Origin of the sequence: Methylocystis sp. (assembly GCF_046349115.1) — a bacterium.
Lineage (GTDB): Bacteria > Pseudomonadota > Alphaproteobacteria > Rhizobiales > Beijerinckiaceae > Methylocystis.
The window spans coordinates 169774-227444 of record NZ_JAXMCX010000005.1 but is presented as its reverse complement, the minus strand read 5'-3'; the positions used below and the strand labels follow the sequence as shown (position 1 = coordinate 227444).

At 62.5% G+C, this 57671-nt stretch carries 48 protein-coding genes, 2 tRNA genes and 2 pseudogenes (2 of these 52 only partly in view); 32 read left to right on the top strand and 20 right to left on the bottom strand.

The window, feature by feature from the left end; all coding sequences use genetic code 11:
- From U1E20_RS14300 to U1E20_RS14245, 12 genes are all read left to right on the top strand, one after another.
- Positions 1–793: part of a 3-hydroxyacyl-CoA dehydrogenase NAD-binding domain-containing protein coding region (locus tag U1E20_RS14300; protein ID WP_409981290.1), annotated on the top strand (this coding region is incomplete at its 5' end). The annotated region extends 696 nt beyond the left edge of the window; the window shows 793 of its 1489 annotated nt.
- Between the two features lie 118 nt (positions 794–911).
- On the top strand, positions 912–1736 hold the full coding sequence (gene lgt / locus U1E20_RS14295) for a prolipoprotein diacylglyceryl transferase (RefSeq protein ID WP_409981289.1): 825 nt from the start codon (positions 912–914) through the stop codon (positions 1734–1736).
- A complete protein-coding gene (locus U1E20_RS14290) occupies positions 1733–2815 on the top strand; it encodes a class I SAM-dependent methyltransferase (RefSeq protein WP_409981288.1) in 1083 nt (360 codons plus the stop codon). The genes lgt and U1E20_RS14290 overlap by 4 nt, the downstream gene beginning before the upstream one ends.
- Positions 2816–2825: 10 nt before the next feature.
- Entirely contained in the window at positions 2826–3605 is a 780-nt protein-coding gene (locus U1E20_RS14285) for a polyphenol oxidase family protein (RefSeq protein ID WP_409981287.1), read from the top strand.
- A gap of 75 nt (positions 3606–3680) precedes the next feature.
- On the top strand, positions 3681–4472 hold the full coding sequence (locus U1E20_RS14280) for a hypothetical protein (RefSeq protein ID WP_409981286.1): 792 nt from the start codon (positions 3681–3683) through the stop codon (positions 4470–4472).
- A 509-nt stretch (positions 4473–4981) separates the two neighbouring features.
- Positions 4982–5119, top strand: a complete 138-nt coding sequence (locus tag U1E20_RS14275) for a hypothetical protein (RefSeq protein WP_409981285.1) — start codon at positions 4982–4984, stop codon at positions 5117–5119.
- An 87-nt stretch (positions 5120–5206) separates the two neighbouring features.
- Positions 5207–5293, top strand: coding sequence for a K(+)-transporting ATPase subunit F (gene kdpF, locus U1E20_RS14270; RefSeq protein ID WP_409981299.1), 87 nt, complete (start codon positions 5207–5209; stop codon positions 5291–5293).
- Positions 5294–5326: 33 nt separating this feature from the next.
- Positions 5327–7036, top strand: a complete 1710-nt coding sequence (kdpA, locus tag U1E20_RS14265) for a potassium-transporting ATPase subunit KdpA (protein ID WP_409981284.1) — start codon at positions 5327–5329, stop codon at positions 7034–7036.
- An 11-nt stretch (positions 7037–7047) separates the two neighbouring features.
- Positions 7048–9096: a potassium-transporting ATPase subunit KdpB gene (gene kdpB, locus U1E20_RS14260; protein ID WP_409981283.1), complete on the top strand. Its 2049-nt coding sequence runs from the start codon at positions 7048–7050 to the stop codon at positions 9094–9096.
- 13 nt (positions 9097–9109) lie between these two features.
- Complete coding sequence (gene kdpC / locus U1E20_RS14255) at positions 9110–9709, top strand: potassium-transporting ATPase subunit KdpC (protein WP_409981282.1); 600 nt, start codon at positions 9110–9112, stop codon at positions 9707–9709.
- Between the two features lie 27 nt (positions 9710–9736).
- A complete protein-coding gene (locus tag U1E20_RS14250) occupies positions 9737–12436 on the top strand; it encodes a DUF4118 domain-containing protein (protein ID WP_409981281.1) in 2700 nt (899 codons plus the stop codon).
- Positions 12433–13125, top strand: coding sequence for a response regulator transcription factor (locus U1E20_RS14245; protein ID WP_409981280.1), 693 nt, complete (start codon positions 12433–12435; stop codon positions 13123–13125). Before U1E20_RS14250 ends, U1E20_RS14245 begins: the two co-directional genes overlap by 4 nt.
- Before the next feature lie 61 nt (positions 13126–13186).
- Here U1E20_RS14245 and U1E20_RS14240 read toward each other — a convergent pair whose 3' ends face one another.
- Together U1E20_RS14240 and U1E20_RS14235 are read right to left on the bottom strand one after the other, a co-directional pair.
- Positions 13187–13309, bottom strand: coding sequence for a hypothetical protein (locus tag U1E20_RS14240; protein ID WP_409981279.1), 123 nt, complete (start codon positions 13307–13309; stop codon positions 13187–13189).
- Positions 13310–13459: 150 nt separating this feature from the next.
- Positions 13460–13642, bottom strand: coding sequence for a hypothetical protein (locus U1E20_RS14235; protein ID WP_409981278.1), 183 nt, complete (start codon positions 13640–13642; stop codon positions 13460–13462).
- A 208-nt stretch (positions 13643–13850) separates the two neighbouring features.
- On the opposite strand from U1E20_RS14235, the gene U1E20_RS14230 reads away from it, so the two are divergent.
- Positions 13851–14087: a hypothetical protein gene (locus tag U1E20_RS14230; RefSeq protein ID WP_409981277.1), complete on the top strand. Its 237-nt coding sequence runs from the start codon at positions 13851–13853 to the stop codon at positions 14085–14087.
- A 237-nt stretch (positions 14088–14324) separates the two neighbouring features.
- On the opposite strand, the gene U1E20_RS14225 is transcribed toward U1E20_RS14230, so the two are convergent.
- The 7 genes and pseudogenes from U1E20_RS14225 to U1E20_RS14195 all read right to left on the bottom strand — a co-directional run bounded on the left by U1E20_RS14225 (position 14325) and on the right by U1E20_RS14195 (position 25209).
- The gene (locus U1E20_RS14225) at positions 14325–16316 is read right to left on the bottom strand and encodes a hypothetical protein (protein WP_409981276.1); all 1992 of its coding nucleotides are present in this window, start codon (positions 16314–16316) and stop codon (positions 14325–14327) included.
- Positions 16317–17695: 1379 nt separating this feature from the next.
- The gene (locus U1E20_RS14220; protein WP_409981275.1) at positions 17696–18139 is read right to left on the bottom strand and encodes a hypothetical protein; all 444 of its coding nucleotides are present in this window, start codon (positions 18137–18139) and stop codon (positions 17696–17698) included.
- Positions 18140–18178: 39 nt separating this feature from the next.
- Positions 18179–22516 (bottom strand): DUF4082 domain-containing protein, encoded by a 4338-nt coding sequence (locus U1E20_RS14215; protein ID WP_409981274.1) that lies wholly within the window; start codon positions 22514–22516, stop codon positions 18179–18181.
- A gap of 183 nt (positions 22517–22699) precedes the next feature.
- A pseudogene (locus U1E20_RS14210) lies at positions 22700–23201 on the bottom strand (DDE-type integrase/transposase/recombinase).
- 307 nt (positions 23202–23508) lie between these two features.
- Positions 23509–23985 carry a hypothetical protein gene (locus tag U1E20_RS14205; protein ID WP_409981273.1) on the bottom strand — a complete coding sequence of 159 codons (477 nt, stop codon included), beginning with the start codon at positions 23983–23985 and terminating at the stop codon, positions 23509–23511.
- A 254-nt stretch (positions 23986–24239) separates the two neighbouring features.
- Positions 24240–24934, bottom strand: a pseudogene (locus U1E20_RS14200) (IS6 family transposase).
- A gap of 201 nt (positions 24935–25135) precedes the next feature.
- Positions 25136–25209, bottom strand: a tRNA-Gln gene (locus U1E20_RS14195).
- Between the two features lie 296 nt (positions 25210–25505).
- On the opposite strand from U1E20_RS14195, the gene U1E20_RS14190 reads away from it, so the two are divergent.
- Positions 25506–26603, top strand: a complete 1098-nt coding sequence (locus U1E20_RS14190) for a Ppx/GppA phosphatase family protein (RefSeq protein ID WP_409981272.1) — start codon at positions 25506–25508, stop codon at positions 26601–26603.
- 124 nt (positions 26604–26727) lie between these two features.
- On the top strand, positions 26728–27234 hold the full coding sequence (locus U1E20_RS14185) for an RNA pyrophosphohydrolase (protein ID WP_409981271.1): 507 nt from the start codon (positions 26728–26730) through the stop codon (positions 27232–27234).
- Here the strand turns inward: U1E20_RS14185 and U1E20_RS14180 are convergent.
- Positions 27231–28577 carry an RsmB/NOP family class I SAM-dependent RNA methyltransferase gene (locus tag U1E20_RS14180; RefSeq protein ID WP_409981270.1) on the bottom strand — a complete coding sequence of 449 codons (1347 nt, stop codon included), beginning with the start codon at positions 28575–28577 and terminating at the stop codon, positions 27231–27233. The two genes, U1E20_RS14185 and U1E20_RS14180, sit on opposite strands and share 4 nt — an antisense overlap.
- A gap of 187 nt (positions 28578–28764) precedes the next feature.
- Between U1E20_RS14180 and U1E20_RS14175 the strand changes: the two genes are divergently transcribed.
- Positions 28765–28950, top strand: a complete 186-nt coding sequence (locus U1E20_RS14175; RefSeq protein WP_409981269.1) for a DUF1674 domain-containing protein — start codon at positions 28765–28767, stop codon at positions 28948–28950.
- Positions 28951–28984: 34 nt separating this feature from the next.
- Positions 28985–29794 carry a cyclase family protein gene (locus U1E20_RS14170; protein WP_409981268.1) on the top strand — a complete coding sequence of 270 codons (810 nt, stop codon included), beginning with the start codon at positions 28985–28987 and terminating at the stop codon, positions 29792–29794.
- Positions 29795–29801: 7 nt separating this feature from the next.
- Here U1E20_RS14170 and U1E20_RS14165 read toward each other — a convergent pair whose 3' ends face one another.
- Positions 29802–30599 carry a dienelactone hydrolase family protein gene (locus U1E20_RS14165; RefSeq protein ID WP_409981267.1) on the bottom strand — a complete coding sequence of 266 codons (798 nt, stop codon included), beginning with the start codon at positions 30597–30599 and terminating at the stop codon, positions 29802–29804.
- A gap of 249 nt (positions 30600–30848) precedes the next feature.
- Between U1E20_RS14165 and U1E20_RS14160 the strand changes: the two genes are divergently transcribed.
- The 9 genes from U1E20_RS14160 to U1E20_RS14120 all read left to right on the top strand — a co-directional run bounded on the left by U1E20_RS14160 (position 30849) and on the right by U1E20_RS14120 (position 40519).
- Positions 30849–32783: a potassium transporter Kup gene (locus U1E20_RS14160; protein ID WP_409981266.1), complete on the top strand. Its 1935-nt coding sequence runs from the start codon at positions 30849–30851 to the stop codon at positions 32781–32783.
- Between the two features lie 144 nt (positions 32784–32927).
- The gene (gene trpA / locus U1E20_RS14155; RefSeq protein WP_409981265.1) at positions 32928–33797 is read left to right on the top strand and encodes a tryptophan synthase subunit alpha; all 870 of its coding nucleotides are present in this window, start codon (positions 32928–32930) and stop codon (positions 33795–33797) included.
- Positions 33794–34660, top strand: a complete 867-nt coding sequence (gene accD / locus U1E20_RS14150; protein WP_409981264.1) for an acetyl-CoA carboxylase, carboxyltransferase subunit beta — start codon at positions 33794–33796, stop codon at positions 34658–34660. The genes trpA and accD overlap by 4 nt, the downstream gene beginning before the upstream one ends.
- A 21-nt stretch (positions 34661–34681) precedes the next feature.
- Complete coding sequence (locus U1E20_RS14145) at positions 34682–35998, top strand: bifunctional folylpolyglutamate synthase/dihydrofolate synthase (RefSeq protein WP_409981263.1); 1317 nt, start codon at positions 34682–34684, stop codon at positions 35996–35998.
- A 193-nt stretch (positions 35999–36191) separates the two neighbouring features.
- Positions 36192–37337 (top strand): (5-formylfuran-3-yl)methyl phosphate synthase, encoded by a 1146-nt coding sequence (locus U1E20_RS14140; RefSeq protein ID WP_409981262.1) that lies wholly within the window; start codon positions 36192–36194, stop codon positions 37335–37337.
- Complete coding sequence (locus tag U1E20_RS14135; RefSeq protein WP_409981261.1) at positions 37324–37962, top strand: uridylate kinase; 639 nt, start codon at positions 37324–37326, stop codon at positions 37960–37962. Before U1E20_RS14140 ends, U1E20_RS14135 begins: the two co-directional genes overlap by 14 nt.
- Entirely contained in the window at positions 37962–38519 is a 558-nt protein-coding gene (locus U1E20_RS14130; protein ID WP_409981260.1) for a flavoprotein, read from the top strand. The genes U1E20_RS14135 and U1E20_RS14130 overlap by 1 nt, the downstream gene beginning before the upstream one ends.
- Before the next feature lie 13 nt (positions 38520–38532).
- Positions 38533–39954, top strand: a complete 1422-nt coding sequence (locus tag U1E20_RS14125; protein ID WP_409981259.1) for a DUF6513 domain-containing protein — start codon at positions 38533–38535, stop codon at positions 39952–39954.
- Complete coding sequence (locus tag U1E20_RS14120; RefSeq protein WP_409981258.1) at positions 39938–40519, top strand: DUF447 domain-containing protein; 582 nt, start codon at positions 39938–39940, stop codon at positions 40517–40519. The genes U1E20_RS14125 and U1E20_RS14120 overlap by 17 nt, the downstream gene beginning before the upstream one ends.
- A gap of 26 nt (positions 40520–40545) precedes the next feature.
- Here the strand turns inward: U1E20_RS14120 and U1E20_RS14115 are convergent, their stop codons facing one another.
- The 3 genes from U1E20_RS14115 to U1E20_RS14105 all read right to left on the bottom strand — a co-directional run bounded on the left by U1E20_RS14115 (position 40546) and on the right by U1E20_RS14105 (position 43212).
- Positions 40546–41577 (bottom strand): hydantoinase/oxoprolinase family protein, encoded by a 1032-nt coding sequence (locus U1E20_RS14115; RefSeq protein WP_409981257.1) that lies wholly within the window; start codon positions 41575–41577, stop codon positions 40546–40548.
- 66 nt (positions 41578–41643) lie between these two features.
- A complete protein-coding gene (gene fae / locus U1E20_RS14110) occupies positions 41644–42153 on the bottom strand; it encodes a formaldehyde-activating enzyme (RefSeq protein WP_409980476.1) in 510 nt (169 codons plus the stop codon).
- A 168-nt stretch (positions 42154–42321) separates the two neighbouring features.
- Complete coding sequence (locus U1E20_RS14105) at positions 42322–43212, bottom strand: NAD(P)-dependent methylenetetrahydromethanopterin dehydrogenase (protein WP_409981256.1); 891 nt, start codon at positions 43210–43212, stop codon at positions 42322–42324.
- 422 nt (positions 43213–43634) lie between these two features.
- Between U1E20_RS14105 and U1E20_RS14100 the strand changes: the two genes are divergently transcribed.
- From U1E20_RS14100 to rpmB, 3 genes are all read left to right on the top strand, one after another.
- Complete coding sequence (locus U1E20_RS14100; protein WP_409981255.1) at positions 43635–44699, top strand: helix-turn-helix transcriptional regulator; 1065 nt, start codon at positions 43635–43637, stop codon at positions 44697–44699.
- An 84-nt stretch (positions 44700–44783) separates the two neighbouring features.
- On the top strand, positions 44784–47390 hold the full coding sequence (locus U1E20_RS14095; protein ID WP_409981254.1) for a peroxidase family protein: 2607 nt from the start codon (positions 44784–44786) through the stop codon (positions 47388–47390).
- 162 nt (positions 47391–47552) lie between these two features.
- The gene (gene rpmB / locus U1E20_RS14090; protein WP_409981253.1) at positions 47553–47846 is read left to right on the top strand and encodes a 50S ribosomal protein L28; all 294 of its coding nucleotides are present in this window, start codon (positions 47553–47555) and stop codon (positions 47844–47846) included.
- A gap of 257 nt (positions 47847–48103) precedes the next feature.
- On the opposite strand, the gene thrS is transcribed toward rpmB, so the two are convergent.
- The 4 genes from thrS to U1E20_RS14070 all read right to left on the bottom strand — a co-directional run bounded on the left by thrS (position 48104) and on the right by U1E20_RS14070 (position 51175).
- Positions 48104–50056 carry a threonine--tRNA ligase gene (gene thrS, locus U1E20_RS14085; protein ID WP_409981252.1) on the bottom strand — a complete coding sequence of 651 codons (1953 nt, stop codon included), beginning with the start codon at positions 50054–50056 and terminating at the stop codon, positions 48104–48106.
- Positions 50057–50265: 209 nt separating this feature from the next.
- Positions 50266–50571 (bottom strand): HigA family addiction module antitoxin, encoded by a 306-nt coding sequence (locus U1E20_RS14080; protein ID WP_409981251.1) that lies wholly within the window; start codon positions 50569–50571, stop codon positions 50266–50268.
- A 14-nt stretch (positions 50572–50585) separates the two neighbouring features.
- On the bottom strand, positions 50586–50867 hold the full coding sequence (locus tag U1E20_RS14075) for a type II toxin-antitoxin system RelE/ParE family toxin (RefSeq protein WP_409981250.1): 282 nt from the start codon (positions 50865–50867) through the stop codon (positions 50586–50588).
- A 231-nt stretch (positions 50868–51098) separates the two neighbouring features.
- Positions 51099–51175: transfer RNA gene (locus U1E20_RS14070), tRNA-Arg, on the bottom strand.
- Positions 51176–51334: 159 nt separating this feature from the next.
- Here U1E20_RS14070 and U1E20_RS14065 point away from each other — a divergent pair.
- From U1E20_RS14065 to U1E20_RS14055, 3 genes are all read left to right on the top strand, one after another.
- Positions 51335–52102, top strand: a complete 768-nt coding sequence (locus tag U1E20_RS14065; protein ID WP_409981249.1) for an alpha/beta fold hydrolase — start codon at positions 51335–51337, stop codon at positions 52100–52102.
- Positions 52103–52164: 62 nt separating this feature from the next.
- Positions 52165–53004 carry a serine O-acetyltransferase gene (gene cysE, locus U1E20_RS14060; protein WP_409981248.1) on the top strand — a complete coding sequence of 280 codons (840 nt, stop codon included), beginning with the start codon at positions 52165–52167 and terminating at the stop codon, positions 53002–53004.
- A 14-nt stretch (positions 53005–53018) separates the two neighbouring features.
- Positions 53019–53621 (top strand): hypothetical protein, encoded by a 603-nt coding sequence (locus U1E20_RS14055; RefSeq protein ID WP_409981247.1) that lies wholly within the window; start codon positions 53019–53021, stop codon positions 53619–53621.
- Positions 53622–53848: 227 nt separating this feature from the next.
- Here the strand turns inward: U1E20_RS14055 and U1E20_RS14050 are convergent, their stop codons facing one another.
- Both U1E20_RS14050 and parC read right to left on the bottom strand, forming a co-directional pair.
- Positions 53849–55768: a P-loop NTPase fold protein gene (locus tag U1E20_RS14050; protein WP_409981246.1), complete on the bottom strand. Its 1920-nt coding sequence runs from the start codon at positions 55766–55768 to the stop codon at positions 53849–53851.
- A gap of 67 nt (positions 55769–55835) precedes the next feature.
- Positions 55836–57671, bottom strand: the 3' portion of a protein-coding gene (gene parC, locus U1E20_RS14045; RefSeq protein ID WP_409981245.1) for a DNA topoisomerase IV subunit A. It continues 432 nt past the right edge of the window; the window shows 1836 of its 2268 coding nt (coding positions 433–2268); the start codon falls outside the window, past its right edge — the gene reads right to left on this strand; the stop codon is at positions 55836–55838.

Sequence of the window (57671 nt, the reverse complement as noted above, 5' to 3'; positions counted from 1 at the left end):
GCTGCTTGTCGAAGTGATCCTTGGCGAAAAAACCGGCGACCGCGCGCTGGCGACGGCGCTCGACTTCATCCGCATCATCAAGAAGACGCCGATCGTCGTCAATGATTCGCGCGGCTTCTTCGCCAATCGCTGCGTGCTCAATTACGTTCGGGAAGGGCAGATCATGCTCGTTAATGGCGTGCCGCCGGCGATGATCGAAAATGTCGCCCGCATGGCCGGCATGCCAGTTGGGCCGCTGTCGCTCAATGACGAGGTGGGGCTCGATCTGGGATGGAAGATCCTGCAAGCGACGAAGAAGGATCTCGGCGAAGGTTCGGTCGATCCGGCTCAGGAGCGCGTGCTGCGCTTCTTGGTCGAGGAGAACGGCCGTTTCGGCCGCAAGAACGGCAAGGGCTTTTACGACTATCACGCCGATCGAACGAAAAGCCTGTGGCCCGGACTGTCGGCGCTGGCGCAACATGAGCTCGATCCCGAGACGCTTAACGTCGCCGAGATGAAGCAGCGCTTTCTCGTCACCCAGGCGGTCGAGGCGGCGCGCGTCATGGCGGAAGGCGTCGTCACCGATCCGCGCGAAGCTGATGTCGGCTCGATTCTCGGCTTCGGCTTCGCGCCCTTCACCGGCGGCGTTATCTCTTACATCGACGCCATGGGCGCGAAAAATTTCGTCGCGCTGTGCGACAGACTCGCCGCGACTTACGGCCCGCGTTTCGAGCCGCCGCAATTGCTGCGCGACATGGCGGCGAAGGGCGAAACCTTCTACGGACGCTTCATGCCGCAGAAAATGGCGGCGTGATCCGGCGGGGATGCGTTTTGCGACGCGCCAGCCGGGACATGACATCCGTGGGGCCGGCGGGTAAAAGACAGGTGGGGCGCGTAGGTTCGAATCGCGCGCCCGCCTTCGGACCTGCTTAATGCCGATTTTCGCGCTTCCCTTTCCTGTGATCGATCCCGTCGCAGTCAACGTCGGTCCCCTGCCGCTGCGCTGGTATGCGCTCGCCTATATCGGCGGCTTCATCCTCGGCTGGCTCGTTCTTCGCGCGCTGGTCGCGAATGACGCGCTGTGGAGTCGTGGCCAGCCACGGCCAAGCCGTGACTCTCTCGACGATCTCCTCGTCTTCGTCGCCTTCGGCGTCATCATCGGCGGACGCCTCGGCCATGTGCTGATCTATGACCCGGCCTTCTATGTCGCGCATCCGCTCGAAATCTTTCAAACCTGGAAAGGCGGCATGGCGTTCCACGGCGGCCTGATCGGCGCGATGGTCGGGATGTATTTCTACGCCCGCCGTAGCGGCATGCCGCTGCTGACGGTCAGCGACATTTGCGCGGCGGTTGCGCCGATCGGCATTTTCTTTGGTCGCCTCGCCAATTTCATCAAGCCGGAGATGTGGGGCCGCGAGACTGACGTTCCCTGGGCGATGGCGTTTCCTGGCGCCGGCGACGCGACGCGCCATCCGAGCCAGCTCTATGAAGCGGGCCTGGAGGGCCTCGCGCTCGGCGTGCTGCTGCTCTTCGCCGCGCGCCATGGCGCGCTCAAACAGCCGGGACTCGTCACCGGATTTTTTGGCGTCGGCTATGGCATGGCGCGAATTTTCTGCGAATTTTTTCGCGAACCCGATCCGGTGCAGGAAGCGCTGCCGAATGGTTTGACCATGGGCATGGCGCTCTCCGCGCCGCTTGTTTTACTTGGCGCCGCCGCGATCATGTTCGCGCTCCGCCCGAGGAGCGCGACCGCATGAGCGCCTTGAAGAGAGAGATGATCGAAACAATCGCGCATGAGGGGCCCATCACGCTCGAGCATTACATGTCGCTCTGCCTCGCCCATCCGCGCCACGGCTATTACATGACGCGCGATCCATTCGGCGCGAGCGGAGATTTCATCACCGCGCCGGAGATCAGTCAGATGTTCGGCGAGTTGCTTGGCGTCTGGATCACCGAAGCCTGGCGCGCGGCGGGCGGTCCCTCTCAGGCGCGGCTTGTCGAGCTTGGTCCCGGCCGCGGCACGCTGATGTCCGACGTGCTGCGCGTCGCGCCGATCGCGCCCAATTTCTTTTCCGCCGTCACCGTGCATCTCGTCGAAACCAGTCCGATTCTGCGCGAAGCGCAGCGCCAGACATTGGCCAGAGCCGCAAAGCCTGTGCAATGGCATTCGGATTTCGCCGAAACCCCGCCCGGCCCCGCCTTTATCGTCGCCAATGAATTCTTCGACGCTCTGCCCGTCCGGCACTACGTCAAGACCGCCGGCGGCTGGCGCGAACAACTCGTCGGGCTCGACGCCGAGGGCGAACTGGCATTCGGACTGTCCGATGAGATCGAGACGGCGCTCAACATTCCGGCGCGCGAGGGATCGGTCATTGAAGTCAGCCCCGTCGGTCAGAAGCTGATGAGCGAGATCGCGACGCGCCTCGTCGCCGAAGGCGGCGCGCTCCTGCTTATCGACTATGGCTATGAACAGACCACGATCGGCGACAGTCTGCAGGCCGTGTCGCGCCACGCCTATGTCGATCCGCTGGCGGCGCCGGGAGAGGCGGACCTGACCGCGCATGTCGATTTCGCCGCTCTGGCGCGCGCCGCGCATGCATGCGGCGCCAAGGTGCTGGGTCCCGTGACGCAGGCGCATTTTCTCCTGCAGCTTGGCATCGAACGCCGGGCGGAGACCCTATCGAAGAAGGCGACGCCCGAGCAGGCGCAAGCCATCGTCGACGCCTTCGAACGTCTCGCCGGAATCGACGACGCGCGTCATCAGATGGGCGGGCTGTTCAAGGTGATGGCGGTGACTCATCCGGATATGCCCGACCTGCCGGGATTTTTCGTGTAACATCGACGCGATGACGCTCGAAATGCATGCGCTTACCGCGCGAAATCTTGGCCTGCCCGGCGTGCGCCACGCCTTTTTCACCCGCGCGGGCGGAGTCTCCGAGGGCGTTTACGCATCGCTCAACGGCGGCGTCGGTTCGCGCGACGCGCCGCCGCACGTCGCCGAGAATCGTGCCCGCATGGCGGCGCGGCTCGGCGTCGACGCGGAGCGCCTGCTGGTGCCTTTTCAGATTCATTCTGCGGACGCGCGCGCCGTGCGCGAACCCTGGAGCGCCGACTCGCGGCCGCGATGCGACGGCGTGGTCACGACGGAAGTTTCGCTCGCGCTCGGCGTCACCGGCGCCGACTGCGGCATGCTGCTTTTCGCTGACGCGAAGGCGGGCGTCGTCGGCGCCTGTCACGCCGGCTGGAAGGGCGCGCTCGGCGGCGTCATCGAAGCGACCGTCGCACAGATGGAAACGCAGGGCGCGCGGCGCGCCGACATTCACGTCGCGCTCGGTCCGGCGATCGGCGCGACGAGCTATGAAGTCGGTCCGGAATTCGTCGCGCGGTTTCGCGAAATGGACGAGGCGTTCGCGCGGTTCTTTACGCCGACCGAGCGCGAGGGCCACGCGACCTTCGATTTGCCGGGCTTCATTGCGTCGCGGGTCGAAGCGCTTGACGTCGCCTCATTCGAGGACCTCGGCGTCGATACTTATGCGGATGAGGCGCGCTGCTTCAGCTACCGCCGCAGCGTTCATCGCCGCGAGTCGGATTACGGTCGACTGGTCTCGGCGATCACGCTGATCTGACGTCGCCCGCGGCGTAAGGCTCATCTCGCGAGAGAACGTAAAGTTTTCCGAGATGAACTTTGGGAAGGATAAGACGTGGATAAATCTACATTCATGTCGCTTGACTTCATTGTTTTTAGTTCGCACAAAACAATGACACAATCACTAAGCGGAACGTTAAATTATAATGGATTCAGTTGTGTCCATGCGCATCAGCCGAAACACATCGACTTAACAAATGAACAGCTTAGAGAACTGAGCGAAGAATATTATCAGCACAATAACAAAAAGCTTAAGCTAATCTCTGTTTATAGAGATCCGATCGACAGGCTAATATCTTCGTTTTTTCAGTCGCTGTCCGTAGATAAATGGGGGCGAACAGAATATGGTAAAAAAGAAGAATTGGTCAATTTTAGTGAAAGCATATTGTTCTCGGAGGACTTTAATAGAATTATGGAACGGTTTTGGTATTATTGCGCAGTCAAAAATGATGTTAGTGAAGCTTTGGATTTAATTTGCGATATCTACGATATCCGACAGAATGAAATTTCCTTTCAAGCAGAGGAAATTTTCACAAGGAATGAGTTTCTAAAAATTGATTTATTTGTTTCCCGCTTTGACATTCTAAAGGATAATTTCTCGCAGGGCGCGTCCGTACTTGCCGGGCATCCGATTGATACGCAAATTCATAATGTTGCATCACAAAAGTGGTACGTCGCGAAATATGAGGAATTCAGAAATAATGTTCAATTGCCTAACGTATTTATCAGAAATATCTACAATTCAAGAAAGGCATTAAACGAAATATTCTATCCTGGCTTATTTGACAATATTTTGAATAAAGCATGCGAGCGCTATGGTTTGAGAAATGCGCCAAAGTGGCGTTAGTTTTGCGCGCGCCATGCAGGCGTTTTCGGGCAAGTTTTTAGCGGCTTAAATTCGAACATATCGGCAATCGACCCCTGGGATTCTTGGCTTCACATGGGCGGGAGCACAGGCTCGACCCCCACGCCGCCCACCATTGAAATCAACGAACCGTCCTGCAGCCTGATACGAGTTCCGGTTGATCTGCTCGGCTGTCATTCCAGACGCGCGCAACGCGCGCGATCTGGAATCCAGAGCAAAACCAGAATTCTTGAATTGGCTCTGGATTCCCGATCAGGCCTTCGGCCTGTCGGGAATGACACAGCCCGAGCGAACCGATCAGCCGGAATTCGTATGACTCTGTCCAAGGCGAAGGAAGCATCAAGGACGGCGGGCGTCGCGATTCCGCCGCTGTCGCCGGCGGCGCGAAATTCCTAATGGCGCCCTTACATCATTCGCGACCACATTCCTTTCGCGCGATCCGCGATGGCCCACGCCAAAACGCGATCGCGAAAGTGAAGCGAGGCGCACTCATGCCTGAATCTCTCATCGGCCTTGGCGTCGCGGCCTTCCTGTTTCTCGTCGCCGACAATCTCGTCCACGCAATTCGCGCGCGGCGCATGTGCAACGGCGAGCGGCGCGGTTACGCGGAGAAGAACGAACATGCTTGATCTCCTCTATGTCGGTTTCGGACTTCTGCTTTTCGCGGTTGTCATTGCCTATGCGCGCGCCTGCGAGCGTCTTTAGGAGAGCCAGAAATGTCCGAACCGGTCATTGGGTTGATCATCGCCGTCCTGCTCGGCGCCTACCTCGTCTACACGCTGCTTCATCCCGAAAAATTCTAAAGGAGGCCCGGCGAGAAGCCGGGCGTTTCGCCAATGACGTTCATTGGGCTGGCGCAGATCGCCATCATTCTCATCGCCGTCATCGCCGCGGCGGTTCCGCTTGGCGGTTACATCGCCAAAATTCTGTCGGGCGAGCGCAGCCTATTGACGCCGGCGCTCGCGCCCGTCGAGCGCGTCTTCTATAGGCTCGCCGGCGTCGATCCGGCGCGGGAGCAGAGCTGGCTCTCCTATACGATGGCGATGCTCGTCTTCAGCGTGGTCGGATTTATCTCGCTTTACGCGCTGCTGCGACTCCAGGCCTATCTGCCGATCAATCCTCAAGGCTTTGCCGGCGTTCCCGCCGATCTCGCCTTCAACACCTCGATAAGCTTCGTCACCAACACCAATTGGCAAAATTACAGCGGCGAAACGACGATGAGTCACCTGACTCAGATGCTCGGCCTCACCGTGCATAATTTCGTCTCCGCCGCGACCGGCCTGGCGATGGCCTTCGCCTTGGTGCGAGGATTATCCCGCGTCGAGTCGCCGACGATCGGCAATTTCTGGGTCGACCTCACACGGTCGACGCTCTACGTGCTGCTGCCGTTCTCGATCATTTTGGCGCTGGCGCTCGTCGCACTGGGCGCGCCGCAGACGCTGCAAGCGTCAATCGACGCGACGACGCTCGAAGGCGCGAAGCAGACGATCGCGATCGGCCCGATGGCGAGCCAGGAGGCGATCAAGGAACTCGGAACCAATGGCGGCGGCTTCTTCAACGCCAATTCCGCGCATCCTTTCGAGAACCCCAGCGCTCTTTCAAACATGTTGGAGATTTGGGCGCTGCTGGTCATCCCCTTCGCCACCGCCTTCGCCTTCGGACATGCGGTTCTCGATCATCGGCAAGGACGCGTGATCGCCATCGCCATGATGATCGTGCTCGTCGCTGGCGTTCTGGTCGCTTACTGGGCGGAGGCGCATGGAAATCCGCTGCTGACCGAGATCGGCGTCGATCCGACGCTCGGCAATATGGAAGGCAAGGAAATGCGCTTCGGCCCCGCGATGAGCGCGCTGTTCGCCGTCGCGACGACCGGCACCAGCTGCGGCGCGGTCAACGCCATGCATGACTCCTTCATGCCGCTCGGCGGCCTTGTGCCGCTGTTCAACATGCTGATGGGCAGCATCGCGCCGGGCGGCGTCGGCGCCGGCCTTTACGGATTTTTGGTGCTGGCGATCATCGCCGTCTTCGTCGCCGGTCTGATGGTCGGCCGCACGCCGGAATATCTCGGCAAGAAGATCGAGACGCGCGAGATGAAGCTCGCGATGCTGGCGGCGCTGATCTATCCGCTCTGCGTGCTTGGCTTCACCGCCGCGTCGGTCTTGCTGGAGACCGGGCTCGCCAGTCTGAACAACGCCGGCCCGCACGGGCTCTCGGAAATCCTCTACGCCTTCGCCTCCGCCACCGACAATAATGGATCGGCCTTCGCGGGGCTGACCGGCAATACGCCTTGGTACAATACGACGCTTGGCGTCGCCATGCTGCTCGGACGCTTCGCCTTCGTCATTCCCGTCTTGGCGATCGCCGGCTCTTTCGCAGCGAAAAAGAAAGCTCCCGCCTCGGTCGGCGCCTTCCCGACGCATGGGCCGCTGTTCATTGGGCTGCTGCTCGGCGTCATCGTAATCCTCTATCTGCTGCAATATTTCCCGGCGCTCGCGCTTGGCCCAATCGTCGAGCATTTCGCGCTGCTTGCCGGAAAGACCTTCTAAGGAACATGCCCATGTCGCATAAGCTCGCCGCTCCCGGCTTGTTCGACGCCGCGATCGCCAGACGCGCCGCGCTCGACGCCTTCAAGAAGCTCGATCCGCGACGCCTCGCGCGCAATCCGGTGATCTTCGTCACGGAAGTCGTATCGGCGGTCGTCACGGTCTTTTTCGTGCGCGATCTTATGGCGCAAAACGGCGTCGCCGCTTTCTCCGGCCAGATCGCCGCCTGGCTGTGGTTCACCGTGCTCTTCGCCAATTTCGCCGAAGCGGTCGCCGAGGGACGCGGCAAGGCACAGGCCGATGCGCTGCGTCGGACTCGCAGCGATGCGCACGCCAAACGGCTGATCCATCCGCAAAGCAAAAATGGGTTGAAGGATGTCTATGAAGGCGTGTCGGCGCTCGATCTCAAACTCGGCGACGTCGTGCTGGTCGAGGCCGGAGCGCTCATTCCCGGCGACGGCGAGGTGATCGAAGGCGTCGCTTCGGTCAATGAATCGGCGATCACCGGCGAATCCGCGCCAGTCATTCGCGAGGCGGGCGGCGACCGTTCGGCGGTCACCGGCGGCACCACGGTGCTCTCTGACTGGATCAAGGTGAAAATCACTGCGGCGCCAGGGGCAAGCTTCATCGATCGGATGATCGCGCTCGTCGAAGGGGCGCAACGCCAGAAGACGCCGAACGAGCTTGCGCTGTCGATCCTGCTCTCTGGGCTGACGATCATCTTCCTCATCGTCTGCGTGACGCTTTGGCCGCTCGCCGCCTATTCCGGCGCGGCGATTTCAATCACCGTGCTGATCGCCCTGCTCGTCTGTCTGATCCCGACGACGATCGGCGGCCTGCTCTCGGCGATCGGCATCGCCGGCATGGACCGGCTGATCCGCTTCAATGTCATCGCCACCTCCGGCCGCGCGGTGGAGGCGGCGGGCGACGTCGACACGCTGCTGCTCGACAAGACCGGCACGATCACCTTCGGCAATCGCATGGCCGACGAGTTCGTCCCCGTCGACGGCGTTTCCGAACATGCCTTTGTTGAAGCCGCTTTGCTCGCTTCGCTCGCCGATGAAACGCCGGAAGGCCGGTCGATCGTCGCTTTGGCGAAGAACATTCTCGGTTCGTCGACGCCCGCTCTCGGACCCGAGGCGAAGATCGTTCCCTTCTCCGCGCATACGCGCATTTCCGGCGTCGATCTTCCCGGCCGGACTCTACGCAAGGGCGCCGTCGACGCGGTCGCCGCGCATATTGACGCCGTTCCTGTTGATTTCGAACGCGCGGTCGAGCGCATCTCGCGCGCGGGCGGAACGCCTCTGGCCGTATCGGAAAACGGCAGGCTGCTCGGCGTCATTCATCTGAAAGACATCATCAAGCCCGACATCAAGGCGCGCTTCGCCGCCCTGCGCGCCATGGGCATCAAGACGGTGATGGTCACTGGCGACAATCCGATCACCGCGGCGGCGATCGCGGGCGAAGCCGGAGTCGATGATTTCATCGCGCAAGCCAAGCCCGAGGACAAGCTCTCATACATTCGCAAGGAGCAGCAGGGCGGTCGCCTCATCGCCATGTGCGGCGACGGCACCAATGACGCGCCGGCGCTCGCCCAGGCCGATGTCGGCGTCGCCATGCAGACCGGCACCCAGGCGGCGCGCGAAGCCGGCAATATGGTCGACCTCGACAGCGATCCGACCAAGCTCATCGAGATCGTCGCGATCGGCAAGCAGCTGCTGATGACGCGCGGCTCGCTGACGACCTTCTCGATCGCCAATGACGTCGCCAAATATTTCGCGATCATTCCGGCGCTTTTCGTCGTCGCCTATCCGGAACTCGAAGCGCTCAACGTCATGAAGCTCGCCTCGCCGCAATCGGCGATTCTCTCGGCGGTGATTTTCAACGCGCTGATCATCATCGCGCTCATCCCGCTGGCGCTGAAGGGCGTGCCCTACCGCCCGATCGGCGCCGCCGCGTTGTTGCGGCGTAACTTGCTCATCTATGGGCTCGGCGGACTGATCGCGCCCTTCATCGGCATAAAGCTGATCGATCTCGCTGTCTCCGCCGTTCATCTCGCTTGAGGAGGCTTATCTGATGCTCTCCCATCTTCGTCCGGCGATCGTGATGATCGCGCTGTTCACCGCGCTGACCGGCCTGCTCTATCCGCTCGCCATTATGGGCGTCGCCCAGCTCCTTCTGCCGACGCAGGCGAATGGCAGCCTGATCGAACGCGACGGAAAAATCGTCGGCTCGACGCTGATCGGGCAGAACTTCGCGTCGGATCGCTATTTCCATGGCCGTCCCTCGGCGACGACCGGCCCGGATCCGGCCGATCCCTCCAAGTCGATCGACGCGCCCTATAACGCCTCGAATTCGATGGGCTCCAATCTCGGACCGACCTCGAAAAAGCTGGTCGACCGCGTCAATGCTTCGATCGAAGCGGAATTCGACGCTGGCCGCATCGACGTCGTCGCCGCCGACGCCGTGACGACCTCCGCCTCCGGACTCGATCCGCATATTTCGCCCCAATTCGCGCTGGCGCAGGCGCCCGCCGTCGCCAAAGCGCGCAATCTTGCCGAGGCGCAGCTGCGCGCGCTTATAGACGCAAATACCGAAAGGCGCCTTCTCGGCGTCATCGGCGAGCCGCGCGTAAATGTGCTCTTGCTCAATATGGCCCTCGATCGCTTACAATGAGGCGGAGGCTTCAGAAGGCAGACGTCTTTGGCCCGCGACGACGGAGACTTCGACCGCCGACCTGATCCGGACGCGCTCCTTGCCCTGAGCGACAAGGAGAGTAGAGGAAAGCTGCGCGTTTTTCTTGGCGCCGCGCCGGGCGTCGGCAAGACCTATGCGATGCTGGCGCGCGCGCAAACGGCGAAGGCCGAGGGCGTCGATATCGTCATCGGCCTGGCTGAAACCCATGGACGCGTCGAAACGCTGGCGCTGCTCAACGGACTTGAGACGCTTGCGCGTCGCACATGCGATTATCGCGGCCGGATCATCGAGGAATTCGACATCGACGCGGCGCTGGCGCGAAAGCCTCAGCTCATCCTGGTCGACGAACTCGCCCACACCAACGCGCCCGACAGCCGTCACCCCAAACGCTGGCAGGATGTCGAGGAACTGCTTGACGCCGGCATCGACGTCTGGACGACGCTCAATGTCCAGCATCTCGAAAGCCTCGCCGACGTCGTGTCGCGCGTCACCGGCGTCGCCGTGCGCGAAACCGTGCCGGATCGCGTGCTGCAAAACGCCAATGACGTGATCCTTGTCGACATCACGCCGGAAGAACTGCTCCAGCGGCTGAAGGAGGGCAAGGTCTATGTTCCCGAGACGGCGAGACGCGCGACTCAGAATTTTTTCACGCCACGCAATCTCACCGCGCTGCGCGAACTGGCGCTGCGTCGAACCGCGGAACGCGTCGACGACCAGATGGTCGACATTCTTCGGCAGGGCGCGATCGAAGGACCCTGGGCGACGGCGGAGCGTCTGCTCGTCTGCGTCGGCCGCGACGCAAATTCCGAGGCGGTGGTTCGCGCCGGCGCGCGCCTCGCCACGGCGCTCAACGCGACATGGATCGCGCTTTACGTCGAGCGCGCCGGACAGGAGGAACAATCCGCCGAGGTCGTGCGACATGTCGATCAGTCGCTGCGGCTCGCGGAGCGGCTCGGCGCCGAAGTCGCGCGCGTTTCGGGAGACGATCTCGTGACGGAAGCGCTGCGTTTCGCGCGACGCGAGAATATCACCCAGATCGTGCTCGGGCGTTCGCGCGCGCGGCCTTTTTCGCGACTGCTGCGGCGTTCGTTGACCGAGGAAATTCTGCGACGCTCGACCGACATCGCCGTCCATGTCGTCGTGCAGGAGGACAGCCCGCCCCAACGCAAGCGCGCTCTGAGATTGCCGACCCTGTCGCAGACATGGCTTGGCTTCGGCGGGGCCGCGCTCTCCGTCACGATGACCGTCCTCGTCGGTTATGGCCTCGAGCGCTGGCTCGGCCTCGTCAATCCGTCGGTCATCTTCCTGCTCCCCGTCGTGCTTTGCGCCGCGCGGTTGGGGATGTGGTCCGCGATCATCGCCGCGATTCTGTCCTTTTTCGCCTGCGACTTTTTCTTTTTCAGTCCGCGCTATGAACTCACCATTTCACAGCCGCAGGAATTCCTGACGCTCGTGGTCGCGCTGACGGTCGCCGTCATCACGGGAATGCTCGCGAGCAAAATGCACAATTATGCGCAAAACATGCGCCAGCGTTCGCAGGCGGTGCAGTCGCTGTTCGAATTCTCTCGCAAGCTCTCCACGATCACGACACTTGACGACATTCTCTGGGCGTCCGCGTTGCAAATTCAAACAGCCGGCGAAGCGTCCTGCGTGATGATGCTGATTCCCGAAGAGGGCGGCTTGAGAGTGTCGGCGTCCTGGCCGCCGGTCGATCAGATGGACGCTGGCGAACTTGCCGCCGCCCGCTGGGCGCTGGAAAAATCCGAACGGGCCGGATGGCGGACCGACACGCTGCCCAATGTGCGCTTCCAGTTCCGGCCGCTTGCGACGGCGCGCGGGGTGGTCGCCGTTTGCGGGATCGAGCCGAAGACCCCGGAGGAGCCGCTCTCCGCCGCCGCTGAAAGCGCCATCTCCTCGCTCATCGAACAGACGGCGATCGCGATCGATCGTTCGATGCTGGTCGGCGAATCGGTCAAGGCGGCGGCTCTGGAAGAAAACGAAAAATTGCGGACGATCCTGCTCTCCGCTTTGTCGCACGATCTGCGCACGCCCTTGACCTCGATCACCGGCGCGGTGACCAGCCTGCGCGAGCTTGGCGAGAAGCTGCCGCCGGAGGATCGCAAGGACCTGCTTCTGTCGATCGAAGAAGAGGCCGGACGCCTGTCGCGTTTCATCGCCAATATGCTCGACATGTCGCGCATCGAATCGGGCGCGCTGTCGCCGCGCAACGATCTTGTCGATGTCGCTGAAGTGATCCGCGCCGTCCTCGAAAGATCGAAGAAGACTTTTCTGGGCAAGGACACATCGATCAGCATCGCGCCCGACCTTCCGCCCATTCGAGGCGACGCCAATCTTCTCGGCCAGGTTCTCTTCAACCTGATCGACAATGCGCATAAATACGGCGGACCGACCGGCGCGATCATTCACGCCAGGCGCGAAGGCGGCGATGTCGTGATCACCGTGACCGACGAGGGGCCGGGCGTGAAACCGGCCGACCTCGAGCGCATCTTCGAGAAATTTTATCGCAGCGGGCGCGCCGACGGCCGCAAGGCCGGCACCGGGCTCGGCCTCTCGATCTGCCGCGGACTGGTCAGGGCCATGGGTGGAACCATCCTCGCGCAAAGCCCCGCCGTCCGCCGTCGGGGAACGAGGATCATCATGCGCTTCCCAGCCATCGGCGAATCGAAACAGGGCGTGGCGGCATGAGCGACGCCAGCGTCCTTGTCGTCGACGATGAGCCTCAAATCCAGCGCGTGTTGCGGCCGTCGCTAACAGCCAGCGGCTATGAGGTGCGCGAAGCGGCGACGGGCCGCGAGGCGCTCGCTTGCGTATCCGATCATGCGCCCGACCTCATCATCCTCGATCTCGGCCTTCCCGACATGGACGGCAAGGAGGTGCTGAGAAGGCTGCGAATCCTCACGCGAACGCCGGTGATCGTTCTCTCGGCGCGCGATCGTGAATCGGAGAAGATCGCGGCGCTTGACCTCGGCGCCGACGACTATGTCGAAAAGCCCTTCGCGATGGGAGAATTGCTGGCGCGCATGCGCACCGCCCTGCGCCATTCGCAGAACGCTTCTTTGGAAACCGAATGCGTCGGCGCCGACGGGCTCGTGGTGAATGTCCCAAAGCGGATCGTGACAAGAAACGGCGCGCCGGCGAAACTGACGCCCAAGGAATTCGATCTTCTCGCCTTTCTCGCCCGACATGCCGGCCGGCCGCTGACCCATCGAGAAATCCTGAAAGCCGTCTGGGGCCCGGCGCATCAAAACGACAGCCAAACTCTGCGGGTCTTCATCGGTCAGCTGAGGGCGAAGATCGAGGACAATGCCGCGGCGCCCAGAATCATCGTCACCGAGCCTGGCGTAGGCTATCGGTTCATGACATCCGAGCCATGACGTTTCGCGGGCGAAGTTGAGATTGGCGCTCTTCTGACGGCGGCAGGCGCCGCCCGCAACTTTAATCGATGCTAGGATCGATCCCGGTCAACGACAGGCCGAAGACGACGACGCACAGCGCGAGCGCGACCGTCACTCCGACAAGCGGCGCGGCGAAGCCAGGGAGTTTTTTGAGGTAGCGCATGAACCGGTTCGCCTGGGAAAGACCGCGATCTAAACGGCGCCCCGTTAAAAGGGGGTTAGCCGCTTCCTGTCAAGCGGAAAGCGAAAGCGGCAACTAAAAAAGAGCGGCGTTCGGCCTGCCTTTCAGATCAATCCCGACTGGCGGGATCGTTCACTTGCGGCGCCGGCGACGCCAGGACCCGAAAATCCAGGCGCCGGCCAGCAGCGCCACGAGATAGATGACCGCCATGCGCGCGATGTCCGGCAGCTGATCCGCGAGTTCGGGCCAGAAGAGAAACGCCAGCAGCGTGATGACGCCCGCCAGGAGCGCCGCCAGAAGCGCGTCGTAATCCATTGTCGCCGACCCTTCCCAACGCCGGCGCGACGAATGCGACGCCGACGCCAAGCGCCATCGCGCTGCGCCGCCTTAACCTTAAATAGGGACGCCAACCGAAAACAAAGTTCGAATCGCTTGCGCGGCGCTCGGTCGAGCGGAACGAATGTGCAAGCTAAACGTTAGCATTGCTGCAGCCCCCTTTGCGGCTGCGACTAAGGAGGCAATCGTGTCCCGGAAAATCATTGCTCTTGCATTTGGGGCCGCCGCGGCGGCCGTCGCATCCTCGGCTTTGGCCGCCGATCTCGCTGTCGCTCCCCCGCCCCCGCCGCCGCAGGCCGTCCTCGCGCCGGACCCGTTCGCCCCTGTGGTCGCGGTCGTCTCCCTGCCGGTCACGGTCGCGGGCGCCGTCGTCAACGTGCTCGTACCGCCGCCCCCGCCCCCGCCGGTCGTCGCGGCCTACTGAGAGCTCGCACGTAAATTCGTCGACCGGGCGTTTCGCGTGCTGGGAACTCCTATCGTCGAAACGCCGGTCGCATCCTAACGCTCACGACCCTTGCCGCGGCGGCGACGCGATTATGAAAATGGCGGCTGTCGCCGGCTCTAGACGCATTCATGAATCATCGACTCATGAAGGCGTTCTCGCTATTTGACTTGATCAGTCTGCCACGCCGAACCGGCGCCGGATCGGCGAGAAACTGCTTTATGCGTGCGGCCAGCGGCGCTCCCGGAACCAGTTCCGATAATCCGACATTTTCGAGCGCTGCGCAGCCGGCGCATGGCGCGTGCACGTCGCCGCCTCGGCGCTTCCCTCGGCCGCGCCCCATCGCAATTCCACGCAGTCGTTGGGATTGTAACCCATCTCGAGGTCTTCGGCGCGGTCGATCACGTCCTTGAGCGAAAGCGTCCAGGCGGAGCCGTCGCTGCGCGTATAGGAAAACGTGCGCGCCGCCAGTTCGCTCGCGAGCGCGCCTTGCAATTGCGCCTTTGCGCTGGCCGGACTTTGGCCGAACGGCATCGCGTAGCGCTCGCCGCGCCGCGCCACGCGGTCGGGATAGCCGCGCACCACATCGATCGCGATCAGCAGGCGGAGATCCCGCGCCGGCGTCGAGAAATCCTCCCATGCGCCGGAGGTCGCGAAGATCGCCGCCCCGTCCGGCATCGACGCTTCGCCGCGCCCGCCGCTCTGGAACTTTCGACCGTTTTCGACCGCCGTCGCGCGCGTTTTCACCTGCTCTTCAAGCGCGGCGATCGCCGCCATCATCGCCCGCGTCGGATCGAGCGGCTCGGGCGACATCACCTCATCCATCCGATCGTAGAAATCCTCGGCGCTGAGCTGCGTTTGCTCCAGCGAAAAATCGCCATACTCCGGATTCTTGGCGATTTCAGAATTGGTGAGCGCCCGCAAGGCGCCGTTCTCCCGCACGACCGGCCGGAAGCGCTTGAAGCCGGGACTGCCGAGCGTCGCTTCATTGGCGAACAGGAAATTGCCGCGCCAGAACCGTTTGCGGGTGACAGTGCCATCCGGCTCGGCGTCGACCGCAAGAAAGACGCCCGCCCCGTCGGCCGACTGCGGCACGCGTTGCACGAGCATCATGACGTGCCCATAGGGATCGGCGTAGGCGGTTCCGGGACGCAGGGTCTCCTGCGTCAGCGGAATGGTGTAAAAATCGCTCTTGTCGCTGTTTGCCGGCGCCCGCACCGAACCGGAATGAACGACGTCGCCGATCGCCCGAAAATAGCCGGCGACGCCCGCCGGCCGTTTCGGGACCGGCGGTTTGGCAGGCGCCGCCGTCGGCGTGGGCGCGCCCGGCTGGGCCTGCTGAGGCTGCGAGAACAGTTGCTGCAAGATATTCGTGGGCGCCGCCGCGGGCGCCGGCGCCGGCGCGGCCGACGCGATAACTTGTTCGGGCGGCGGCGCGGGCCGGCTCACCTCGGGGTGAAGAATATCGAAGCGCTCATTGCATCTTGGCGCCGCGCCGCCGGCCCCGCGCGAGCAATTCGAATAGGCGAAGGGCAAGCCCATCTTGTAGGCGAAATAGGCGCGCAGGAAATAAACGAAATCCGCGCAGTCGGGCTTTAGCGACAGGGTGAGACTGTCTTCGCCGGTTCCAAGATGATTGAACAGCACATTGCGCGACGGATTGCGCAGCACCTCGTGCCACGTCTTCCATGACTGCTCCGCTTCAAGCGGCGCGTCGAAGAGCTTGGCGACCCACGCCGAATACAGATTCTCGGTCGCGCGGTCCCATTTGCCGCGCAGCGCCCAGACCGCGCCCTCCGTCGCGCGCGACGTGGATCTCTTTTGCGCGCTCACCTCGATTTCCCTGGTCATCGCGCCGCAGCCGGAGAAAATGCCGCCGCCCCCGAGCGTCGCGCGCCATGCGCCGGCGGTGGGAGAGGCAACTTCGGCGAACCAGACATAGGGCGGTCCGCCCCGCAATTGTCGCGATCTGGCGGCGACGCGTCCGTCAGGGCTAATCAGCGAAAGCTCGCCGTCGACCGGCCTCTCCGCGGCGACGAGAACGCGCAAGGGCGCGCCCTTCCATGGCGCCGAAGGCGACGCCAGCACCGCGATCTCAGCCGATTCTTCGCAGCCGCTCGCCTGGGCCTGGGCGTCCGACAATGGGAAAAGGAGACCCAAAAGAGCGCCTGCGATAAGCAGGAATGCAGCGAATCGGCGCGCTGAAAACATGTTTGACCCCCCTGTTGGACCGCCCTCTCGATTCGTCGCCATTAGAGGGCGATTTCCAGGTTATGAAGTTGGCGGCATTCGGTCAGCGAACGTAAGAACCGGTTTTGCCAAACTTCCGGCATTTCGGCGACCCCGGAAACTGCATCCGTTTTTCTCTGGTCAAACCGATATTCACGCTTTTGCCTCGCGCGACGGAACAGACGCGTCGGCGTTCGACCTCGACCGATTTGAGCCGGTGGACGTGGCGATTTAATGGAGAACGCTGTTCGTCGGTCGCCCTGGAGGCCGCAACTATGTAACTATTTGATTTTATTTGCTGTTAGCGCAGTCATGCGCGAACTCGCGCCAAATTCCCTGGTATCAGGGAAAATAACAGGGAATTTCGCAAAAAAGGGTCTCAGCGCGGTGTTTTTATGTGTGGATATATCAACAAAAGCAATGAGTTCATTAGAAAATTCCCTAAGCCGCATAACAGGGAATTATTTTGACGGAACGGGGAATTTACTGCAGTGAACAGGGAATTAATCGAGCAAACAGAGAGCTGGGCAGCCAGTCACGCAGACCACTCGCCACATATCTCATGATGGCCAAGGCTCTGCCTCGGCGAGGAGCATCTTCGTTGAAGCGCGGATCCGGACTGTCGTGAAAAAACGCGGCGCGCCAGGCGGCTCGATTTTACGGTAGGGACAACTGAGAGAACAACCGGCATCAAAGATGCAACGGCTGAGAAAAGTCGGCTTGCCCTGTTCCGAATTGGAGCGGATCCGAGCCAAATCTTGATTCATGGCAAGGGCCGCCGCCCGGCGAAGGCAGGACTGCGAATATGAATTTTGTTGTTCAGTTCTTGAGCGAAATTGGCGGAAATGCCAAGCCGGACGCGATCCGAACTATTAACTTTGAGTCTGACGACCTTTACCTAGTCGTTTCGCGAACGCGGATCATTCTATCGTCCAGAGATTATGAACCAACAGTTACCGCGTTTCAGATTATGACTGATGCGCAAGTCATCTATCACGAACACCGACAGGAGCCCGATGCTTGTCGACCGGTCGTAAACCACGCAGCTACGCCGCAGGCTTTGTCACCTTATTGAGTGACAGACGCGAATGATCGTCATTGACGATCAATGCTCATGCAGCAGCGGCGGCGGAACGCCATGTGTCCAGGGCTGACGCTCGAAAAGCTCGGTGCGTTCTTGCCGGAACGAGATGGCCTTAAATGTTGAAATTATTGTAGGTCGCGGCGTGAAAGAAGAGAAATCTTTGTGATGAGCCAACGCTTCCCGTCGTCGGGTTGGTTGCCACATGAATCGACATGGCCCAATGACGGCGCGTTTCGACAGGCCGCCCGCGCCAGGAAGTGCGGAAGAAAGTGAAGCCCTACTTCACCGGCATTCTCGGCGGCTTCGATGTAGTCGGCTTTCCTTCGGTCGAGAGTTCCGTAGGCAGCTGATCGAAGTTCACCGCTCTCGCGAAGTTGAAGGCCGGTTCGCGCAACACGTGTATTTCTTCCTTGGAGAGACAGTTTTGCGCTTTCGCGTTGCTTAGCAAAGCGGCCAAGCTGGCAAGGTTTTTCGGAATGGCCGCCTTTGTCAGACTCGCCTGCGAGTGCGCGGTTGCGGCTTGCTGGGCCGCGGCAGCGGCCTGCGGGCTAGCCTTCGCGGCGATATATGCCTTCCGGTGAGCCCAATAGGCGTCCGCGTCGCGCGAAATTGTCATGGAAAGAGTTCTGAGCCCTTGCGTAATTTGCGCGCAGTCCTGGGCCGCCGCGGCGGGCATGGCCGAGGACGCCGCTACGATGAGCGCGACAAGCGCCGCCTTCATTGGAACCTCCTGCTTAAACGCATCGCGAACCGGTCTCTCCTACTGGAACGAAGCGGATACGGATTTGTTGCTGTTCATCAAGACGACACAGCTTGTCGCCGTCCCACTGCAGGCGCCGCCCCAGCCGACGAATTTCCGTCCGGCGTTTGGCGTAGCGGTCAACGTCACCGAAGTTCCCGACACGTAAGTCGCCTGGCATGTCGATCCGCAGTTGATGCCAGTCGGGCTGCTTGTCACGCGCCCGCGATTATTGTTGCGCGTCACGGTGAGCGTGTATCTCGGCAGGATCGTCAGGACGAGCGTCGCCGTTCCTGTTCCGGCCGCGTTCGTTGCGCTGATGGAGATGCTGAAGGTACCCGTCGCCGTTGGCGCGCCGGAAATCAGTCCGGTGGACGTGTTGATCGAGAGTCCGGCCGGCAGCGGCGAAGCGTTGTAGCTCGTAGGATTGTTCGTGGCGGTGATCTGATAGCTGAAGCTCGTTCCGGCTGCGCCCGAGGCGGTAAGCGCGCTGGTGATCACTGGCGGCGCGACGATTGTCAGCGCCAGGACGGCCGTGCCGGTTCCGTCGGCATTCGTTGCGCTCAACGTCACGTTGAACGTCCCGCCTGCCGTTGGCGTGCCCGAAATCAGTCCTGTTGAAGTGTTGACCGAGAGTCCGGCCGGCAATGGCGAGGCATTGTAGCTTGTCGGATTATTGGTTGCGCTAATCTGATAGTTGAACGGCGTCCCGACAAAGCCTGTCGCCGTCAGGGGACTGTTGATCGCCGGTGTGCCAACAACATTCAGAACGAGTACAGCCGTGCCGGTTCCGGCGGCGTTGGTTGCGCTCAGTGTTATGCTGGATATGCCGGGCGCCGAGGGCGTTCCGGAAATCTGTCCCGTTGAAGTATTGACCGAGAGCCCAGCTGGCAATGGCGAGGCATTGTAGCTTGTGGGATTATTGGTCGCGGCGATCTGATAAATGAATGGCGTGCCCACGCTGCCCGAGGCGGTCAGCGCGCTGTTGATCACAGGCTGCGCGACGATTGTCAGCGCCAGGACGGCCGTGCCGGTGCCCTGGGCATTCGTCGCGCTCAACGTCACGTTGAATGTCCCGCCCGTCGTTGGCGTGCCCGAAATCTGTCCAGTGGATGTGTTGACCGAGAGTCCGGCTGGCAATGGCGAGGCGTCGTAGCTTGTCGGATTATTGGTCGCGGCGATCTGATAGATGAATGGCGTCCCCACGCTGCCCGAGGCGGTCAGCGCGCTGTTGATAACGGGCGCATTGCTGCCAGCTGAGGGCGAGAAGAGAACGTCGACCCAGTAATTCGTTGAATTGAAGGTGCTGGCCGGAAAGGTCGACGCGGCTCCGTAAGCGTAGACGCCGTTCCCCCCGCTTCCGCCGCTTGCCGGCGCAGTTAGCGGGCCGCTCGTATGCGCGCCGGCGAAGTAATTTCCATCCGCCGAATAAAAACCGTTTGTGTGATAGGACGCGACATAGGTCGTGTTGGCGGCGATCGGCGCCGGGGCCGGAAACAGGACGGTTTGCCAGCCGCTGGCCGTTTCACCCGAAAAGGTCGCGCTCGCGAGCTGAACGCCTGCCGCGCTCCACAGCCGCGCTGTATGAACGCCGACATTCTGCGGGCCTTTATAGAAACGCATCCCCAAAATGTTGCCCGCGCTCGTCGACGTGAATTTCACGCCCAGTTCGACGGCGTTCGAATCGTTCACCGATGCGATGGCCGGAACATCGGACAATGAGAACAGACTGTAACTCGACGCCGCAGAATCGATCGTCAATGCGAGACTCGCGGTCCCGGTTCCCAGAGCATTGGTGGCGCCGAGCGTAACGTTGAAAGACCCGCTCGCCGTCGGCGATCCGGAAATGACTCCTGTGCCGGTGTTGATCGAGAGGCCGGCGGGGAGGGGCGACGCAGTGAAACTCGTTGGGCTGTTCGTCGCGGTAATCTGATAGGTGAACGGCACGCCAACGACGCCGCTTGATGCGGTGGGACTGGTGATCGTCGGCGGCGCAGGGGGCGGCGCAGTAGCGAAGAGCACGTCGACCCAGTAGTTTTCGGAATTGAAAGTCAGATTTGGAAACGCAGTGGAAGTCCCGTACCGGTAGACGCCTGCATCGACGGGCGCGGTCAACTGACCTGCTGTCGTCGGCGTATTGAAATAACCCGTCGTCGCCGAATAGAAACCGCGCGTATGATAAGACGCCGTATAGGTCGTGCCCGCCGTAACGGAAACGGGCGATGCAAACAGCACGGTTTGCCACCCGCTCGCCGTTTCGTTGACGAAAGTCGCGGTCGCCAGCAAACTGCCTGACGAATTCCACAGACTGCCGGTATGAGCGCCGCCGTTGACGCCGTTCTTCCAGAACCGGACGCCCTTGATGACGCCTGACACGGAAGGCGTGAATTTGACGCCAAGTTCGACCGAGGTCGTATCGTCGACCTGCATGCGCTCCGGAACGCTGATTGCGCCAAAGAGGGTCGAGCCGGAGGAGGAGACTGAAACAGTGACGCTGGACGACGGCGCTCCGGAGTTCAGGCTGTCGTCGATGGCGCGCGCGCGGATGACCCAAGTTCCGGGCGTCGCAGTCCAACCGAATGTCCAATTGTTCCCGCCTGCGGCCTGACTCCGGGTGGCGCCGTCATCAACCGACACTTCGACGCCGGCGACCAGGCCGCCGGAGTCAGTCGCCGTGCCAGTGATCTGAACGGCTTGCCCTTCCTGAAAACTCGCGCCGTCGGCCGGACTCGTGATCGACGCGGTCGGCGGCGTGACGTCGGTCGACGGAAACGCCTGTGTCAGATCGCTCTGCTTCGTGGCCGGCTGCGCGCCCATGTCCGCGAGCACATTGAGCGTCGCCTGCTGGATGTTGCGGTCGACCGGCGTCGGCGGCCCATCATGGTCGCTGTTCAGACCCCAGGCCCAGAAGACGGTGCCGGCGCCGAATACAAGAGCGCCATTCGCAGGATCCTTGTACAGGGTGAGGTTGTGAGTCGCGTCAGCCGTCCCGGTGATCGATCCATAGTTGAGGAGCACCTTGTCCGTCGTCCGCGTCGTCGACGAAAGATTGATTATGCCGCCGGGCTCGAACCAGTTGTCGGGAGAATTATCCCACTCATAACCGAGGATGTTCGTCGTGAGCGTGGTTTTGCCGCCTGGAGCAGTCGCTGCGACATTCGGCGTATTGCGCCAGAAGCGCAGACGGCTCATTTCATAGGGAACCTCGATCGCATCGGACTGATAGGAATCGACTGCGAACAGCGTGCCGGTCAGCCGGTTCTCCGGTTTGCCGCCGTCGGCGGGCGGGCTGTTGCGCGGATCGCGCCACGTTCCCGTCCAAGTCCAGGTCGGATTTGCGTCGAGCGGATCGATGGGCCCGTTGGCGCGCGTCTCCTTGTAGCAGACGAGCGTGCGATTGGGCGTCGCTGATACATCGATGCTCGGCTCCCAACGGGTCTTCCAATAGACTTCATTGCCGCTCATGAACATGAGATGCAGGCCGGCCGTGCGCGCGGCTTCGATATTGGCGCGCGCCGTCGTGTCCCAGTATTCGTCGTGGCCGGTCGAGGTGAATATTTTATGCTGCAGCAGTCGAGGCAGCGAAGTCGCAACATCTGCGCCTGCGATGTAAGAAACGTCGTATCCGTTGCGCTCCAGCCAGAAAATCGCCGCATATTCGGCGCTGAAAAGAAAATCATGCGAGCCGGCGAAAGAACCGCAGCTGTCGCCATTGCGGGTGCAGATCGGCCGGTTGTAGCTGACCTTGAAGGCGCGGCCGGGGGCGCTGTCTCCGCCAGGGCCGTTGCCGCCATAGAGATTTGCGCCGCCCCAGCCGTTGTAGGCCTGCCAAGTTGTGTCGGACGTTTGAAATACGATGTCGCTCGTCGATTCATCCGCGCGCACGACGAAGGGGATGTGGTTCTCTATCGCCGGATTGTTCTGGTCGACGAGGTGCGCGACGTAAACGCCCGATACGGCGTCTGCCGGAACCGTCCACGAAGCCGTTACCGACCAGTTGCCCGCGTCGACAAGTCCCGTCGACGTATCGGTGATCGGCGCGGGCTGCGGCGAGGCAGCGGATTTGGAGATAGAGGTAATGAGTCGCGCGCCATTGCCCTGATAATAGCCCAGCCGATAAATATTTATGCGCCAGTTGCTTGAAGCGGTCTTGATCTTGAAATTGACCGTGGATCCGTGATTGACGCTCATTTGCGTCGCGAATCCCTCGAGAGCGGACGATCCCGGACCTGCGAGATCCCATTCGCTCCTCGGCGCGCCCGTTGACTGGTTTTCGGTCGAAATGGCGTTCGCGAGCGCGCCGCCGCCAATCGAAAGGATGAGCGCAAGCGCAGCTATAAGATTCTTCATTTTCCCCATGCCCCTTTCGTTAACGTTGAGCCAGGCGAAAAGTTGCGATAAAGGCGATAACAAGCTACGGCCACGCTTTACTCAACACTTTAGTCGCTACCGTAAAATCTATCCGGATGGCGCGCCGCATTGAATTGGTTGGGCATTGACACGTAACACGCCGAACTCGCGCAGCAGCGCTGAGTTCTCGCTTCACGCCGCAGCAACCGTCGCGTCGCGCCAAATATTGTGAGCCTCGGCCCGAAACCGCCGATGCGTTGCTCGGCAGATCAGGTGTCGTTGGACATTGAAGGCGTTGCAGACGGCGGCGCGGAGCGAAACAAAGCGTTGAACTGACTTGCGGGATTTGAAGCCCCCATTATGCGCTCCCGTCGTCGAACGGGTTGATGCGAGTTCTCCGCCCGGTTATTGGCGCGCGAGCCTTGTTCATTCTGACCTGAGAAGCCGATGGTCCGCAGCGCGGCCCCGTAGGATCCGAGTTTGTCCGTGACAATCGCCGTGGGGAAGAATCCCTGCTTCGTAAACAACTTTCTTAATAGCTTCAGTGCGGCGGCTTTGTTGCGCCTTCGTTGCCTCTTTCAGCCGGCAAACCCTCGACGTCATGATAGCTCGAGGTGAACCGAATATAGAGCCCGACCGCATGTCGGATGAGGTCGGGAGCGAAGCGATGACGACCGTAGGAGATGGGTTTCATCGGCCGCAATAGCCCATTTGTCCATATTTCGCCCGTTAACGTGTCAACGCCTACAATGCTTTCAGCGTTCGACGCCATCTCATATCAGCAAGAACGCATTGAGCTTTTCGAGCCTCCGCCATGGACTCATGGCGTGCAGCTACTCCTACAGCAGGAGCACGATCGTCCGCGATATCATTCACGCCTATCGTTCGACAACGCGACAACGCCACCGGGCCGATTAGACAGAGAACCTTGCGCACCGAAGATTATTTCACCGCGGACTGCGGCCCCGCCGGGGCCGCAGTCTCGCCTTGAGATATATTGACTATTCCACCAGGCCGCGCGCAACGCCGCCGGGAATATGGCAGGAACATCCGGTTCCGAGCACGCCCGGCTCCTTGAGCAGGCACGTCCTAACGGAAGTCGCGCAGTAGTCTCCACTCGGCACGACCACCTGCACAGGCCCCGAATAGCCGTAATAGCCGAACCCGATAGGAGCGCCGGGGGCTGCGTAGCCGTAAAACCCAACTGGCTCCTCCGCCACGACCGGCGCGGCATCGTCGAAATCGGCGGGCTCCTCTACTACAAGCGGCTCGATCACGACGGGAACGGCCGCATCGTAATATTCGCAGCATCTCGCTGCCCGGCGCACATGACGCCGATGACAATAGCTGGCCTTCTCGACCGGCGCGCTCAGCCCGACGCTTTTCTGGCTGGCGAGACCGACCGGCGCGGCCGACGTCCCCATCGCGAGCGCGAGCACTGCGCATCCACTAAGAATTGAGAGCTTTGTGATGCCCATGACTCTCCTCCCCTTCGACCAGTCAACGCCACCACCGAAATTCGAGGAACAGCCGAAACGATAGTTAACAACGCGAGGATTAAGGGATTCGTTCCAGCTTGGCCGAAGGCCTTGGCGGCTCTTCCAAATTAGGTTCGTAGCGCGCGCCGCGCCAGCTCGCGGATAGGCGTGTCAGCGTCAAAAGGCCTAAGCCCAACAGCGGCTCTGTCACGTTGCAGAACGATGGACTTAAGTGATCTCTCTGACGATCGTGCTCATGCTGCAGCAGCGACCGAACGCCATGTGTCCATGGCCGAGGCTTGCAAGGCTCGGTGCGCTCTTTTTGAGATGAAATGGCGTTGAATGTTGAAGGTGTTGAAGGCGGCGGCGTGAAAGGAGAGAATTCTTTGCGCGGAACCGATGCTTCTGAAGCCTTGCATTGCGTTCTCGCCGTCGGGTTGGTTGATGCGAATTCTCGGCCCTGTTGTTTCGCCATCGGCCGGTGCGATGCTTATGCGCGATCCCAAGATCACGCGCTGCGGCGTGGTAGGATCGCAGATGGTCCGTGATCAAATTCACTGGCAGAGCGCCGTATTTCCACAAGAGCTTGCGCATCAATTTCATCGCTGCGGCCCTATTCCGTTTGGTCTGGACGAGGACATCGAGAACCTCTCCTTCACCATCGACGGCGCGCCATAGGTAGACCAGCCGTCCATCGATCCTGAGATCGACTGCGCCCAGACGCCATGTCGGGTGCGGCTTCGGCCGGCGTTTGCGCAGATCGGCCGCGCTCTTGGGTCCAAAATGATTGACCCATCGCCTCACGGTTTCGTAGGAGACCGCGATCCCGCGTTCCGCCATCAAATCCTCAACATCGCGGAAGCTCAGCGTGAATCTGACAATAGAGCCAGATCGCCTGTTGAATGATCTCGGGTAGAAAGCGGCAGCCGAGGTAGCTGATCTTGGTCATCGTGCACGATAAGCGCCAGAGGTCAGTGCCGGTAAGCCGCCAACGTGAGAAAGCCTTCTCGACGCCCATTATCTGCGCCGCGATCCGGCGCTCGGCGAAAGCGCGATCCGATAGCCCGAACAGAGAACAAAAATTCCCCACTGAACGCCCGACTGGCGCTTAGAGATCTTTCTAGGAATGAGAAAAACGCAACAAAATCAATGGCTGGGGGACCTGGATTCGAACCAAGATTAACGGAGTCAGAGTCCGCTGTTCTACCGTTGAACTATCCCCCAACGGCGCGACGCCGCGCTTGCGCGAACCGCTGGTGACTTAGAGAGCGTCGCTGACGGTGTCAACAGCCGTGGGCCTCGGCGAGAGCGACGCCGCTCGCCCGCTTCGATTTGCCCAACTTCCGCTGAACCCTTGCGGAACCCTCGCGGAACCCTTGCCGAACCCTTGCGGGCGGCGCGACGATCCGGCATGTAGGGAATTTACGCCGGCTTCGCGGCGTTTCGATCATCGTCGCTTCGCTTTCGGCGATGCGGCGCGGAGCGAGTGGGAGCGAGACGAGACGGAGCGGCATCGCGGAATGGATCGAGTGAGGGAAACCGGCCCACCCTCGACGGCGTCGGCGCAGGCTGCGCGCGAGCTCCAGATCGGCGTCGGCGTCGCGCCCGAAGCGTTCCGCGCGCGCGAGACTTACGCCGCGCTCGACCTTGGCACCAACAACTGCCGGCTCCTGATCGCCAGGCCCGAGCGCCGGCCGCGCCGGCGCGGCAATGACTGTCTGCGCATCATCGACGCCTTTTCGCGCATTGTGCGGCTGGGAGAGGGGCTCGGCAAGGCGGGCCGGATCAGCGAAGCGGCGATCGAGCGCACCATCGCGGCGCTCGACATCTGCCGCGAAAAGATGGAGGCGCGCGGCGTCACCCGGTCGCGGCTGGTCGCCACCCAGGCCTGCCGCAGCGCGGCGAACGGCGACGAATTCATCGAACGCGTGCGCGAACGCACCGGGCTGCGCCTCGACATCATCGACCGCGAAACCGAGGCGCGCTTCGCCGCCCGCGGCTGCGGCGCGCTCGCCGATCCCGCCGCAGAAAGCGTGTTGCTGTTCGATATCGGCGGCGGCTCCACCGAACTGGTTTGGCTCGCCCGCGAGCGTCGCAACGATAATGGCGCTTACGCCTTTCGCGCCTGGACGTCGCTCGAACTCGGCGTGGTGACGCTCGCCGAGCATTTTGGCGGCCGCAGCGTTTCGACCGAGATATTCGCGGCGATGGCGCAGCAGGCGCGCGAGAGTCTCACGCCCTTCGCGCAGCGGATGGCGAATGAGCGTCGATGCCCGCGCTTCCATCTTCTCGGCACGTCGGGCACCGTCACCACCCTGGCCGGCGTTCATCTCGGGCTTGAACGGTATAACCGCTGGCGCGTCGACGGCCTGTGGATGAGCGACGACGACGCGAGCCGGGCGATCATGCGGCTGAGGGCGATGAATTTCGAAGAGCGCGTCGCCAATGGCTGCATCGGACCGCAGCGGGCCGATCTCGTGCTCGCCGGCTGCGCGATTTTCGAAGCGATTCGCGGGCTTTTCCCGGCGCCGCGGACCCGCATCGCCGACCGGGGATTGCGGGAAGGCATGCTGCTCGAACTGATGGAAGCCGACGGGGCGCTGACGCGCGGCGCCTGACGGCTCGACGATTGACGCCAAAGATCAGAAAGATAGGTTGCGGCGAATTCCGACGGCCGGGGGAGCGGATGACCGACGCAATGACCGAAGCGCGCCAAACTGGCGCCTGCCGCGAGACGGGGCGATGAGCGGACGTGGCCTATATCGTCCCTGCGTCGGCGTGCTGCTGCTCAATGCGCAGGGCCTCGCCTTCATCGGTCGGCGGCGCGCCAAGGGCGCCCATGACCAGACCCGCCCGCCCTATCTCTGGCAGATGCCGCAGGGCGGCATCGACGAGGGCGAAACGCCTTATGAGGCGGCGCTGCGCGAACTCTATGAAGAGACCAACGTCTCGAGCGCGGCGCTGCTCGCCGAAGCGCCGGACTGGCTCCGCTATGACCTCCCAAAGGGCTCCAACAACCGCTGGAGCGGCAAATATGTCGGGCAGACCCAGCGCTGGTTCGCGCTGCGCTTCACCGGCGAGGAAAGCGAGATCGACATTCACGCGCCGGGCGGCGGGGCGCATAAGCCGGAATTCGACGATTGGCGCTGGGAAGAACTGTCGGCGCTGCCGGAGCTGATCGTGCCGTTCAAGCGCGGCGTTTATGAGCAAGTGGTGAAGGAATTCGCGCCGCTCGTCGAGACGCGTTAAGCCGACCGCAGCAGCCGCGCCGCGAAGAAGCCGTCGATGCCGGCAAGGCGCGGATTTTCGTTCGGCCAGTAGTGCGGCAGCGTCCGCAGATCGCCGTCGCGGTTGATGAATTCGGCAGGCGCGCCTTCGCCTGGTTCGATCGGCGTACGGCGGAAATCCGGATTGCGGCGCAGGAAGGCGGCGATCTGCTGCTCGCCTTCTTCAGGCTCCAGGGAGCAGGTGCAATAGACGATGCGCCCGCCGGCGCGGGTCAGCAGCGCGGCGCGGTTGAGCAACTTGGTCTGCAGGGCCGCGAGCGTTTCGATGTCGCCCGGCTTCTTGGTCCAGGGAACGTCGGGATGGCGCCGGATGGTTCCGGTCGCCGAACAGGGCGCGTCGATCAGAATGGCGTCGAAAGGCTGCGCCTGATAGGCGGCGGCGTCGCCGACCGCGACTTCGGCGTGCAGGCGCAGCCGCGCGAGATTGGCGGTCAGCAGTTTGAGCCGCTCCGCCGAACGGTCGAGCGCGACGACATGAGCGCTGGCGAGCGCCAGCTGCGCCGTCTTGCCGCCCGGCGCGGCGCACATGTCGAGCAGGCGCTCGTCGTGCCGGGGCGCGAGCAGCCGAACCGGCAGGGCGGCGGCGGCGTCCTGCACCCACCATTCGCCTTCCTCATAGCCTGGAAGATCAGTGATCGGCGCATGGGTGCGCAGCCGCACCGAGCCTGTCGGCAGCGCGACGCCATCAAGCCGCCGCGCCCATTCCTGCGGATCGTCCTTCACAGAAATGTCGAGCGGCGGCTCAAGCATATGCATGGCGGCGATCGCGCGCGCCGTTTCCTCGCCGTAATGCTTGCGCCAGCGCAGCATCAGCCATGCCGGCGCGTCGTGCTCGCCGCTGGCGGCGATGTCGAGGAATTCCTCGCGGCGTCGCGCGAGATTGCGCAGCACGCCATTGACAAGGCCGCTGAACGCGGCGGTCTTCGGCTCAAGACGCACGGCGCGCACGGCGAGATCGACGGCGGCGTGATCGGCGGCGTCGAGAAACAGGATTTGCGCGGCGGCGGCGATGAGCGAAAATTCGAGACGCGCCGCCTGTCGCGGCAGCCCTTTTTCGAGGAGTTCGCCGAGCGCGTAGCGGATGACGCCCAACCGTCGCAGCGCCACGGTGACGATCGAGCGCGTCAGCGCCACGTCGCGCGCATCGAGTCCGGAAAGACGGCAAGGAACCGCATTGGCGGCGAAACATTCGTCGAGTCGGTGTCCGCCCTGCACGATGTCGCCAATGATATTGGCCGCTGCAAGTCGCGCCGGCAGCCCGGGAATCTTCGCGGCTTCCGCTTCCCGCACCGCCTCGGCGGGCACGAAGCCCTGCCGCGACCCCTGTCGCGAACCTTGACGCGCAGGCGCGCGCGCCGATTTGGTCCGAGTGGAAAATGATCTACTGTCGCTGTCCGCCAAACGGCCTCTCCCTTGGCGAATCATAGCACAATCGGAGCGCGGCGGGCGACGAATGCAGGGAGAAGAGGCCGTGTCCAAGGCGGAAGTCCCAATGAAATTGAACGAGCGCCGCGCGGAGCTGTCGCCGGCGGCGCAGCGCGCCTTAGCGGAAGCGGAAGCGCGGCGTCGCGAGGCTGCGCGACGTCCGGCGCCGCCCGATGAGGTCGGCGGTCGCGGCGGCCCCGACCCCGCGCGCTACGGCGACTGGGAAGTTAACGGAATCGCGAGCGATTTTTAATTTCGCGCGGCCGCGCCTTCTGGAGACGATCGATATGCGCACACCATGGATACGCTCTAGGCTGCTCCTTTGTCTGATCTTCCTTGTCGCGCGATTCGAACCGGCGCAGGCGCAAAGCCTCGATCTTGCGTCGAGCAAGGTCGTCGACCTCAGCCACGCCTTTAACGCCGAAACCATCTATTGGCCGACCTCGCCGTCTGGTTTCGAGCTTAAGGTTCTGCACAAGGGGCCGACCAAGGCAGGCTTCTTCTATTACGCCAACGCCTTTTGTTCGCCGGAGCATGGCGGGACGCATCTCGACGCGCCGATGCATTTCGCTGAAGGCCGCTGGACCAACTCCGATATTCCCGCCGAACGCTTCGTCGGACCGGCGATCGTCATCGATGTTGCAGCCAAGGCCGAGGCGAATCCGGACTATCTGTTGACGGTCGAAGACATTTCGGCGTTTGAGGCGGCGAATGGCCGCATCCCGGACAAAGCCATCGTATTGCTGCGCACCGGCTGGAGCTCGCGCTGGCCGGACAAGAAGGCGTATCTCGGCGACGACGCGCCGGGCGACGCGACCCATCTCCATTTCCCCTCTTTCGGCCCGGAAGCGGCCGCCTGGCTGGCGAAGGAACGTCATCCGAATTTCATCGGCGTCGACACGGCGAGCGTCGACAACGGCCCGTCGCAGGATTTTCTGGTGCATCGAATCATCGGCGCCGCGAATATCGGCGGTCTCGAAAATCTTACCAACCTCGACCAACTGCCGCCCAAGGGCGCGATCGTCATCGCCCTGCCGATGAAGATCGAAAAGGGCTCGGGCGGCCCCGCGCGGATCATCGCGCTCGTTCCGCGCTGAGCGGCGATCACCCTAAGCCCTTCGCGCGTAAAAAGGCGAGCGCCCGCGCCCAGGCGTCGTTAGCGACGCCTGCTCGATAAGACTCGCGATAGTCGGCGAAGAAGGCGTGCGGGGCGTCGTCATAGACGATGATCTCGGCGGGCGCCTGGGCGTGCTTGAGACGCTCGCGCATCGACTCGATCAGTTCGACGGGGATGCTCGGATCGGCGCCGCCGTAGAGCCCCAGCGTCGGCGTTTTCAGCTCAGCGGCGACGTCGATCGGCCAGCGCGGCTGTTCGGCAGTATGCGGCCCGTCGAGCCGGCCATACCAGGGAACAGCGGCGCAAAGGCGCGGATTATGGACCGCATAGAGCCAGGCGATGCGCCCGCCCCAGCAAAATCCCGTGATCGCCGCGCGGCCCGCGTCGCCGCCCCTGCCGGCGGCGCAGGCGAGCGCCTGATCGAAAATCGCCATCGTCTCGGCGTCGGGGACCCTGGCGACGATGGCGCGAATCGCCTCAATGTCCTGAGCCTTCTGCGGGTCGCCGTAGCGGATAAGGAAGTCGGGCGCGATGGCGACAAAGCCGAGCTTGGCGAAGCGCCTCACGATGTCGCGAATATGTTCGTGAAGCCCGAAAATTTCCTGCGCGACGAGTATGATCGGAAAATCCGCGTCGTTCTGCGGGCGGGCGAAATAGGCGGGCGCGCCATTCGGCAGCTCGATCATGCCCGCTTCCAGCCCCTGCGCGTCCGTGACGATGGCGCTCGGCGCGGGCGCGCCCGCCGCCTGGGCGAACCGGCCGGGATCGGTCGAAGATGAGGACATGAGGCCTCCAGAGAAGTTGACGCTGAAATTAGCTATATAAGCGACGCGCGTCGTCCAGCGGCTCGCGCCGCCAGGCTGCGTCGCCCCCGCGACTTCTCATCTCGCGCGAAACCGCGTATATCGCCGCACCGTATCGACGGCCCGCGCCGAAGGAGACGAACCCTTGCTCCCATTCGCGCCCGGTCCGAGCGAGCGCCCGCCTGCAGCTTTGGTAAAAGCCGCGGCGGGTCCCAGCAAAGGAAACGTCCCATGACGCAGCGATCCGACGCCGGCCCTGCCTCCGGCGGCGATGGGACGCAGGTTCACGCGCATCACGGCTCCGAGGCGGCGCGCGGCGGACTCGTCGGGCTCGTCATCGGCTCGATCGGGGTCGTCTATGGCGACATCGGCACGAGCCCGCTCTATGCGCTGCGCGAGTCGCTCGCTCATCAGGTCGAGTATGACGCGCTGACCGAAGAGTCGGTTCTCGGCGCAATCTCGCTTCTGATATTCGCGCTCATTTTCACGGTGACGATCAAATATGTCATCTTCGTCATGCGCGCCGACAACCGCGGCGAAGGCGGCATCCTCTCGCTCATGGCCTTGGCGCAAACCGCCATGGGCCGTCGCACGAGAGTCGCCTTCGTGCTCGGCGTCGGGGGCGCGGCGCTCTTCGCCGGCGAAGCGATCATCACGCCGGCGATTTCGGTGATGTCGGCCATCGAAGGCCTCGAACTCGTCACGCACCGTTTCAATGAATTCGTTCTGCCGATCACGATCTTCATCCTGGTCACGCTGTTTTGGGCGCAAAGTCACGGCACGGCGCGTGTGGCGGCCTTGTTCGGGCCGATCATGATCGTCTTTTTTCTCACCATCGGCGTCCTGGGCGCGATGCATATTCCCGAAGCGCCGCAGGTGCTGCGCAGTTTCGATCCGCGCCAGGGCATTACCTTTCTCGTGACTCACGGCTGGCTCGGCTTCGTTGTCCTCGGTTCGGTGTTTCTTGCCGTTACCGGCGTCGAGGCGCTCTACGCCGATATGGGCCATTTCGGCCGCGGGCCGATCAGGACCGCCTGGCTCGGCTTCGTGCTGCCCGCGCTGCTGCTCAATTACCTCGGCCAGGGAGCGCTCGTCCTGTCGCGCCCCGAAGCGGTCGGCAATCCGTTTTTCCTCCTCGCGCCGGACTGGGCGCTGCTGCCGCTCGTGATCCTGTCGACGCTGGCGACGACGATCGCCGCGCAGGCGGTCATCACCGGGGCGTTCTCGCTGGCGCGGCAAGCCATTCAGCTCGGCCTCATTCCGCGCCTCGAGGTCACGCATACGTCAGCCTCGCAGGAAGGCCAGATCTACATCGGCCGCATCAACCGGCTGCTGCTCATAGGCGTGCTGCTGCTCGTCGTCGCCTTCAAGAGTTCGTCGGCGCTGGCTTCGGCCTATGGCATCGCGGTCACCGGCACGATGGTGCTGTCGACATCGCTCCTGTTCATCGTCGCCTGGCGCAAATGGGGCTGGCCGTTGTTCGTGTCGATTATCTTCGCCGCCTCTTTTCTCGTCGTCGAATTCGCCTTTCTCACCGCCAATCTGATGAAGGTCAAAGACGGCGGCTGGGTGCCGCTGGCGCTTGGCGGCTGCGTCATGATCATCATGTGGACATGGATGCGCGGCACGCATCTTCTCGCCGAGAAAACCCATCGCGACTCCATCCCGATGATGGACCTCATCGCGATGCTGCAAAAATCGAAGCCGACGCGCGTGCCCGGCACCGCTGTCTTTCTGACCAGCGATCCGGACGTCGCGCCCGCCGCGCTGATGCATAATCTCAAGCACAACAAGGTGCTGCATGAGCGGGTGCTGGTGATCTGCGTGAGGACCGAGGACCGGCCGCGCGTCGCGCCGCAAAACCGCTTCGAAATCCAAAAGCTTCCCGACGATTTCTACCGGGCGACGCTGCACTATGGCTTCATGGAAAGTCCCCGCGTTCCGGCCGCGCTCGCCGCCATGCGCAAGGCCGGCTTCAAATATGACATCATGACCACGAGCTTCTTCTTGGGCCGGCGCTCGATCAAGGAGAGCCCCTCCTCGGAAATGCCCGTCTGGCAGGACAAGCTCTATGTCGCGCTCACCCGCCAGGCCGCCAACGCCACCGACTTCTTCTCGATCCCCTCCGACCGCGTCGTCGAACTGGGCGCGCAGGTGACGATCTAGCGCGCGCGAAAACAGTGGACGGGACAACGCCCAGGCACTAAGCAACGGCGGCCTCTATGGCGCGCGGGGGCCAAAATCCGCTCCCGGCCGGATAAAGAGGCGTCGTAAAGAATTGCGCCGCGTGACGAAGGACGTCTGTCGCTAATGCCCACCCGCATCGATGATCGTTTCGCCGCCCTCAAGAAGGACGGGCGCGCCGCCTTGGTGACCTTCGTGATGGCGGGCGACCCTGATCTCGCGACGTCGCTTGAGATTTTAAAGGGGCTCCCCGCCGCCGGCGCCGATGTGATCGAAGTCGGCATGCCCTTCACCGATCCGATGGCGGACGGGCCGGCGATCCAGGCGGCGGGCCTGCGGGCGCTCAAGGCCGGGACCACGCTCAAGAAGACCTTGGAGCTCGTGGCCGACTTTCGCGCCGGCGACGACGCCACCCCCATCGTGCTGATGGGCTACTATAATCCGATCTATGTTTACGGCGTCGCCGACTTCCTGCGTGACGCTCAGGACGTCGGCGTCGACGGCCTCATCGTCGTCGACCTGCCGCCCGAGGAAGACGCCGAACTCTGCATTCCCGCCCGCGGCGCCGGGCTGAATTTCATCCGCCTCGCCACCCCCACGACCGACGACAGACGGCTCCCCAAGGTCCTCGAAAACACGAGCGGCTTCGTCTATTATGTGTCGCTGACCGGCATCACCGGCGCGGCGCTTGCGGACTATGCCGGCGTCAGTCAGGCGGTCGCGCGCATCAAGCGACATACGGCGTTGCCGATCGCCGTCGGCTTTGGCGTCAAGAATGCGGAAAACGCCGCCGAGATCGCCCGCAACGCCGATGGCGTCGTCGTCGGCACGGCGCTGGTTGAAGCGCTCAAGTCTTCGCTCGATGCAAACGGCCATGCCGGCCCGTCGAGCGTGAGCGCGGTGACCGGGCTGGTCGCGTCGATTTCGCAAGGCGTGCGCGGCGCCCGTCCGCAACGCGGCGGCATGATGGGCTGGCTGACGAGGCTCGTGTCATGAATTGGTATTCGAACGTCGTCCCGCCGAAGATCAAGGCGCTGATCAAGCGCGAAGCGCCTGAAAATCTCTGGGTGAAATGTCCCGAAAGCGGTCAGCTCGTCTTTCATAAGGACATTGAGGCGAACCTCTATGTCGTGCCCGGGTCGGGCTATCACATGCGCTGCCCGATCGGGACCAGGCTCGCCAATCTGTTCGACGGCGGCGAATGCGAATTGCTCGCGACGCCGGAGGCGCCGCTCGATCCGCTCAAGTTTCGCGACATCAAGCGCTATGTCGACAAGCTGAAGGAATATCGGGTCAAGACCGGCATGGCCGATGCGGTGGTTCTCGCCTTTGGCAGTCTTGAAGGCGCGCCGGTCACCGTCGCCGTTCAGGATTTCGAATTCCTCGGCGGCTCGCTCGGCATGGCGGCGGGCGAGGCGATCGTCGCCGGCTGCGAACATGCGCTCGCCAAGGGCACGCCCTTCATCATCTTCACGGCGTCGGGCGGCGCGCGCATGCAGGAGGGGATGTTCTCGCTCATGCAGATGCCGCGCACCACCATCGCCGTGCAGCGCCTGCGCGAAGCGCGCCTGCCCTATATCGTGGTGCTGACCAATCCGACGACGGGCGGCGTGACCGCGTCCTACGCGATGCTCGGCGACGTGCAGATCGCCGAGCCCGGCGCAATCATCGGCTTCGCCGGCGCGCGAGTCATCGAGCAGACGATCCGCGAGAAGCTTCCCGAAGGATTCCAGCGCGCCGAATATTTGCGCGACCACGGCATGGTCGACATGGTGGTGCCGCGTCAGGAGATGCGCGAAACGCTCGCGCGCCTGTGCGGTCTCCTCACCAAGTCGCCGCCGCGCCGCGCCGCCGCCTGACGATTCGAGGACGCGGCCGCAATGGATCAGCACGACGCGATCCTGTCGCGACTGCTCACGCTCCACCCGAAGAAAATCGATCTGTCGCTCGGGCGCACGGAGCGGCTGCTCGCCGCGCTCGGACGCCCCGACCTCAGACTGCCGCCGATTATTCACGTCGCCGGCACCAATGGCAAAGGGTCGACGATCGCCTTTCTGCGCGCGATGCTCGAAGCCGCCGGCAAGCGGGTGCATGTCTATACCTCCCCTCACCTGCTTCGCTTCAATGAGCGCATCCGGCTTGGCGCGGCGGGCGGCGGCAAGCTTGTCGACGACGCGCGCCTGAACGCGGCGCTGGAACGCTGCGAACAGGCAAACGCCGGGCAGCCGATCACCTTTTTCGAAATCACCACGGCGGCGGCCTTTTCGCTTTTCGCCGATGCGCCGGCCGACTGGCTGCTGCTCGAAACCGGACTCGGCGGGCGCTATGACGCGACCAATGTCGTCGCTCAGCCAAAGGCCGCCATCATCACCTCGATCTCCCTCGATCACCTCGAATTTCTCGGCGATACCGTCGAAAAGATCGCGCATGAGAAGGCCGGCATTCTCAAGAAGGGCGCGCCGGCGATCATCGGCTTTCAGTCGGAGCCCGTCGCCAAGACGCTGGAGCGGGAGGCGCGGCGCGTCGGCGCGCCGGCCTTTATCGCCGGCCGGGACTTTCACATTTCCAATGAGAACGGCCGCCTCGTCTACGAGGATGAGCGCGGTCTCCTCGATCTGCCGCTGCCGCGCCTCGCCGGGCGCCACCAGCATGAGAACGCCGCCGGCGCCATCGCGGCGATGCGCGCCGTCGCGCCGGACATTCCAGCGGCGGCGATCGAGGCCGGGCTGACGCGCGCCGAATGGCCGGCGCGGCTGCAGCGGCTGACGCGCGGCCACATTGTCGATCTGGCGCCGGCGGGCGCGGAAGTCTGGCTCGACGGCGGCCATAATGAAGACGGCGGCCGAGTCCTGGCCGAGGCGATGGCCGAGTTTCACGACAAGTCGCCGCGTCCGCTGGCGCTGATCTGCGGCGCCCAGACGACCAAGGACATTCGCGCGCTCTTACGACATTTCGTCGGCCTCGCGCGCGAAGTCGTCGCCGTGCCGGTCGAGGGCGAACACAAGAGCTGGCCGCCGCATGAAGTGGCGCGCCTCGCCATGGCGGAAGGCATTGCGGGCGCCTCGGCGGGCGGCGTCGAGGAAGCGTTAACGCTGCTCTCAACGCGCAGCTTCGATGCGCCGCCGCGCGTGCTGATCGCCGGCTCGCTCTATCTCGCCGCCTCGGTGCTGGCGGCCAACGGCTCGCTGGTGGAATAGGCGGTTGTTTACGTTTGCGCCAAATGCCCCAAGCCCCTCGCCTTACCTCACCCCGCAAGCGGGGAGAAGTGAGATGAGGGGCCTGCCTGGGGTTATCGAGCAACCGTCGGGCTCGCAACGCGACGCCGCGCCTTGACTGGACTATAAGAGACAAGTCCGCAGGGCTGTTTTTCCCAACCGGAGCCATGAGCTTATGACCCTGATGCTGGCGAGCGTTCTCTCCCGCGAGGAGGCGGAAATCGCCCTCGCGCGCGGCGCCGACATCATCGACTGCAAGGCGCCTTCGCGCGGCGCGCTCGGCGCTTTGCCGCTGGATGCGATCGCCGAGATCGTCAGCTTCGTCGACGGGCGCCGGCCGGTCAGCGCCGTGGTCGAGCTTCCCCATGACGTCGCGCATGCGCGGCGTGACTTTGAAGAAGTCGTCGCCGCGGGCGTCGACTATGTGAAATTCGCTCTGCCGGCGACGCCAGACGCCGTCGAGATTATCGACGCGCTGGCGCCGCTGACCGAAAGAACGCGTCTCGTCGCCGTGCTCTTCGCCGATCTCGGGCCCGAATTCGACATTCTCGAACCGCTGGCCGGCGCCGGCTTTTACGGCGCGATGCTGGATACGGCGCATAAGGGCAAGGGCCGGCTGATCGATTACATGAGCGTCGGCGCGCTGTCCGATTTCGTCGCCGGCTGCCGCAATCTCGGTCTCGCCTCCGGACTGGCCGGCGCCTTGGAGCCGCCCGACGTGCCGCGTCTGCTCGTCACCGGCGTGGATGTGCTCGGCTTTCGCGGCGCGCTCTGTCGTCACGGCGAGCGCCGCGCCGCCATCGACGCCAGCGCCACGACGCTGATCCGCGATCTGATCCCTTCAGCGCGCGATGCGCATGCCGCCTTTCACGCCGAATGGGCCTTCCTCGGGCGCGGCTATATCGAACCGCCGGGCGCGAACGACACCGATTGCGTCTTCCTCAAGGATTACGTCGCGCCGGTCGAAATCGGCGCTTACGCCCATGAACACGGCCATACCCAGCGCGTGCGCTTCAACGTCGAAGCCGAAGTGGCGCGCGTCAACGGCTCCGACGACATGCGCTCGATCTTTTCCTATGACGTGATCATGGACGCGATCAAAATGATTCTCGCCGGCGGCCATATCGAACTCGTCGAAACCATCGCCGAGCGACTCGCCGAAAGCGTGCTGTTGCATGAGCGCGTGCGATCGGTGACCGTGCAGGTCGAAAAGCTCGATGTCGCGCCGGGCGCCGTCGGCGTGAGGATCAGGCGCGCCCGCGCCCATGAGGAAGCGCGTCGCCTGCAGCCGGCACCGCTGCGAATCGATGCCGTCAAATAGCGCGCCGCTCGTCGTCAAATTCGGCGGCAGCCTGCATGCGTCGCCGGCGCTCGCGGAGTGGCTTGCGGCGCTGAGACGCTACCCCGGGCGGCTGACGATCGTTCCCGGCGGCGGACCTTTTGCCGATTCGGTCCGCGCCGCGCAGCCGGTCATGCGCTATGACGACAAAACCGCGCACGCCATGGCGGTTCTCGCGATGGAGCAATACGCTTTGGCGCTGGCGAGCCGCGAACCCGCGCTGGCGCTCGTCGCCTCGCGTGAAGCGATCGAAGCGGCGCATGCGCAAGGGCGCGTCGCCCTTTGGCGCGCAAGCGCCATGGTCGCCAACGCCGAAGACATTTCGCCCGCTTGGGACGTGACCTCCGACAGTCTCGCCGCCTGGCTGGCAAAAAGAATCGGCGCCCGAGCATTGCTTCTGATCAAGAGCGTCGATGTCGGCGATGGCGCGCCACTAAACGAGATCGTGCGGAAAGGCGTTGTCGATTCCGCGCTTCCGGATTATCTCGACGGGACGCCGCTGTTCATCGCCGGCCCCTCGTCTCTCCCGCACGCCGCGGCGCTTCTCGCCGAGGGCGTAACGCCGGGCGCAGCCATCGCAACTTTTCCAACGCGGAAGTCCGCCTAATGACCAAAAAGAAAGTCGTCACGCCGCGCTGGGGTTGGGCGCTCACCGGATCGGGCCATTTCTTTACTGAATGCCTCGACATGATCCGCGCGCTCGATCAGGTCGATCTCTTCGTCAGCAAGGCGGCGGCTGAAGTCGTGCGCATGTATAAGCATGATCTGGCGCTGCCGGCGAATGTGCGCATCTTCAAGGACACGACGGCAAGCGCCGCGCCGGTCGGCAATTTCTACTACAATTTCTACCACACGCTGGTGCTGGCGCCCGCGACCTCGAACACTGTGGCGAAATGCGTCGTCGGCATTTCCGACAATCTCGCCACGAATGTGTTCGCGCAGGCCGGCAAATGCCGGGTGCCGACCATCGTCTTCGCCTGCGACACCGCGCCCGAACTTGAAACCCGCGCGCCGAAGGGCATGGTGATGGTCTATCCGCGTCGCATCGATCTGCAGAACACCGACGCGCTAAAATCTTTTGAGGCGACGCAGGTCGTCGAGAGCCTCGCGGCGCTGCAGGAGGCGGTGGAGCGCCGCCGCCGAGAAGTCGAGCCGCAACCTTAAACGAAAGCTCCGCATGAGCGAGCGCCTGCTGTTCCTGACCGGCCACCTCGCCTTGCCGCGACTGGAGCGCATGGTCGCGAGCTTCGGCGACGCGGCGCGGGACTGGCGCATTCACGATATCGGCGTGAAGGTCGCGGCGCTGATGACGCTGGAAATCATCCAGCGGCGCCTGCCGCGGCCCGTGCAGGCCGAACGCGTGATATTGCCCGGCCGCTGTCGCGCCGATCTTTCCGTGCTGACGGAGGATTTCGGCGTCGCCTTCGAACGCGGGCCCGAAGAGATCGCCGATCTTCCCGCCTATCTCGGCCGCGGCGGCGCGGCGCCGGATCTGTCGCGCTACGACATGCGAATTTTTGCCGAGATCGTCGATGCGTCGAAGATGAGCGTGGCGGATGTCGTGATCAAAGCGCGCGAACTCGTCGCCGACGGCGCCGATGTGATCGATCTTGGCTGTCTGCCCGACACGCCTTTCGCTCATCTCGAGGAAACCATCGCGGCGCTAAAGGCCGGAGGTTTTAGGGTGAGCGTCGACTCGGCCGATGTCGCCGAGCTTGAGCGCGCCGCCAAGGCCGGCGTCGATCACCTCTTGAGTCTCGATGAAGAAACGCTGTCGATCCTGCCGGTCGGATCGCCCATCGTTCCGGTGCTGACGCCTCGGCCGCATGGCGATCTCGATTCGCTGCAGCGCGCCGCCCGGCGCGCGCGCGATCGAGGAATCGACGCCATTCTCGATCCGATTCTCGATCCGATTCACTTCGGCTTTGCTGCATCGGTCGCACGCTATGTCGAGCTTCGCGCCCGCGAGCCCGACGCCGAGATCATGATGGGCACCGGCAATCTCACCGAGCTGACCGACGCCGATTCAGCCGGCGTGACCGCGGCAATGCTCGGAATCTGTTCCGAACTCGACATCCGCCACCTGCTCACCGTGCAGGTTTCGCCCCATACAAGGCGCACGCTCCAGGAGCATGACGCGGCGCGGCGGCTGATGTTTGCGGCGCGCGCCGATCGCGCTTTGCCGAAAGGCTATAGCGACGCGCTGCTGCAGATACACGACCGCAAGCCCTATGCCGCGACGCCCGAAGAGATCGCCGAGCTTGCGCGCGAATTGCGCGATAGTAATTTCCGCATAGAGACGACTCAGGACGGCGTGCATATCTATGCGAAAGGCTTCCACCATGTCGCCGCCGACGCGATGGCGCTGTTTCCGCATCTTGCCGTCGAACATGACGGCGCCCACGCCTTTTACCTTGGCGCCGAATTGATGAAGGCCGAGCTCGCCTACAGGCTCGGCAAACGTTATCGTCAGGACGAGCCGCTCGACTTCGGCGTCGCGACCGACATTAACGAAGAGGATGCGACCCGATTTAAAGAAATGGGTCACACGATGCGCAAAGCGGGCGAAGGACCTGCGAAAGATGCCTCTGATACATGAATGCGTCGTCACGACGCTGTCGCCGGAAGGGCGACCCCATATCGCGCCGCTTGGATTGATCGAGGAAGAGGGATACTGGATCGCCGCGCCGTTTCGTCCCTCGTCGACCCTGTTCAATCTTACGCATCATCCGAAACTGACGGCGAGCTTCACCGACGACGCCCGGATTTTCGCTGGACTCGTCGTGGGGCGCCGCAACTGGCCGCTGACCGACATTGACGGTTGGCCGACGCCGCGCCTGTCCGCCGCGCTGGCGCACGCCGAACTCGTGGTCGCGCGCGTCGAGGAGCACGAATTGCGCCCGCGCTTTTTCTGCCGGGCGCGGCGGATCGAAACGCATCGCGCATATCTTGGCATGAATCGGGCCCGCGCCGCGGTGCTTGAAGCAGCGATTCTGGCGACGCGCCTCAACATGCTGCCGCGCGAAAAAATCGAGAGCGAACTCGCTTATCTACAGATCGCCGTCGACAAAACCGCCGGCGAGGCCGAGCGCGAAGCCTGGGACATGGTGAAGGCGAAAATCGACGCGCATCTGAACGAAGCGAAACTCGGCGCGGCGCAATAGCGCTTAGCAACCTGCTTCTAACGCCTTCATTCGGCGAGCAACGCCAGCGCCGAAGCCGGCGCGCAATTGGCGGCCTTTTCGGCCAATGCCGGCGGCGCGGCGATCAACTCGGCGAAATCGATGAAGGCGCAGCCTCGCGCCTGCGCCAGACGCGCCGCAAGTTTGCGGCCGACGCCGGCGCCGACGATCGGCGCGTCCCACATCATCGCCTCACGCGATTCGAGTAACGCGATCTGATCTTCAATGGCGCGCAATTGCGCGCGCGCGAGATATTGCGCGAAAGCGCGCGATTGCGCGTCAGTGAGGTCCGCGGCGTCGCATCCGGCGAGACGCGCGAGACGCGCCCGAGAAGCAGCGACGGTCTTGGGTCGGCCGTCCGTCGTCGGCGAAAGATCGGCGTCGGTTTCGCCTTCAGGGAGTTCGCCGAGGACGCGCCGCACGTCGGCCATCGACGCGAAGCCTTCATTGACGAGCGGCGTCCATTGTCCGGCGACCGGGGCGTGCGTCGCGTAAGCCTGAGGCGCGCCGCGCGAAAAGCCTGCATAGGCGAGTTCACCGCGAGCCAGTCGCTCGGCGTCGCTCGCGCCCACGGCCGCGACGCGGCTGGCGCAGATCGGCGTGAGGTCCGCCGTCGTCGATCCGATGTCGATGAACAGCGCATCGGCGTGGTGGCGCGCGACGAGTTCGGCGGCGGCGCGCCAATTGGCGGAAGCGATCGCATCGACATTCGCGCCAATTTCGTCGCGCGCGACATAGCCGCGTTCGCCCGCATAAAAAAGAATATCGCCGACGCCGATTTCGCGCGCGGCGATCGCGGCGACCACGACGACTCCGCGCGCCCGGCTCTCAAATGCATCGGAGAGTTCCGCGGTCATCGTCACCCGGTGACGTTCGGCGTCGCCGAGCGTCGCGTGCGCGTCGCGCAGCGCCTGCTCCAGACTCGCGACGCTCTCATGCGGGGCGCAGGCGAGCTGGACGATCCGCGTCAAACGCCCGTCGTCGGCGCGCGCGGCCTTCACATGCGCGCCGCCGATATCCCAGCCGATGACCGCCGCCACGCGCTTCTCCCAAAAGAAAAGGGGAGCCGCGCGGCTCCCCTTCAAACTCGAAGATGTCGCGCGGTCTCAGTTCGGCGCGAAGGGGTGCTTGGCTTCGTTGCGCTTGGCGACGACTTCCGTGGCCTTCGGCTCGCCCTTGACGGCGCGCGCGATCGCTTCCTTCGTCGCCGTGTAGTTGAAGTCCTGGATCTTCTTGTCGTCCGAAGCGTCCCAGTGAATGAACACGCCGACCGAAATGAAAATGTCGTCGGCTTCGTCAACCGGGATCACGCCCTCGGCCACCGAATCCGCAACCGCCTTGGCGACGCCATGCTGCGCCGGGCCAAACATCTGCACCGCCTGCTTGGCGCCCTTGATCGTCACCTTGTTGAACAGGATCGTGTTGGGCTTGCACAGAAGGTTCGGCGCGACGACCGCGAGCAGCGTCGTGAAGCCGTCCTTGTTGTTGACCAGCGCATTGGCGAAAGCGAGCTCGGCCGCCGAACCGCGCGGACCCATGATCAGGTCGATATGCGCCACTTCGTTGCCGTCGCCGACCAGCGACTCGCCGACCAGCATCTTGTTGATTACTGCCATATTTTTTCTCCCAAAATCCTAGCGCCTGAAGCGCCTTGCGCACGTCGCGCGCGAGGGGCGCGCGGCGATGAGAAAGCGCCGCAAGCTGCCGCTCGCGGCGCGGACTCAACCATTTTTGCGCCTGCTTGCCAAGGCGCGCGAAGGCGTCCCCCGGCGCGCCCGCGCGCGTCAGACGAGTTCGCGGGCCAGCGCGAAAGCGTGACGGAAGTCGAGACAGAGCGGCTCGTCCGACGACGCCATCTTTTTGAAGAGGCCGGATTCAGCGCCATATTTGACGTTGCCGATCGCCAAAGCGCCGATGCCGAGCGCGCCGTGGGGCGAGATGATGGCTCCATTGTCGTGCAGGCCGCATCCTTCGACGCCGAGCGGCGGCACGGCGTTGACGTCGGCGGCGATCAACAGATCCTTGGCGGCGGCGAGATCGTCCTTCGAAATCACCTGGACTCCGGCGCGCGCCGCGCAAAGCGCGATTTCATGCTGGCAAAGCAGCGCGCGCACCTGTTCGGGAGCGGAGCCGTCGGCGGGCGCAACCTTGATGTTGAAGCGCTTGCACATTTCGTCGGCGAGTTTGGCGACGCGCTCAAGCCCGCTGTAGCCGACGATGGTGACCTCGGCGCCTTCAAGCGCCGAAATGACCGCGGCGGAATAGCCGACGACGCCGGTCGCGCCATAGATCACGACCTTCGAGCCCTTGAGTTCTCGCTGCTTCTTCTCGCGCAAAATCTTTTCGACGCAGGCGACCATCGCGCCGGCGGTGGTGAAGGAGCCATAGGGGTCGGCGAACAGCGACACTTCGAAGGGCTTGAGCAGCGCTTTCTTCGCCGCGTCCATCATGTCGAGCGCGAGCACCGCGTCTCGGCCGGCGAAGAAAATGCCGGTGCGCAGCGCCGCCGACGGCGCCCGCGAGAACATCGCATCCTGCACCAGCGCGGTGACTTCGTCGAGCGTGACATTGGTGTAGGGAATCGCCGCGTCATAGCCGGCGTCGAGGGCCATGTTTACGTCGAAGGGGCTCATATGCTTCAACGTGCTGAGCATGTGCAAAATCGCTTTGGCCATTGAATTTCCCCAACCTTTCCCTCGATTTGCGCTTCTTACGCGGCCATCGGGCGACGCCGCCCGGCCGGAACGGTCTCCAGCCCGTTCATGAATGCGGTGAAGACGTGAGAAGCGGGGGCGCCTCTCACCTAAAGCAGCGATGAGGCTTAGAACTCAGAATGGCGCCCATGTCCAGAAAGGATTGCGGCGCTGCACAGCATTAATCGTCGCAGCGTCAGGGGACGCGCGGCCGAGTTGTGGCATTTCGATGGCGATGGCCATGAATTCATGGCAGATTGGGCGGCGAAGGGCGAGTTGGCGTCCGCTCGAAGCAACAGCATTGAGGGCGTGCGGACACCATCGATTTTCGCCTCGTTTTCGGGTCTATGCACGGGGACGACATCGAATTGGAACTAATTGATAAGATTTATGAATGTTCGTTCGTGCCTGAGCTCTGGCCTAGTATCCTCGACACGCTCGCGGAATTGATCGAGGCGCGCGGCGGATCACTCTTTGTCGGCAAGGACGCTTCGACCTTTTGGGCCGCGTCCGAAATCAACCGGGATCGGACAGAGCGCTGCGTTCGCGAAAACTGGCTTGCGCGCGGCACTTTCGCGGCGCGTCTGTTTGGCGCGCGCCATCCGGGGTTCATCACCGAGGACGACGCCTTCACCCCGGAGGAGCTTGAGGCCGAGCCGCTATACCGAGACTTTCTCCGCCCGGGCGGCATTGGCTGGGGCGCCGCGACGGTGCTGCCCATGGCGACCGGCGAAAAGGTGATTCTGGCCGTTAACCGCCTCTATGAACGGGGGCCGGTGGAGCGGCATTTTGTCGACCGGCTGGACGCGCTGCGTCCGCATCTGGCGCGCGCCATTCTGATGTCCGCGCGGCTTCAGCTCGAACGCGCCCGCGCCGCCAGCGAAACCCTCGAGATGCTCGGCCTGCCCGCCGTCGTGCTCAACGAACGCGGAAAGGCGCTCGCGGCGAACGATCTGATGAAAAACGTCGCCCGTTTCGTCAATTGGCTGGCGCGGGATCAGATCGCCCTGACGGACAAGGCCGCCGATCAGATGCTGCGGTCCGCTCTCGACGCGATCGACGTCGCGACGGCGGCTGGCGTGAGATCGTTCCCCGTGCGGGACCCGGGCGGGGAAGGCGCTTTGGTCGCCCATTTGGTGCCGATACGTCTCACTGCGCGAGACATTTTCGTGCGTTGCGCCGCGGCGCTGGTCTTAACGCCACTGGCCGCGCCGTCGGCGCCGCCGGTCGAGCTTATTCAATCGCTTTTCGATCTCACCCCGGCGGAAGCGCGGGTCGCCCGCAATCTCGTCTCCGGCCAGTCGGTCGACCATATCGCGGAAGCGTCAGGCGTATCGCAGAACACGATCCGCACCCATGTGCGCTGCGTTCTGCAAAAAACTGGCTGCAATCGGCAGTCGGAAGTCGTGGCGCTGCTCTCGGGCGTTTCGCTGGTCCGTTCGCCCGGCGCGATCCCGGACATGAGTTGATGGGCTCACCAACATTGGGGATGCGTTTGGGGAAACTTTAAGGATCGATTGAAGTAAAAAATCCATTTGAGAGGAGCGTTTATCATGACATTGACCATGGAAAAGCGTGACGCTGAACAAGGCCCCCTAACTCAAACTCAGAAGTTCGTCTGGGTCTTCGCGATTTTCGCGCTGTTGATGATCGGCGGACAGTTATTCGCCTGGCAGTTCGGCGTGACCATAGAGGAAGCAGAGAAAACCGGCTTCGCCAAACACACGGTTTTGTTCTGGCGGATGGTCTCGGCGGTCTGGGCCGCGACGATTCTCGTCACGGCGGCGCTGTCGCTTTACGTCTCGACCCGAAGCGACCGCATCGACGAATGGTGGCGTCTGTTTTGGACCTTCGGCTATGTCGCGCTGCTTGTCCATCTTTATTGGGCGATCGTCGTCAACGCAGGCGGGAACTGGGACGAAATCTTCAACAGCCCCTTAGGAATCGGAAAGCCCGAACATGTCGTCGATCATCCCAGGATGGACCTCATTCTCGCGGCGCTTTGGGGGATCGACGTCGCGCTGTCCTGGCTAGCGACGCCCAAAACCAGGTTGTTGCGCTGGTATCGTTCGGCGCTCCACATATTCGTGTTCGGCGCATTCTTCGGCGCCGCCACGGCGGCAAAAACGACGGGAATTGCGCATGGCCTCGGCTATGGCCTCGTCGCTATCGTGACCGGCGCCGCCGTTCTTCACCTGATCAGGGCCGAAGTGGACGAAAAATCGCTTTCATGGGCGGTGTTCGTGCGCTTTTTCTGGCTGTTCAACAAATTCATCGCGCGCTGGGACAGTCTGCCGACATTTCTCGCCGTGTTTAATCTCATCGCGGTGCGCGCGCGGCTTCGAGAGAGAAATCTTCACGAAACGTCGGGCATCCCCGTTACAAATCACAATGGCGTTCGAAAAATCAGCGCGCCAAGACCGGAGTTTTTCGTCGAACGGCAGACCGACGGCCTTTACAACGATCTCGACAAACCGACGATGGGATGCTCCAGCGATAACGACATCGACCCGCTCAGCCCATCCGATTTCAACAAGAGCCATCCGGGCGCGCGTTTCGGCCGCAACGTGCCGCTGACCAAAGCGCATCCCGAAATCGACGCGCCGCTTTGCGAACCCAATCCCCGTCTCGTCAGCGACGTTCTGCTGGCGCGGCCCATCGACGAGAATGGCGCTTCCGAGGTCACGCCCGCGGAGACGCTCAATCTCCTGGCCGGCGCATGGATTCAATTTCAAACGCATGACTGGTTCAATCATGGGACGCCGCGTTCGATCGATGACAACCCCATCGAATTCGACGTCGACCAGAAGGATTGGCCGGAAGCAACGATGCGCATTCGCCGCACCCGCGCCGATCCGACCCGCGACCCGGAAAGCGTCAGCGCCAACGAGCCCCCAACCTATGTCAGCGCCGAAACGCATTGGTGGGACGCCTCTCAAATCTATGGCGGCGGCAAGCAACTGGAGGCCGCCTATCGCACTGGAACTGCGGGCAAGCTAAAAATCGATCCGAAGAACTATCAGCTCCCCATCGAAAAAGAAGCGATCGCCGCCCTGCCGACGAGCTGGTGGGTCGGACTGGGGCTGATGCATGTGATCTTCACGCTCGAGCACAATGCGATTTGCGACTATTTGCACCAACAATATCCTGAATGGCGCAATCTCGAGAACGGCGGCGACGACCAATATTTCCGGGTCGCCCGTCTGGTCAACAGCGCGCTGATGGCCAAAATCCACACGATCGAATGGACGCCGGCGATCATTGCGCACCCTGCTCTGCTGTTCACCATGCATGGCAGCTGGTGGGGCGCCGCTCAGGAATTCATCACCCGCCATCTCGGGCGCATCAGCGAAGGCGAACTGATCAGCGGCATCCCGGGGTCGCGCAAGGATCACTTCGGGGTGGATTTTTCCCTGACCGAGGAATTCGTTTCCGTCTACCGCATGCATCCGCTATTGCCCGAAACCCTTGAGCTTCGTCGCCATGCGGACGACCAAAAGCTCCGCGAGATGAAATTCATCAGCGAGAATGACGACGACCCGGACCTCGCGACCGGTCCGAAGGCGATGTCCAACGCTCTAGCCCGCTCGTCCTTGGCCGATATTCTTTACAGTTTCGGGATGAAGAACCCCGGCGCGCTGCAACTGCGGAACTTTCCCAACTGGATGCGGAGGATGCGCCGCAGACACGGGCCCAATCTCGAGGAGTTCATCGATCTGGCCGCGATCGACATTCTGCGCGACCGCGAGCGTGGCGTGCCGCGCTATAACAGGTTCCGCGAACTCTTCGATTTGCCGCGCAAATCCTTCGAGCAAATGTCGAAGAAGCCGGAACTCGTCAAAGCGCTTCGGGAAGTTTATGGCCATCCCGACAAGGTGGATCTGATGGTGGGCATGTTCGCGGAACAGCCGCCCGTGGGGTTCGGGTTCAGCGATACGGCGTTCCGAGTCTTCATTCTGATGGCTGGACGGCGCCTGAAGAGCGACCGTCTGTTCACCGATGACTACAGACCGGAAATCTATACCCAGGCGGGGCTCAACTGGATTAACGATAATACGATGATATCTATACTATTACGCCACTTCCCCGAGCTGACGCCCGCCTTGCGGGGGGTGGATAACGCCTTCGCGCCCTGGGGCAAGAAGCGGGCCGGCAGTTAGCAGGCGGTTTTCGCCCGTTGACGAATGCGGCCGTGGGAAACTATAAGGCTTGCGATCAGGGTTCGCCGGCGCGCCGTGCGAACCCTTGGCTTTTCTTCGCTTCATTTGGCGGCGCGGATTTGCGCGCCCCGGAGCGATACGACGAACTGCAAAGGATAGACTATGTCCCGCCGTTGCGAGCTCACCGGAAAGGGCGTCCAGACCGGCCATCTCGTCAGCCACTCGAACCGGAAGACGAAGACCCGCTTTCTGCCCAATCTCGTCAATGTAACGCTCGCCTCGGAGGCGCTGGCGCGTTCGGTGCGGCTGCGCATTTCGGCGGCGGCGCTGCGTTCGGTCGAGCATCGCGGCGGGCTCGACGCCTTCCTGCTCAAGGCGAAGCGCGAGGACCTGTCGCAGAACGCCCGCGACCTGAAGCGCGAAATCGAGAAGAAGCAGGCGGCGGCGAACGCCTGATGCGCTTCGCTCGGCGTTTTAGAGGCTCCGCGCTTCATTGCCGCGGGGCTTTTGTCTTTCTTGCGCCGCCTGTCGATCTGACGATCGAGGCGCACGCCACCCTGTCCCTTGCGGAGAGGATGGCCCCGTGAAGCCGAGTCGGATGGCGGGTCGCTCAGGCTCTATCCGTCGGGCGCTTCCCCTCATCCGTCGCGCTTCGCGCGCCACCTTCTCCCCAAGGGAGAAGCAGCGCCCGGCGTTACGCCCTTCAGGCGAAACTACTCACGCACATCCGGCGGCGTCGCTTCGTCAGCGAGCCGCGCCAGCGCCTCATCGAGCGGCAGCTGGGTCTGCGCTTGAGAACCAAGCCGGCGCATCGAGATGGTGCGTTCCGCCGCCTCCTTCTTGCCGGCGACGAGAAGCACCGGGACCTTCGCGAGCGAATGTTCGCGCACCTTATAGGTGATCTTCTCGTTGCGCGCGTCGACCTCCACCGCAAGCCCGAGCTTGCGCGCCGCGGCGGCGACCTCATAGGCGTAATCGTCGGCGTCCTGCGTGATCGTGCAGACGACGATCTGCAGCGGCGACAGCCATAGCGGCAGATGTCCGGCGTAATGCTCGATCAGAATGCCGGTGAAGCGCTCGAGCGAGCCGAAAATCGCGCGATGGATCATCACCGGAATCTTCTTGTCGCTGTCCGGCCCGATGTAATAGGCCCCAAAGCGCGACGGCAGGTTGAAGTCGACCTGCGTCGTGCCGCATTGCCATTCGCGGCCGATCGCGTCGCGCAGCGTATATTCGAATTTGGGGCCATAGAAGGCGCCCTCGCCCGGATTGATTCCCGTCTTGATGCGCCCGCCGGAGCGCGCTTCGATGTCGCTTAAGACGCGCGTCATGATCGCTTCTGCCTGATCCCAGGCTTCATCCGAACCGACGCGCTTCTCGGGCCGCGTCGACAGCTTCACGACCACTTCCTCGAATCCGAAATCGGCGTAGGTCGACAGGATGAGATCATTGATCTTGAGACATTCCTCGGCCATCTGCTCTTCGGTGCAGAACACATGCGCGTCGTCTTGCGTAAATGCCCGCACGCGCAACAGACCATGCAGCGCGCCCGAAGGCTCGTAGCGATGCACGATTCCAAACTCCGCCATGCGCAGCGGCAGATCGCGGTATGACTTCAGGCCATGTTTGAAAATCTGAATATGGCCGGGACAATTCATCGGCTTGATCGCGTAAAGCCGGTCTTCGTCGGTCTGCTCGCGCGCCGGCTGCGAGACGAACATATTCTCGCGAAACCACTCCCAATGGCCTGACGTCTCCCAGAGCGTCTTGTCGAGAAGCAGCGGCGCGTTGACTTCCTCATAGTCGGCCTTCAGGCGCCGGCGCATGTAGGAGATGACGTTTTGGAACAGCTTCCAGCCCTTGGGATGCCAGAAAATCGCGCCCGGCCCTTCCTCCTGGAAATGGAAGAGGTCCATCTCGCGCCCGAGCCGCCGGTGGTCGCGCCGTTCGGCTTCCTCAAGGCGATGGAGATAAGCGTCGAGCTCCTCCTGAGTCGCCCAGGCGGTGCCATAGATGCGCGACAGCATCGGATTATTGTGATCGCCGCGCCAATAGGCGCCGGCGACCTTCATCAGCTTGAAGGCCGTGCCGACCTTGCCGACCGACGGCATATGCGGGCCGCGACAAAGGTCGAGCCATTGGCCCTGCTTGTAGATCGAGAGCGGCTCGTCGGATTTGATCGCGTCGATGAGTTCGCCCTTGAAAATCTCGCCCTTCGTCAAGAACCATTGCTTGGCGTCGTCGCGGCTCCAGACTTCGCGGTTGATCTTTGCGTCGCGCGCGACGATCTCGCGCATCTTCTTTTCGATCGCCGGCAAATCTTCGAGCGTGAAGGGCTCGGCGCGAAAGAAGTCGTAATAGAAGCCGTTCTCGATGACCGGCCCGATCGTCACCTGCGTGCCGGGATAGAGCTCCTGAACCGCTTCGGCGAGCACATGCGCCGCGTCGTGGCGGATGAGTTCGAGCGCGCGCGGATCGTCGCGCGTGACGAATTCGATTTTTGCGTCGCGTTCGACCGGGCTCGCGAGATCGACGAGCGCGCCGTCGAGCGTCATGGCGACGCTGCGCTTTGCGAGAGAGGGGGAAATGCTCTTGGCGATATCGACGCCCGAAACGCCGGGCTCGAACTGACGGGAGGCCCCGTCGGGGAAGGTGACCGCGACCATGCTGCTCTCCTGACGCGCTCAGTCGCCGACACCAATCGGCGTAAGTCGCTGCGGATGGACGGCGCTTTCATAGCGCCGCGCGCGAAGGGATGCAATCGCGCGCAGCAGTGTCGCATCGATGGCGAAGGCCTAGCGCGCCGCAAGAGTCCCGCCGCGCGCGTCCTTCCCAAAATTCTTGACGCCGTGCGAGATTGCGCTCCGCCGTTTAGTTAGGCCGCCTTCGGCTTGTTCACGGTCTCGATGCGGTCGAGAGTTCTGGCAAGTTCGCGCTCCGCGACTTGAACATCATAATCGGTCTGCAGATTCAGCCAAAGTTGCGCGGTCGTGCCGAGCGCCTTGGCGAGCCGAAGCGCGGTATCGGCCGTGACGCCAGTTTGCTCGTTGGCGATTCGCTCAATTCGCGTGCGAGGCAAGCAGCAGACCTTGGCAAGAGCGCCTGCCGACATTTCGAGCGGAACGAGGAACTCTTCCCGCAAAACCTCGCCGGGATGCATGGGCTTGAGCCTCTTCGTCACCTGCATATCCTCCTTCAGTGGTAGTCGACGACCTCGACATCCGCCGGACCTTCCGCCGTCCAAACAAAACATATGCGGAATTGGTCGTTGATACGGATGGAGTATTGGCCGCGGCGGTCGCCTGTGAGCGCCTCAAGCCTGTTGCCAGGAGGCGATCTCAAATCGTTGAGATCGGCCGCGGCGTTGAGGTAGCGCAGCTTCCGGCGCGCCGCCTTGACCAAGTCCGCCGGAAAGCGCTTCGGATTTTCGCCGTTAAAGACGGCTTCCGTCGTGTTGTTCCGGAAGCTCCTGATCACGAAGCGAATGTATCATTTAGCGATACACGGGTCAAGCCGCCGCGTATCAACTGCTGATACAGGCTGATTTCTGCCCGTTTGTATCCATCCGTCTCCTGGCCCGCAAGCTGACCACTTGGCCCCGCGTGACGATCCGGCAGCGGTTCAATCGTCGAGCGGTTCGTGGGGCTGCCAGCGCCTCGGCGCGGCTCTTGCTCGGCGCCCGGCGACAAAGTCACGGAGTTTGTAAGGTGGCGCGCCCGAAAGGATTCGAACCTCTGACCCCCAGATTCGTAGTCTGGTGCTCTATCCAGCTGAGCTACGGGCGCCTGTTCCGCCATAGCCCTGTGCGCTAAACAGGCTGGCGAAGCGCCCGCTCGTTTACCGGCTGGCGGCGCGAATGGCAATAGCGCATTTACTTTCGGCGCCGAACGGCCTTGTGTCGTTCGCCCAAGCAGTTAGATAAAGGGCGCTAAGTGGGATTTATAATGCAAACGTTCCAGTCGAATGGCGTCGAGATAGCCTATGTGGATTTCGAGCCCCTAACCGAGGATCGCGGAGAACCGATCGTTCTTGTGCATGGCTTCGCCTCGACCCACGCCGTGAACTGGCTGTTCACGCAATGGGTCAAGACGCTGACCGAAGACGGCCGTCGCGTCATCGTGTTCGACAATCGCGGCCATGGCCAGTCCGCCAAGCTTTATGATCCCGCGCTCTACAGTCTCGACCTGATGGCGGGGGATGTCGCGCATCTGCTCGACCATCTGTCGATCGCGCGCGCCGACGTCATGGGCTATTCGCTCGGCGGACGCATCGCCACGCTGCTGGCGCTGACCGCGCCCGAGCGCGTGCGCTCGCTGATCCTTGGCGGCATTGGCGAAAATCTGATCGAGGACTCAGGGCTCCCGCGCGGCCTCGCTGAGGCCATGGAGGCGGAGCGGATCGAGGATATCGACGATTCGACGCTGAAAATCTTTCGCGGCTTCGCCGAATCGACCCGCAGCGATCTCGCCGCGCTCGCCGCCTGCGCCCGGGGCCCGCGCCGGGCGCTTGGGCCCGAGCTGCTTGCGCAAATCGCCGTCCCAACGCTGATTTGCGTCGGCACCCGCGACGACGTCGCCGGCGACCCGCATCCGCTGGCCGATTTCTTCCCCAACGTCACAATCGTCGATATTCCGGGGCGCGACCACAATCGGGCGGTCGGCGACCGAATCTACAAGCAGGCGGCGCTGGAGTTTCTCGATACGCGGCCTTAACGGCGGGATCGTGCCTTTGGCGAAGCGGTCCGCTATATAATCGCCTGAACCAGGAGGGGCCGATGGGCGCCGAAACGCGGGAACAGAGCGCGAAAATCATCGATTTCGCCCAGAGCGATCCGCTGTTCGCGCGGCTGCGCGTCGAGGCGGAGGACGTGCTGCGGCGCGAGCCCGAGCTTGGCGGATTTCTGCATCCGGCGATCCTGTCGCAGAACGGCGTCGCCGGCGTCGTCGCCCATCGCGTCGCCCAGCGCCTCGACCGGCCGGAAGCGCCTTATATTGCCATCCGACAGGCTTTCGAGGAATGCGTCGCGCGCGAGCCGGCGATCATCGAGGCGTTCCGCGCCGACATTCTCGCCGTGCTGGAGCGCGACCCGGCCTGCACGCGGCTGATCGAGCCGGCGCTTTATTTCAAGGGTTTCCACGCGCTGCAGACCTATCGGCTGGCGCATTGGCTGTGGAAGAATGGGCGCAGCGACTTCGCCCTCATCCTGCAGAGCCTGTCGTCGCAGACCTTCCAGGTCGACATCCATCCCGCCGCGGTGATCGGCAAGAGCGTGTTCATCGATCACGCCACCGGCGTCGTCATCGGCGCGACCAGCGTCGTCGAGGACGAAGTGTCGATGCTGCATGGCGTTACGCTGGGCGGCACCGGCAAGGCGCGCGGCGACCGCCACCCCAAGGTCAGGCGCGGCGTGCTGATCGGCGCCGGCGCCAAGATTCTGGGCAATATCGAAATCGGCCGCTGCGCCATGATCGCCGCCGGCTCGGTGGTGCTCGACCCGGTGCCGGCCAACAAAACCGTCGCCGGCGTGCCGGCCCGCATCGTCGGCGACGCCCGCTGCGCTGAACCGGCCCTTGCCATGGATCAGATGCTGGCCTATCTCGACGCCGGCATGTGAAGGCGGGGTTGACCTTGATCAAGTTTCTTTTTGGCGCCGCGTTGCTGATCCTCGCGGCTTTGAGCCCCTGCGCGGCGATCGCCGCCGGCTGGCACTATTACGACCCGGAATGTCCGATCGATCTTGGCGGCAAGGATGGCGGCAAGTCGATGAAATTCGTCGCCATGCAGCCAAAGAAGAACATCGACCGGGAATGCGTCGCGCTGCCTGACGTCGGCCCCAGCGTCATCGTGCTCGACGCCTCGGACAATGAGCTGCGCGACATGAATTGGGATATCCGCATCCTGCGCAGCCAGGGGCCGGACGGCGCCGCCGACCCCGACGCCGATGTCGTCGGCCGCCTGCCGGTGCAGAAATTTCGCAACGGCATGGTGAATTTCGACCAAAATTTTAAAGAGCCCGGCGCCTATGTGCTCTACGCCAAGCTGACCAGCGACGACGGCGCCAAGAGTTTTATCGGCAAGCACCCCTTCTCGGTCGGCCTCGTCACCGAGGAGGAAATCTATCTCTACATCGCCTTCGGCGTTTTCGTCGTCGTCGCCGGCGGCGCCGCCTTTTACCTGTGGCGCCAGGGCAAGCTCGGATTCAAGATGCCGGATTTTTCGAAGACGGATTGAGCCCCCCAGCCCTCCCCCGCGCTTCGCGCGGGAGAGGGGGCAGGCAGCGCGCGTCATGAAGATTCGTGAATTTTCGTCATGAGCCGCGATGGCGCCGCTCCCCTTCTCCCGCAAAGCGGGGGAAGGTGGCGCGAAGCGCCGGAAGGGGGCGATGGAGCAGATGAGACGCGAAGCCTCGTCACGGACAAACAATAGTGCCCCGTAGTCGGGGCTTGCGTCGGACCAAGCTAGGACTCAATTTCCGAAGATTCTGAAGACGGAGTAACGCGCTCGGGGAAGGTTATTTGCGGGATCACGCGCTCGATTCGGTATTTCTCAAATCCCGTTGCGGCCTGGGCACGCTTCTTTAATTCCGCGACGACGGCCTTGATCCACTCGCCTTCCGAACTAAGCCATCCGGACATAATCCCTGGTTCTGCGACCAACGCCAGACCTTCATACCGCTGTTCAAGCGCATACTTGATTGAGAACCAACGCCTATCCTCCCTAGAGGATTCGATCCATTTTTCAACGAAGACCTCTGGCGCAACGGCCTTTAGCACGGGCAGGCGCGCATACCTGTGATTTCCTTCTCCTGAATAAGTTATCGCAGCGATAAATTCGCGGGCGTCTCGCGAAAGCGTTTCCATTAGTGTCATTGCAGACGTCGCATAGGTTCTCTCTAGAGCGACAACTGACTGCTTTCGAGCATGCTCTTTAACGCGATCGAAAGCATCCTGGTAATCCTCTTCCACCCAATAGCCAAAGCCATAAGCACTTCGTCCAAGCGTACTCTCGTCGAAGTCAACGAAATTATGCGGCAAGCGTGCCGATCCTAGGAGATCATCGATATACGATTTGCATTCAGCTTCGACCTCGGCGATCGAAGCCGATAAAACACCACGCTTCGCCATCATCATTCGTAAGGCGAAGACATGCAGCAATTCGCCGAAGTCGGTGATAGAGCGATCACTAAACTCTAGCTCCAACGCTTTCGACCCCGCGTCAACGGTGGCGTCATCCAGAGAGTCGAATTCAAAAACCTTGCGCCAATTCGGCATTTCATTGGGATTTTTGAAGTAGGCGCTATCATCAAGGGAGGCCTGGACGACGGAGCGTTCGTATCGTCCCTGAACTAGGGTTTGAACCAACACTACATCTTTCAACAACAGATTTGTAAGATCAATTTCTGGGTACCTAGCCATTGCGTGGTCAAAAACATTCGGTTCCTTATTTTTGGACATGGCGCGTCCCAGGCGCTTTTCGTATCGCTTTTCAAGCTCTCTTTCCGTGAAGTGTCCACCACGTACTTCGAAATCGTGCGCCATGAACAGCGAAACCATCTTCTGCATTGCGTCCGGGTTCTGGCGATGTCGGTCATCAAGCGCTTCGAACAGACGCGCCAAGTCGAACATCGACTGGCGGAGAATGCGCAGGGATTTAACACCACTTTCCTCAAAGATCGTTTTGATTGTCGCGCCGTACTCACCGACAAAATCCCTCGCATCCGATGCCTTGATCTCGGCTAAGAAAACTTTGTAGGCCGACTCCAAATCTGGTTCGACGCGTATCGTCTGCCCAAAAATTTTTTCCCTTGCGTCTTTGATTCCCTGAACGAGCTTTTCGTCATGCGCGATAACTACAACGCGACAGAAATAGTGCTCGACATAATGGTTGATGATTCCGAGCAATACCTTGGCGCTGATCTCTGAGCGCTCAAGGTCATCGAGTACGATCGTTTTCGACGCGTCGACCTCTTTCCGCAGCTTTGCTGAAATCAGACTCGCAAACGCCGACCCGGCTCCTCCCACCCCAAAGCCGGCGACGCTGACACCCTTGAATGCCTCCCCGACCTTTTCAATGTTTTCTTGAAGCTTGTGTTCCGATGGGTGCATTTCAGCATAAATGGTTGCGACCACATCTTCTGCTGTCTTTAAGCCAAAGAGGCTTACGTAAATTGCTTTCGCGTCTTCGCCTTGCAAACACAACCGTTTGCCAACTAAGTATGTTTTGCCCGTTCCCCACTCGCCTGTTATAAGGACTGCGAAGCGCGGCGCTTCAAGCGTCTGATAATAGTCTAAATAATTCTCAAGATGAGCATTCACGTTAGCCGCTTCCTCCTTCTCAACTGGAGAAGCAGATCCGGCCAACACGTTTCCTATAGCCATCCAAGCACCTCGAAATTTCTTGGACAAATTCGATAATGTTTTCATGATCAAACCAAAAGTGAATTAGTCACCCAAACAGATTGCTCCTCGGAAAACCCCTCGGCGGCAGTCGTCCCGCCTCTGCGCGATGGCCGAGCCAGTCCTTGAGTTCGGTCTTGTCGATCGTAAACACGCGGCCTGACGCGTCGGTCCAGGTGAGGCCGTCCTTCAGCACAAAAACCTTGGCGTCGGAGACGCCGCCGTCCTTATAGCGCTGCATGCGCACGCCCTTGCCGCGGGCCATGCGCGGGGCTTCGCTCAAGGGAAAAACAAGGAGCTTGCGGTTCTCGCCGATGATCGCGACATGGTCGCCCTGCGCCTCGGCCGCGATCTTCAACCGCGACGGCGGATCGACGGTGAGAACCGCGCGGCCCTTGCGCGTCGACGATAAGAGATCGTCGGCGCCGACGACGAAGCCGCGCCCGTCATTCGTCACCAGCAGCAGCGATGATTCCGCGACATGCGGCATAACCGCGACGACATCGGCGCCTTCCTCGATATCGGCGAAGAGCCGGATCGGCTCGCCATGGCCGCGCCCGCCGGGAAGTTTTGAGGCCTCCAACGTATAGGCCTTGCCGTTCGAGGCGAGCGCGATGATTTTCGACGTCGTCTGCGCGAAGAAGGAGGCGGCGAGCGAATCGTCGCCCTTGAACTGCAGGCTGGAGAGGTCCTGCACATGGCCTTTCAGCGCGCGAATCCAGCCCTTTTCCGACACGACAATGGTCACCGGCTCGCGTTCGATCATCGCTTCGGCGAGATCGAGATCGATCGCCTCGGGCGCGTCCTCGAAAGTCGTGCGCCTTTTGCCGATCGGCGTCTGCGGGCCATAGCTCTTCTTTAATTCGCGCACCTGCCAGGCGATGGTCTTCCACTGCTTGGCCTCGTCGGCAAGCAGCGCGTCAATGTCCTTGCGCTCGTCGGAAAGCGCCTTGAGCTCCTTGCGCAGCTCCATTTCTTCGAGCTTGCGCAAGGCGCGCAGCCGCGTGTCGAGAATATAGTCGACCTGCAGATCGGTGAGCTTGAACGCCTTCTTCAGTTCCGCCTTGGCGTCGTCCTCCTCGCGGATGATGCGGATCACCTCGTCAAGATTGAGGAAGACGACGACCATGCCTTCCAATTGCTCGATGCGCCGGATGATCGCGGCGAGGCGATGGCGCGAGCGGCGTTGCAGCACCACGCGGCGATGATCGAGCCATTGCCGCAACGCCTCGTCGAGCGACACGACGCGCGGCGTCACGCCGTCGACGAGCACATTCATATTCATCGTGAAGCGGGTTTCGAGTTCGGAGAGCTTGAACAGAGTCTCCATCATCAGCGACGGATCGACCGTGCGCGCGCGCGGCTCGAAGACGATGCGCACGTCTTCCGCCGATTCGTCGCGCACATCGGCGACAAGCGGCAGTTTGCGCTCGGCGACGAGTTCGGCGAGTCTTTCGATGAGCCGCGATTTTTGCACGCCGTAAGGAATTTCGGTGACGACCGCGACCCAGCCGCCGCGCGGCAGCTCTTCCTTCATCCAACGCGCGCGCAAACGAAACGAGCCGCGTCCGGTGCGATAGGTCTCGATGATTTCCTCGCGCCGGTCGACGACGATTCCGCCGGTCGGAAAATCAGGCCCCTGCACGAAGGTCAGGAGCTGTTCGGCGGTCGCCTGTCGGTGCGAGATGAGATAGAGCGCGGCGTCACACAGCTCGGCGAGATTATGCGGCGGGATCGAGGTCGCCATGCCGACGGCGATTCCCTGCGCGCCATTGGCGAGCATATTCGGCAGCGCCGAGGGCAGCACCACCGGTTCCTGTTCCTCGCCGGAATAATTGGGGATGAAGTCGATCGCGTCTTCGTCGATGCCTTCGAGCAGCAGCCT

Coding starts and splice junctions, on each gene's coding strand:
- thrS (WP_409981252.1), bottom strand. CDS start 50,056: ATGGTCGCGGTCACCTTCCCCGACGGGGCCTCCCGTCAGTTCGAGCCC.
- U1E20_RS14175 (WP_409981269.1), top strand. CDS start 28,765: ATGAAATTGAACGAGCGCCGCGCGGAGCTGTCGCCGGCGGCGCAGCGC.
- lgt (WP_409981289.1), top strand. CDS start 912: ATGCCGATTTTCGCGCTTCCCTTTCCTGTGATCGATCCCGTCGCAGTC.
- U1E20_RS14225 (WP_409981276.1), bottom strand. CDS start 16,316: ATGTTTTCAGCGCGCCGATTCGCTGCATTCCTGCTTATCGCAGGCGCT.
- U1E20_RS14120 (WP_409981258.1), top strand. CDS start 39,938: ATGCCTCTGATACATGAATGCGTCGTCACGACGCTGTCGCCGGAAGGG.
- U1E20_RS14220 (WP_409981275.1), bottom strand. CDS start 18,139: ATGAAGGCGGCGCTTGTCGCGCTCATCGTAGCGGCGTCCTCGGCCATG.
- accD (WP_409981264.1), top strand. CDS start 33,794: ATGAATTGGTATTCGAACGTCGTCCCGCCGAAGATCAAGGCGCTGATC.
- trpA (WP_409981265.1), top strand. CDS start 32,928: ATGCCCACCCGCATCGATGATCGTTTCGCCGCCCTCAAGAAGGACGGG.
- U1E20_RS14275 (WP_409981285.1), top strand. CDS start 4,982: ATGCCTGAATCTCTCATCGGCCTTGGCGTCGCGGCCTTCCTGTTTCTC.
- U1E20_RS14240 (WP_409981279.1), bottom strand. CDS start 13,309: ATGCGCTACCTCAAAAAACTCCCTGGCTTCGCCGCGCCGCTTGTCGGA.
- U1E20_RS14165 (WP_409981267.1), bottom strand. CDS start 30,599: ATGTCCTCATCTTCGACCGATCCCGGCCGGTTCGCCCAGGCGGCGGGC.
- kdpA (WP_409981284.1), top strand. CDS start 5,327: ATGACGTTCATTGGGCTGGCGCAGATCGCCATCATTCTCATCGCCGTC.
- U1E20_RS14235 (WP_409981278.1), bottom strand. CDS start 13,642: ATGGATTACGACGCGCTTCTGGCGGCGCTCCTGGCGGGCGTCATCACG.
- U1E20_RS14135 (WP_409981261.1), top strand. CDS start 37,324: ATGCCGTCAAATAGCGCGCCGCTCGTCGTCAAATTCGGCGGCAGCCTG.
- U1E20_RS14245 (WP_409981280.1), top strand. CDS start 12,433: ATGAGCGACGCCAGCGTCCTTGTCGTCGACGATGAGCCTCAAATCCAG.
- U1E20_RS14050 (WP_409981246.1), bottom strand. CDS start 55,768: ATGGCTATAGGAAACGTGTTGGCCGGATCTGCTTCTCCAGTTGAGAAG.
- U1E20_RS14185 (WP_409981271.1), top strand. CDS start 26,728: ATGAGCGGACGTGGCCTATATCGTCCCTGCGTCGGCGTGCTGCTGCTC.
- cysE (WP_409981248.1), top strand. CDS start 52,165: ATGGGCGCCGAAACGCGGGAACAGAGCGCGAAAATCATCGATTTCGCC.
- U1E20_RS14170 (WP_409981268.1), top strand. CDS start 28,985: ATGCGCACACCATGGATACGCTCTAGGCTGCTCCTTTGTCTGATCTTC.
- U1E20_RS14065 (WP_409981249.1), top strand. CDS start 51,335: ATGCAAACGTTCCAGTCGAATGGCGTCGAGATAGCCTATGTGGATTTC.
- U1E20_RS14215 (WP_409981274.1), bottom strand. CDS start 22,516: ATGGGGAAAATGAAGAATCTTATAGCTGCGCTTGCGCTCATCCTTTCG.
- U1E20_RS14130 (WP_409981260.1), top strand. CDS start 37,962: ATGACCAAAAAGAAAGTCGTCACGCCGCGCTGGGGTTGGGCGCTCACC.
- rpmB (WP_409981253.1), top strand. CDS start 47,553: ATGTCCCGCCGTTGCGAGCTCACCGGAAAGGGCGTCCAGACCGGCCAT.
- U1E20_RS14125 (WP_409981259.1), top strand. CDS start 38,533: ATGAGCGAGCGCCTGCTGTTCCTGACCGGCCACCTCGCCTTGCCGCGA.
- kdpB (WP_409981283.1), top strand. CDS start 7,048: ATGTCGCATAAGCTCGCCGCTCCCGGCTTGTTCGACGCCGCGATCGCC.
- U1E20_RS14145 (WP_409981263.1), top strand. CDS start 34,682: ATGGATCAGCACGACGCGATCCTGTCGCGACTGCTCACGCTCCACCCG.
- U1E20_RS14290 (WP_409981288.1), top strand. CDS start 1,733: ATGAGCGCCTTGAAGAGAGAGATGATCGAAACAATCGCGCATGAGGGG.
- fae (WP_409980476.1), bottom strand. CDS start 42,153: ATGGCAGTAATCAACAAGATGCTGGTCGGCGAGTCGCTGGTCGGCGAC.
- U1E20_RS14190 (WP_409981272.1), top strand. CDS start 25,506: ATGGATCGAGTGAGGGAAACCGGCCCACCCTCGACGGCGTCGGCGCAG.
- U1E20_RS14105 (WP_409981256.1), bottom strand. CDS start 43,212: ATGGCCAAAGCGATTTTGCACATGCTCAGCACGTTGAAGCATATGAGC.
- kdpF (WP_409981299.1), top strand. CDS start 5,207: ATGTCCGAACCGGTCATTGGGTTGATCATCGCCGTCCTGCTCGGCGCC.
- U1E20_RS14160 (WP_409981266.1), top strand. CDS start 30,849: ATGACGCAGCGATCCGACGCCGGCCCTGCCTCCGGCGGCGATGGGACG.
- U1E20_RS14095 (WP_409981254.1), top strand. CDS start 44,784: ATGACATTGACCATGGAAAAGCGTGACGCTGAACAAGGCCCCCTAACT.
- U1E20_RS14205 (WP_409981273.1), bottom strand. CDS start 23,985: ATGGGCATCACAAAGCTCTCAATTCTTAGTGGATGCGCAGTGCTCGCG.
- kdpC (WP_409981282.1), top strand. CDS start 9,110: ATGCTCTCCCATCTTCGTCCGGCGATCGTGATGATCGCGCTGTTCACC.
- U1E20_RS14285 (WP_409981287.1), top strand. CDS start 2,826: ATGACGCTCGAAATGCATGCGCTTACCGCGCGAAATCTTGGCCTGCCC.
- U1E20_RS14140 (WP_409981262.1), top strand. CDS start 36,192: ATGACCCTGATGCTGGCGAGCGTTCTCTCCCGCGAGGAGGCGGAAATC.